Below are 56,134 nucleotides of genomic sequence, written 5' to 3' on the forward strand. Positions count from 1 at the left end.
TCTGGGAGGACTGATCATGCAAATACTCAAGGTGATCTCCCTGTTGCTCGACTATCCGGACGAGGCGCTGCAAGGCGCCCACCCGGTACTGGATGAGGCCATCGGTTGCGCCCGCGAGATCAGCCCCGACCAGCGCGGCTCGCTGCTGCGCCTGCTCGACGAGCTGGCCAGGGACGAGCTGATGGATGTGCAGGAGCGCTATACCGAGCTGTTCGACCGTGGCCGTTCGCTGTCGCTGCTGCTGTTCGAGCATGTGCATGGCGAGTCCCGCGACCGCGGCCAGGCCATGGTCGACCTGATGGCTCAATACGAGGCCGCCGGCTTCGCCATCGGCGTGCGTGAACTGCCCGACTACATCCCGCTGTACCTGGAGTACCTGGCCAGCCGTGATGAGCTGGAGGCACGCGAGGGCCTGGCCGACGTGGCGCACCTGCTGGCCCTGCTGGCGGCGCGCCTGGAGGAGCGCGAGAGCCCTTATGCCGCGTGCTTCCGCGCACTGCTGCAGATCGCCGGCGAACAGCCGTCGGTAGCGGTGGCCGAGGTGCGCGAGCAGGTGGCCGGGGAGGTGCGCGACGACAGCCTGGAGGCGCTGGACAAACTGTGGGAGGAGGAGGCCGTGGACTTCCTCAAGGCCGAGCAGCAGGAGCGTTGTCCGAGCCAGGCCGCGTTGCCGGGCAAGGCGCGCGAGGAGGTACCGGTGCCGCTGCACTGGATCGATTTCAAGCAGGAAGGGGCGGCCGCCGTGCCGGCCCAGGAGGTGCGCAATGGCTAATCTGAATTTCCTCGCCTTCGGCGTGTATCCCTACATCGCCCTGGCGATCTGCCTGATCGGCAGCTGGGCGCGTTTCGACCTGTCCCAGTACAGCTGGAAGGCGGGCTCAAGCCAGATCTTCAACCGCACGCCGGCCGAGCATCGCTACATGCGCATCGCCAGCAACCTGTTCCACGTCGGCGTGCTGTTCGTGCTGGCCGGCCACTTCGTGGGCCTGCTGACGCCATCGGCGGTCTACCACCACCTGCTCAGTACCGAGAACAAACAGCTGGTGGCGATGGTTTCTGGCGGCTTCTTCGGCGTGCTGTGCCTGATCGGTCTGCTGATGCTGCTGTACCGGCGCCTGAGCGATGCGCGCGTGCGCGCCAGCTCCAGCTGCTCGGACGTGTTGGTACTACTGGTGCTGCTGGTACAGCTGGTGCTGGGCCTGATCACCATCTACGCCTCCACCCAGCATATGGACGGCTCGGTGATGGTGATGCTGGCCGACTGGGCGCAGTACACCGTGACCCTGCAGCCGACCCTGGCCGCCGCGACCATCGCGCCGGTGGGGCTGGTGTACAAGCTGCACGTGTTCCTCGGCCTGAGCCTGTTCGTGCTGTTCCCCTTCACCCGCCTGGTGCACATCGTCAGTGCGCCGGTCTGGTACCTGGGGCGGCGCTACCAGATCGTGCGGCAAAAGGCCTGATGTCTGTCCGCGGGGGCTGCGTGGCGGCCCTCGCTACCCTTCATGAATCGAGGAGATCCCATCATGGGTTGTGGATGCGGTGGTAATGGTAGCGGTAGCGGCTGCGCTGGCAGCCAGCCGGTCGTGGACGTGCCGGCCAATGCGCCGGTGGTACAGGAAGTGGTGCCTGAGTCGCGGCCCAGCGCCGACGAGCCGGAAGCCGAGGAGGACGAGTCAGCCCCCGAACTGATCGCCAGCAGCGAGCAGGAGTGGCCGCGGATCAAGGTCAACGGGCTGCCCATCGCCCGCGAGGCGATCGCCCAGGAGTTGCAGTACCACCCTGCGGCTAGCCGCCGCGAGGCGGTGTTCCTGGCCAGCCAGGCGCTGGTGATTCGCGAGCTGCTGCAGCAGCGCGCCGCCGAGCTGGGCCTGCAGGTCCGCGCGGCCGGCGGCGAGAGCGAGGAGGAGGCGTTGACCCGTACCCTGATCGAGCTCGAAGTGCCGCTGCCAAGAGCCGACGAGGACACCTGCAAACGCTATTACGAGCGTAACCTGTCGCGCTTCGCCAGTGCGCCTCTGCTGGCGGCCCGACACATCCTGCTGGGCTGCCCGGCGGACGACGCGCTGGAGCGCAGCCGTACCCAGGAGCGCGCCGAAGAACTGGTCACCCAGTTGCGCGGCGACATCGAGCGTTTCGCCGAACTGGCGCGGCTGCACTCGGATTGCCCTTCGAAGGAGCAGGGCGGTGCCCTGGGCCAGATCAGCCAGGGCCAGACGGTGCCGGAGTTCGAGCGCCAGCTGTTCCGCCTGCCGCTTGGCCTGGCCACGCATCCGCTGGAAAGCCGCTATGGTTTCCACGTGGTGCAGGTAGACCAGCGCGTCGAGGGCCAGCAGCTGCCGTTCGAGGCAGTGGTCGGGGCCATCCGCGCCGAGCTGGACCAGCGGGTCTGGCAGGTCGCGGTGTCACAGTACCTGAAGAACCTGGTGGGCCAGGCGGACATCCAGGGCATCGCCCTGGAAGGCGCCGACAGCCCCCTGTTGCAGTAAGTGGCGCGAGCCTGGGGAGATTCCATGAACGGTCTGCAGGATGGATTCGGTCGCTCCATCGACTATCTGCGGCTGTCGGTCACCGATCGCTGCGACTTCCGCTGCATCTACTGCATGGCCGAGGACATGACCTTCCTGCCGCGCCAGCAGGTGTTGACGCTGGAGGAGCTGGAGCGGGTAGCGCGGCTGTTCGTGGCCAACGGCACTAGGAAGATTCGCCTGACCGGCGGCGAACCGCTGGTGCGTCCCGGGGTAATCGGCCTGTGCCAGCGCATCGCCGCACTGCCGGGGCTGCGCGAGCTGGTGATGACCACCAATGGCTCGCAGCTGACCAAGCTGGCCCGGCCGTTGGCCGAGGCCGGCGTGCGTCGCCTCAACATCAGCCTGGACAGCCTGAGGCCGGAACGCTTCAGGGCAATCACCCGTACCGGTGAGCTGGCGCAAGTGCTCGCCGGCATCGACGCGGCGCAGCAGGCCGGGTTCGAGCGGATCAAATTGAACGTGGTGGTGATGCACGGACGCAACGCCGACGAGGTCGTGGAGCTGGTCGAGTTCGCCGTCGACAGAGGGCTCGATATCAGCTTCATCGAGGAGATGCCGCTGGGTCAGGTGGGGCGCGAGCGTGGCGAGAGTTATTGCTCCAGCGACTGGGTCCGCGAGCGTGTCGGCGAGCATTTCAGCCTGCTCGACAGCGCCGAGCAGAGCGGCGGTCCGGCGCGTTACCTGCGCCTTGCCGGCTTCCCCGACACTCGCGTCGGCCTCATCTCGCCGCACAGCCACAACTTCTGCGCCACCTGCAACCGCGTACGACTGACCACGGAGGGGCGCCTGCTGCTGTGTCTCGGCCACGAACACTCGGTCGACCTGCGCGCCCTGATGCGCCGCCACCCCGGCAACGACGAGCCGATGCTGGCCGCCGTCCGCGCCGCGCTGCTGCGCAAGCCGCTGCGCCACGAATTCGATGTCGGTGATGTGCAGATCCTGCGCTTCATGAACGCCACCGGCGGCTGAACTCCCCGATCTCCCTCTTGCCTGGTCGTCAGGCATTGCCACGCCCTCCGCGGCATGGCCTTTTATTCCCCGGGGGCGCAGTCTAGACCGTGCGCGAGAAGCGCCCGGGCTGATTGGCGCCGAGGTAGGCGTCGAATGCCATGGCCACGCTGCGCATCAGCAGCTGGCCGCGCGGCAGCAATAGCAGGGCGTCGCCGCGCAGCTCCACCAGGCCGTCGGCCAGGTGCTCCCGGAGGGCAGCCAGCGAATCGGCGAAGTATTCCTGGAAGCGAATGCCGTGGCGCGCCTCCACCGTAGCGAAGTCGACGCGGCCGTGGCACATCAGGGCGCCGATCACCTCGCCGCGCAATACATCGTCGGCGTTCAGGCGGTAGCCGCGGTGCACCGGCAGCAGGCCCTGGTCGAGGCGCGCGTAGTACTGGGAGAGTTCCTTGACGCTCTGGCTGTAGCAGTCGCCGACCTTGCCGATTGACGACACGCCCAGGCCGATCAGGTCGCATTCGGCATGGGTCGAATAGCCCTGGAAGTTGCGCTGCAGACGGCCTTGCTCGCGGGCCACGACCAGTTCGTCGTCGGGCAGGGCGAAGTGGTCCATGCCGATGTAGACATAGCCGGCAGCGGTGAGACGGGCGATGGTCAGCTCCAGCAGCTCCAGCTTGCGCTCCGGTGGCGGCATGTCCTCGCGGCGAATCAGGCGTTGAGCCCGCACCAGCTCCGGCAGGTGGGCGTAGCTATAGGCGGCGATGCGGTCCGGGCGCAGGGCGACGATCTTGCTTAGGGTCGCGTCGAAGCTGGCCACGGTCTGCAGCGGCAAGCCGTAGATCAGGTCTACCGACACGGACTTGAACTGTGCCCCACGAGCCGCAGCCACGAGGTCATAGACCTGCTGCTCGCTCTGCAGGCGATTGACCGCGACCTGCACCTGCTCGTCGAAGTCCTGTACGCCGAAGCTCAGGCGGTTGAAGCCCTGGCGGCGCAGCTCGGCGATACGCTCGACCTCGATGGTGCGCGGGTCGACCTCGATGGAGAACTCGTGGTCGTCGCTCTCGTCGAGGTTGAAGTGCAGGCGCAGGCAGTCCATCAGCTCGCCGAGCTGCTCGCCGCTCAGGTAGGTCGGGGTGCCGCCGCCCAGGTGCAGCTGGGTCAGCTTGCGCGCCGGGTCGAACAGCGCTGCCTGCATGGCGATCTCGCGCTTGAGGTAGTCGAGGTACTCGACGGCACGGTGGGTCTTCTGGGTGATGATCTTGTTGCAGGCGCAGTAGTAGCAGAGGCTTTTGCAGAACGGGATGTGGATGTATACCGACAGCGGCTTGGCGGGCGCCAGGTTGCTGCGCTGCGCGGCCTGCCGGTAGTCGTCCATGGCGAAGGCCGAGTGAAACTGCGGCGCGGTGGGGTAGGAGGTGTAGCGGGGACCGGGACGGTCGTATTTCTCGACCAGGGCGCGGTCGAAGCTCAGTGGATGAGCCATGGTGACGCACTCCTTCGTAGCCGGCGCAACGGATGCGGCATGACCCGCACACCGAGGCGGCTTCCGTGTGATGACATGCTCACACAGTAGATGCGCCAGGCCATCCTTGGCCAGCACCAGATGTTGCGCTGGTGGGGTTGTGAAAGGGATCGCGGGGTGAACTTGACGATGGTCAAGTTGCCGTGAGCCTCCTTGGGTAAATTCACATCATCTTGTGTTTCGTTCATGAAATAACAACTAGATGATGTGATCTAAGGAGGTTGATATGGGTGCCGGTCCGGGGTTCCACAGGCCGCAGCTGCTGCTCAAACGCGATGGTAGCGAAGTGCCGTTCGACGCTGCCAAGATCGAGCGCGCCATCGCCGCCGCCGGGCGTGCCACCGGCGAGTTCGGCGACCTAGAGGCAGCAGCCCTGACCGAGGCCGTGCTGGCACGCCTGCTGGAATTCCGCAGTCTCGGCGTGGAGAAGGTGCAGGACAAGGTCGAGCTGGTGCTGATGGAGGCCGGCTTCTACGCCACTGCCAGGGCCTACATCGTCTACCGGGAGCGCCACGGTCGCCTGCGCCGCGAGCGCAAGACGCTGGTCGACGTGGCAGCTTCGATGAACGAATACCTCAAGCGCGAGGACTGGCGCGTACAGGCCAATGCCAACCAGGGCTACTCGCTGGGCGGCCTGATCCTCAACGTCGCCGGCAAGGTGACGGCCAACTACTGGCTGGACGAGGTCTACAGTCCGGAGATCGGTCTGGCCCACCGTGAGGCCGACCTGCATATTCATGACCTCGACATGCTCGCCGGCTACTGCGCCGGCTGGTCGCTGCGCACCCTGCTGCACGAGGGGCTGAACGGCGTGCCGGGGCGCGTGGAGGCGGGCCCGCCCAGGCACCTGTCCAGCGCATTGAGCCAGATGGTCAACTTCCTCGGCACATTGCAGAACGAGTGGGCCGGCGCCCAGGCATTCAGTTCCTTCGATACCTACCTGGCACCGTACGTGCGTCACGACCGGCTGAGCTACGAGCAGGTCCGCCAGTCGCTGCAGGAGTTCATCTACAACCTCAACGTACCGTCGCGCTGGGGCACCCAGACGCCTTTCACCAACCTGACCTTCGACTGGGTCTGCCCGGAAGACCTGCGCGAGCAGGTACCGGTGATCGGCGGGGTAGAGATGCCGTTCAGCTACGGCGACCTGCAGGTGGAGATGGACCTGATCAACCGCGCCTACATCGAGGTGATGATGGCTGGGGATGCCAAGGGCAGGGTGTTCACCTTCCCGATCCCGACCTACAACATCACCCACGACTTCCCCTGGGACAGCGACAACGCCACGCGCCTGTTCGACATGACGGCGCGCTACGGCCTGCCGTACTTCCAGAACTTCCTCAACTCGGACATGCAGCCCAACCAGGTGCGCTCCATGTGCTGCCGCCTGCAACTGGACGTGCGCGAGCTGCTCAAACGTGGCAATGGTCTGTTCGGCTCGGCCGAGCAGACCGGTTCCCTCGGCGTGGTGACCATCAACTGCGCGCGTCTGGGGCATCTCTTCCGGGACAACCTGGAGGGACTGCTGCAGCGTCTGGACGAGCTGCTGCAGATGGCCTACGAGAGCCTGGAAGTGAAGCGCAAGGTGATCCAGCACCACATGGATGCCGGCCTCTATCCCTATACCAAGCGCTACCTGGGCACCCTGCGCAATCACTTCTCCACCATCGGCGTGAACGGCCTGCACGAGATGCTGCGCAACTTCAGCGGCGACCGCGACGGCCTGCACACCCAGGCCGGGCATCGCCTGGCGCTGGAGGTGCTGGACCACGTGCGCGAGAGGCTGGTGCAGTTCCAGGAGCACAGCGGCCACCTGTACAACCTGGAGGCGACGCCGGCGGAGGGCACCACCTACCGCTTCGCCAAGGAAGATCGCAAGCGCTACCCCGACATCCTCCAGGCCGGCACGGCCGAGGCGCCGTACTACACCAACTCGTCGCAGCTGCCGGTGGGCTTTACCGAGGATCCGTTCGAGGCACTGGCCCTGCAGGACGAGCTGCAGTGCAAGTACACCGGCGGCACCGTGCTGCACCTGTACATGGCCGAGCGCATCTCGTCGGCCCAGGCCTGCAAGCAGCTGGTGCGCAAGGCGCTGTCACGCTTCCGCCTGCCGTACCTGACCATCACCCCGACCTTCTCCATCTGCCCGGTGCACGGCTACCTGGCGGGCGAGCACGAGTTCTGTCCGAAGTGCGACGAGGTGCTGTTGCAGAAGCAGCAGTGCAGCGCCGTCTGTACCTGAGTTTTTCCCACAGCAAGGAGCAACACCATGAAGCAAGCCATGCAACTCCCCGAAACCCAGCGCCAACGTTGCGAAGTGTGGACCCGGGTCATGGGCTATCACCGCCCGGTCTCCGCCTTCAATCCCGGCAAGCAGTCCGAGCATCGCGAGCGCCAGCATTTCTGCGAACCGCGATAGTCGCCACCACCCGCCCGGCGCCGCCGGGCGGGACCCAGCCAGGAGCGCGTGATGAGTTCGATCTATTGCCAGGCGGATCACCGCCGGCGCGAGTTCTCGCTGAGAGTCGGCGGGTTGCTGCCGCTGACCACCATCGACTACCCCGACCACCTGGCCTGCGTGCTGTTCTGCCAGGGCTGCGCCTGGCGCTGCAGCTACTGCCACAATCCCGAGCTGATCAGGGCGCAGAGCAGCGCCTCCGCTGTCAGCTGGCAGGAGATCATGACTTTCCTGCGGCGTCGCCGCGGTCTGCTCGATGCCGTGGTATTCAGCGGTGGCGAGGCCACCCTGCAGCCGGCCCTGCCGGCCGCCATGCGCAAGGTGCGGGACATGGGCTTCAAGGTCGGCCTGCACAGTGCGGGCATCAAGCCCAACCTGCTGCGTCGGGTGCTGCCGCTGTGCGACTGGGTCGGCTTCGACGTCAAGGCGCTGGAGGAAGATGTGCAGCTGATTACCGGCGTGCCTGGCAGCGGCCAGGCCAACTGGGACAGCCTGGAGTTGCTGCTCGACAGCGGTGTGGACTTCGAGTGCCGCACCACCGTGCACTGGCAGCTGTTCGACTGCCAGCGCCTGCAACGCCTCACCGAACGCCTGGCCACGCTGGGAGTCAAGCGCTTCGCCGTGCAGCTGGCGCGCCCCGAGCGGATGCTGGACGAGCATCTCGGCCCCGCCGCGACACCTGCCGAGGCCGCGGAGCTATGGCCCTATCTGCGCCAGCTGTTCAGCCACTTCGAGCTGCGCCAGGCCTGACGATCCTCGGTTGCCCCCCGGTAGTCCTTTCGCGCAAAAGCCTGTTACCAGCCCCAGAACTGCAGCCACCAGCAGTAGCCCAGCAGGGCATTGCTCAGCAGCAGCGCCAGCAGCGGGAATGCGCGCTGATGCGGCGTTAGCCGCTGGCAGACGCGCCAGCCGAGCCATAGGCTCCAGGCGATGGCGCTCAGCAACAGCAGGGCGCGGCCGGCAGGTACCCAGGTCAGAGCCAGGCCCTCGTAGCGCAGCAGCTTCACCGTGGTGGAGGAGAGCCCGAGAAACAGGCCGGCGGCCCCGGTGGGCACCAGGCACAGCAGCAGATGCTGGGCGAACGCCGCCGACTGCCCAGCCATGCGGCAGCCGCCCCGGACCAGCAGTTGGATGGTGCCACCGAGCAGTAGTGCGGAGCCGCCCAGGTACAGGCAGATGGCGAGGCCATCGAGCCAGCTGAAGGCATCGTTGACTTGCGGGTAGTGGGTCAGCAGCCACCAGGGCGCCGAGGCCTGCAGCGACCAGAGCTGGTCGTGGCGCACCAGCCATTCGGCCATGGTCTGTTTTAGCGCGATGAACCAGGGGCTGATGGTCCACTGGAAGGCGCCCACGGCCAGGCCGATGACACCGTAGAGCAGCAGGCGCGTCTCCCAGGGGCTGCCTTCAGCGCCGCCGAGTTCCACTATCTCCGCGTTGCTCGAGCGGGCGATCAGGCGCACGGCATCACGCTGGCCGCTGCAGCGACCGCAGGCGTGGCAAGCCGAGGCGCCGCGCATGCGGCGGATATCCAGGAGCGGGGCGCAATTGGGCGGCGGGAGATGGGGTGGCGGGTTGGCTTGCCAGCGCTGTTCATTCACCTGGAAATGAATCGGGGCCAGCTTCGCCAGCAGGGCGAATACCCCACTCACCGGGCACAGGTAGCGGCACCAGACCCGCTTGCCGCGGCCGTAGAGAAAACCCACCAGCATGGCGGCCAGCGTTGAGCCGCCGAGGATCAGCAGCGCCGCCTGGGCGTAGTCGTAGACGCTGATCAGTTGGCCATACAGGGTGGTCAGCAGGAAGCCGACAGTGGGCCAGCCGGCCCAGCGCATCCAGCGCGGTGCACCGCGTCCCAGGCCACGCTGGCTGGCCCATTCGCTGAGGGCGCCCTCCGGGCAGAACAGGCCGCACCAGACGCGCCCAAACAGCACCACCGAGAGCAGCACGAAAGGCCACCAGATCCCCCAGAAGACGAACTGGGCCAGCAGCGTCAGATTGTCCAGGATGCGCGCCTGGTTGTCCGGCAGGGGCAACCAGGCAGGCAGGACCAGCAACAGCGCATAGAACAGCACCACCGCCCATTGCAGCCGACGGATAAACGCGGCGTGCCGGCGCATGCCATCGCCCAGGGCGCCGAGCCGGCTGTTCAGCGCCGCTTTCATATGCCGCTCCGAGAAACCTCCCGCCGGGCCTGCCGACGGCCGCGGCGCCAGCCGTATGCGACGATCCAGAAGCAGGCCAGCAGCATCGTCGCCATCGCGGAGGGCATGGCGCGATAGCCGGTCAAACCCGCCAGGGCCGAGCCGAGCCGCGAGCCATCGTCCAGCCAGGCCGAGCTGTCCCAGAGCGGATCGCCGAGCCAGGCATACAGCCATTCCGGAAGCTCCAGCCCCATCAGCTGTCCCGTCGCGCGATCGAGCGCGTTCATCAGCATGGCGCCGCCCAGGGCGATCAGCACCAGCTCGCTGATGGCGAAGAAGCGCCGCCAGTCCAGCAGATAGCTGCCCGCTTGCAGCAGGGCGAAGCTCAGCCCTCCCAGCAACAGGCCGAGCAGCGCCCCGAGCAGCATCGCCGAGGGACCGGTGGTGCCGCTGGAGCCATAGAGGAAGATGGCGATCTCACTGCCCTCGCGGGCCACGGCGAGGGCCGCGAGCAGGACGAGCCCGCCTTGCCGGCCATGGCTCAGTGCCTGTTCGGCACGCGTCTCCAGGTCGCTGCGCAGCCAGCGGCCGTTGCGCCGCATCCACATGACCATCTGCAGGATCAGCACGCTGGCCACGGCGCTCATGGCCGCCTGGAACCATTCACCGGCGGGCCCGCTCATCCAGTTGCCCGCCAATACCATCAGCGTCGCCAGCAGCGCGGCCAGCGCACCGCCACCGAGCACCCCCAGCCATAGCAGGCGCAGGTGCTCGCGCCCATCGGGCTGGCGCTTCAGCCAGGCATACAGCAAGCCGATGACCAGTAGTGCCTCGACGCTTTCGCGCCAGACGATCAGCAAAGCCTGTTCCATAACTACTCCCTACTGCGCCTCGATGTAGCCACCCGGCAGATCGAGATGGAATTCGTCGAAGAAGGCATAGCGCCCGGGCTTGAGCGGGTGGATCACCACGAAGGAGGTGACGCCGGGGCTCAGCACCTTTTCCACGCGCAGTGGCAGGCTCTCGAATTCAATCGGTCCCTGGCCGACATTGCGCACAATGATCTTGAAGCGCTGCCCTGCGGGAACGGTCAGGTTGGGCGGGGTGAAGTGCCCGTCCTCGATTGCCAGTTCGTAGGTGGGCAGCGGGCCGCCCCAGGCCGGCAGTGCCAGCAGGAGGAGGAGGGGAAGGACGCTTTTCATGGGATCTCCCGCCAAGGGCGCGCCCGGGAGCGCGCCGATTCTGCCTCAGTAGCCGCCCTTCTTGCCGATACCGGCGAAGGTGAAGCCGTACTTGAGCTCGCAGGGCTCGAACCAGACCGCTACGCCGGTCTCCTTGTCGGTGTGGCGGCCGAAGGCATGGTGGCCGCCGGGCGGTGCCACTCGGTAGGTCAGCTGGTATTGGCCAGGGCCGTCCAGCTTGAGGTTGTCACCGTAATGGGGGCCGTCGCTGGCGACCATGGCATGGAAGTCGCCCTGGAGCACCTTGTCGCTACCCACGCGCTGCAGGGTATAGGCAATGGAGAGATAGGGAACGAAACTGCCCTCCTGGAAGCCATGGCGATTGTTTTCCAAGGCGCTGATGTCCGCCTCCATGTGCACATCGGACTCGGCCGCCGGGCGCATCATGCCGGGTGGGTCCATCTCGATGGGCTGCAGGTATACCGCAGCGACTTCCATGCCGGCGCATTGTTGCGGTTCGCCAATCGGATATTCCTTGGCCATGGCGGTGCCGGTGGCGAGGAGGGCGCAGAGAGGGAATAGGGTCAAGGGCTTCATAAAGGGCTCCAGTTGAGGTTCTGGAGCCAGCCTATGAGGCTCAAAGGCAATCAATAATGATTCTCGTCAATTTCTTCCGACGCCGTGGAGGTACCGCCAAGGAGGTATGGAATGGCCTCGGCCGTTGCTGGATCTTGGCCCGCGACAATTCTCCTTCGGAGCCTCGCAGTGAAAGACCAGGAACAGCTTTCGGCCACTCTGTTGCTGATGCATCAGAACCAGGTGGTTCTCGCCGAATCGGTACAACTGCTTTCCGCGTGGTTTCTGCGCAGCGGCCTGACCGAGGTCGCCACCAGGCTGCAACCGATGATGGAGCAGGTCATGGCCAACTGTGTTTGGCTCGATCGGGCTCTGGGTGATGACATTGAGCGATACGACCGCCGTCTACGGAGCGAGACCCTGGGCCAGATCGTAAGCGGCTCGCATCGCTGATGAAATTGCTGCCTAACGAAGGCAGCTAACCGAGACGGTGCCGGGTCGAGGCCGACCAATTTTGATACGGCTCGGTAGGTTCGGCTGAGTAGTCGAGTGTCTGACTCCGCGTTTTCCACACCTGGAGCCCACGATTTCTTGCACGGCAACTGGCGGTGGAAATCATGGAGTATTCCTGGATTTTGGGGCGGTTGTAGCGGTTTCCGGTCGACAGGGTAGCCATGATCGGCTGGCCGGAGTTCTCTCCGGCCAGCCGGCGCCTCAGTAGCGCAGCTTGGCGCTCCAGTCGTCGTACACGGCCGGCTGTTTCAGCTGCACGCGGAATTGCTCGGCCTCGGCCGGGTTGCCGGTCCACAGGTACAGGTGGTCTTTCCAGCTACCGGAGGTCCAGCGCAGCAGGTAGTAGTCGCTACCGCGCACGGTGTCGCGATCGAGCAGGCGTACCAGGTCGCCGTCGGCGAGGCAGCCGCTGGGCTTGTTCGGTAGCTCGATGCGCAGCTGGTTGGAGGAGTCGCCGGCCTTGGGGTAGTAGGCGTAGTTACCGCCGCCACCGCCCAGCCACCAGTTCAGCCAATGGCCGCGATGGCGCACGGATTCGATCTCCAGGTAGTCGCCGCTGCGGATGCAGAAGCTCACCGGGTAGTGCCAGTTGCGCAGGCTGAACAGGCTCTCCGGCTCATGGCCTTCGCCACTCACCCGTAGCCAGTCGGTGGCCTTGCTGGCGCCCGCGCGTAGGGTCTTGCCGTTGCTCTGGCTACGCAGGGTCACCTGGCCGTAGCGGTTCTCGCGTGGTTTGGCCGCGCGGGTTGGGGTGCTGGCGTCGGCGCGGGTGAAGGCAGCGACCGGCGAGTGATCGGAATAGTCCTGGAACTGCCAGGTGGCGCCGGCCTGGGTCACGCTCCAGCGCGGTGACGGGGTGTCCAGCGCCTGGTTGTGCCAGTAGCTTGGCTGGCCGTGGTGGCGCGAGACGAAGATGTAATCCAGGTATTCGGGCGCGTGGTTGGGGTACTGGTAGCTGGCGATGCCGTTGCGCCGGGTGTCGAAGCTGGTATCGCTACCGGCGAAGCTGTCCGGAGCCTTTACCTGCAGGCGTTCGAGCAGGTCGCTGTACTCGGCGCTGTCGCGGATCACGTTGAAGTCGCCACCGATGAACAGCACTTCGTCCGGCGCGATGCCCTTGTTCTCGATAAAGGTGCGCATCTCGTCGAACTGGCTGGCGCGCACAGCCGTGCCCTTGCCATCGGGGCAGCCGGTGTCGGCGGCCTGGGCGTGGGTGCCGATCACGTGCAGCGGCTGACCATTGCGGTCGAGCCTGGCGTAGACGAAGCCCTTGTTGGAGAAGTAGTCGGCGCCGCAGCCCTGGGCATAGACGTACTGTACGCGCTCGACAATCGGCCAGCGGCTGACGATGGCCACGCCACCGTCTTCCGGCGTGGTGTCGGAGTATGCGCCGAGGGTGGCATCCCAGCCGCTGCGCGAGCGGCCGAGGATGGGCGTCTGGTGCGGGTATTCGTTCTTCAAACCGTCCAGCAGGATGGCGGCCGCCGGGTTATCGAACAGCTCGTTGAGGATCACCGCGTCCTGGCCCTTCATGTAGTCGGCCTGAGCAATCAACCTGGCACGGGTCTCCTGGCCCCAGCCGGGCTTGAGCGTGCTGGGCAGGAAAAACACGTTATGCGCCAGCAGTTTGTACTGGTCGCTGGTGGCCGCGGTGGCGGGTGTGACGAAGGGGAGTAGGGCGAGGGTACAGCAGGCGAGCGTGGTGAACTTCATCCTGAAGGGCTCCTGTGGCCTTTGCGGCCTCTTGTTGGTGGCGTTCCTGAATCTGGAATAGACCAGGCGCCTGAAGAATCCTGGAGCACTGTTACAGTTTTGCAAGGTGAGCGCGGGGTGCCCATGACAGAGCTGTTGCAATAAGCAGGATGGCTGGACTAGGCCAAATTTCGTGTCACCCGGGCTTCGCGGGCCGCACCGGACCAGCTATAACGCAGGCCTTTCCTATCGCGTGAACTACGCCGTGCTCGACTATTCCGCCTACCTCGGCCTGTTTCTCTCCGCCTTCGGTGCCGCCAGCCTGCTGCCTCTGCAGTCCGAGGCCGTGCTGGTCGGCCTGCTGCTGGGCGGCGAGCAGCAGGTGGCCGCGCTGCTGGCGGTGGCCAGCCTCGGCAATGTGCTGGGCTCGGTGTTGAATGCGGCGCTGGGACGGGGCATCGAGCGCTTCCATGGGCGTCGCTGGTTCCCGGTTAGCGAGGCGCGCCTGGATCGGGCCAAGGCCACCTATCGCCGCTACGGGCGCTGGTCGCTGCTGCTGAGTTGGGTGCCGATCATCGGCGACCCGCTGACCCTGGTGGCCGGGGTGATGCGCGAGCCCTGGTGGAGCTTCTTGCTGCTGGTGAGCCTGGCCAAGACCGGCCGCTACTTGGTGCTGGCGGCCATCACCCTGGGTTGGACCGCATCCGGTTCTCCTGGCTGGGGCTGAGGACCGAGATCACTCGCGGTAGAACACCTGGATCAGGTGGTAGCCGAACTGGGTCTTCACCGGGCCATGCACCTCGCGCAGCGGCTTCTTGAAGATCACCTGGTCCACGGCGCGGACCATCTGCCCCGGGCGCACTTCGCCCAGGTCGCCACCTTTCTTGCTGGAGGGGCAGGTGGAGTACTTCTTCGCCAGCACGTCGAAGGCCTCGCCGGCGGCGATGCGTTTCTTCAATGCCGCCGCTTCCGCCTCGGTCTTTACCAGGATATGGCGGGCCATTGCCTTGGGCATGATCGGTTCCTCAATTTGCAAGGCGGCTATTGTGCCAGCATTCCTTGCGCCATCAGAATGGCGTCATTTTTTAGGCTGCTATTGGCCGGAAACGCGGGCCGACTTGGCCTAACTTGATTACTCCACACCGATGGAAGCGCGCCCCCATGGACCTCACCCAGATGCTGAAAGTCCTGTCCAGCCAGGACGGATCCGACCTCTACCTGTCCACTGGGGCGCCGCCCTGCGCCAAGTTCAACGGGGTACTCAAGCCGCTCAGTCAGGAGCCGCTCAAGCCGGGTGACGTGGCCGCCATCGCCGCCGGGGTGATGGATGAGCTGCAGCGCGCCGATTTCGAGAAAGAGCTGGAGATGAACCTGGCCATCTCGGTGCCCAACGTCGGCCGCTTCCGCATCAACATCTTCAAGCAGCGCAACGAGGTCTCCATCGTCGCGCGTAACATCAAGATGGAAATCCCCAAGTTCGAGGACCTCAAGCTGCCCGAGGTGCTGCTCAAGACGGTGATGGAGAAGCGCGGCCTGGTGCTGTTCGTCGGTGGTACCGGCTCGGGCAAGTCCACCTCCCTGGCGGCGCTGATCGACTACCGCAACCGCAACAGCGGCGGCCACATCATCACCATCGAGGACCCGGTGGAGTACGTGCACCGGCACAAGAAGTCGATCATCAACCAGCGCGAGGTGGGCGTGGACACCCGCAGCTTCCACGCGGCCCTGAAGAACACCCTGCGCCAGGCGCCGGACGTGATCCTGATCGGCGAGATCCGTGACCGCGAGACCATGGAGCACGCCCTGGCCTTCGCCGACACCGGTCACCTGGCCATCTCCACCCTGCACGCCAACAACGCCAACCAGGCGCTGGACCGCATCATCAACTTCTTCCCCGAGGAGCGCCGCCCGCAACTGCTCAACGACCTGGGCAACAACCTCAAGGCCTTCGTTTCCCAACGCCTGGTCAAGACGGTGGACGGCAAGCGCCGCGCTGCGGTGGAGGTGCTGCTCGGCACGCCGACCATCCGCGACCAGATCAAGCGCGGCGATTTCTCCGAGATCAAGGAGACCATGGAGAAGTCGAAGAACCTCGGCATGCAGACCTTCGATCAGGCGCTGATCGACCTGGTCCACGACGGCAGCATCGACGAAGAGGAAGCGGTGAAGAACGCCGACTCGGCGAACAACGTGCGCCTCAAGCTCAAGCTGTACAAGGACAACCCGGCCGCGCCCCAGGCTGCAGCTCCGGCACCGGTTGCCGCGCCCGAGGCGGCACCAGTGGCAGCCCCGGCCAACTGGGCGATGGAGCTCAAACTGGAGGATATCGAAGAAGAGGCGCCGCCGGAGGACCCGGGTCGCTCGGGCATCTGACGGTCGCTGGGCAATAAAAAGGGCAGACCTGGGTCTGCCCTTTTTCATGGGGGCCGATCAGTACGGGCAGTTCTCGCGATAGTCGGAGATGGCCAGATCGCCCTCATGGTTCGGGCCGCAGAGGAACTGGCTGTAGCGGCTGTCGAAGTCGATGAAGCGCTTCATCCAGGCGATGCCGTACATGCCCAGCATGTCCTGGTTGGGGTAGCCAGAGTTGGCGCAGAAGTGCGAGCCGCCGTAGATCTCCAGGAACGCCTTGGGCGTGGAGTTGGGGATCTGGTTGTAGAACGGCGAGGCATGCTGGGCCACCGGCGCCACGGTATCGGCGCTGCAGGCCAGGATCAGCGCCGGCGTCTTGATTCCGCTGAACGCGCTGGAGCCCAGGTACCACGGTGCCTGCGGGATGATGGCGTTGATCGAGCGCTGGGTGGACAGCTTGAGCGAACCACCGCCGCCCATCGACCAGCCGATGGCGCCCAGGCGGGTGCTGTCGATCTTGTTATAGAGCGGGCTGGACGAGCTTTTGCTCTGGGCGATCAGGTAGTCCAGCGCCTCGCTGAGCTGGCTGGCGCGGCTGTCCGGCTGGTCGTAGATGGTTTCGGTGTTCATGGTCATCACCACGAAGCCGTGGGAGGCCAGGCGCGGGCCCCACCAGTCGATGCTGCTCTCGTAGGAGAGGTAGCCGGGAATGACGGCGATGGCGCCCATCTTGCCGGTGGTGTTGGTCGGGTAGTACACGGTGCTATCGCCGTAACCCTTGAGGAAGCCGGATACCGAGAACTTGGCGGTGCTGAAGGGGCCGGTCGAGGCCTTCAGCGCGGTAACCGTCGGCGCCGGGCCGCGGGTGCAGTTGCTGCAGGGCGCCGATGGGCCGGTCGCGGAAAAGGCATAAGTGCTTGCCAATAGCGTGGCGAACATCACTATCGCTTTGGCAGTCGTTACTTTGATTCCCATGTCATTACCTCGTTGGTTTTGTTGTTGCGTCATGACGTTTGGTGTTTGGCTTATTTGAAAGCGCGGCTGGAAACTAACAACGAGATAAGTGCGCAACAACAATGAAGTCGTCTCAGTTCATACAAGAAAGCAGATAACGCCTGATGATTATCTGATTTCGGCTGCACGCCGCGAATTCTATGGATTTGAGTCGGGCTAGAGTTCGCCTTCCTGTAGTTCCTGAGTATGAGCGCGAAGTGTCTTGTCGCTCTTTATGCTGCATTTAATGAGTTGCTCAATGCAGGCTGTTATTTGGGCGATGCGGCTGTTGACAGAAGTCGGCAATAAAACAAACTTGCAGATTGAAGCTTGGTCCCATGTTTCTACTCGCTAAAAGAGCACTCTCGAATGCCTGCCGAGCGAAACTCATCTCCTGCGCTGGTCTATGTCTGCAATCGGCGCTACCTGTATCTGGGCCGTAGCCGCCTGCTCATCCGTGATCTGCATTCGGGCGCGGCGGCGCTGCTCGTTTGCCTGGAGGGAGAGGTGAGGTTCCGCGCGCCCGGCCACGAGCAATGGCTCAGCAGCGCCAGCGTGCTGATTCCGGCCGGCAGCCGGATCGCCATCGACAATCGCGATGCGGTATTGGCGTCCTGCTACCTGGATGCGGGCAGGCCCGATTTCGCGCTACTGCGCCGGCAGATGGCGGCGACGTGCCAGGGCATCCACTACCACCACCGGCAGGGCGACTACCTGGCGCAGGAGCTGACCCGGCTGCGCGATGAGGCACCGGACTTCGCAGAGGCCCAGCAGCGGGTCGAACAGATGCTCTATCGCGAGGCCTGCCTGCCCCTGCCGGAGGTCGACCCACGGGTGACCCAGGTGGTGGAGCGCCTGCGTACAAGCGCGGCGCTGAACACCTCGGTCGGTGCGTTGGCGGCGGAGGTGGGGCTGTCCGAGTCGGGGCTGATCAAGCTGTTTGCCCTGCAGGTGGGCGTACCGCTGCGTCGGCACCGGCTCTGGTATCGCCTGATCGACTTCGTCAGGCTCACCCTGGCTGGCATGCCCGCCGGCGAGGCGATCAAGGTCGCGGGGTTCAGCGACGCCGCGCACCTGTCACGCTGCTACAGCGGGTTCTTCGGGGTCAATCACTCCTATGCCTTCTCGCCCAAGACCCATGTTCGTTACGTGGTGCCTGACGAAACCGGTCCCCGGCCAATGAGTGCCAGGATGGCAAGCCTGGTGACAGATTCAGGCTCGCACGCGGTCGAGGCGGGCGGCGCGCGCTACCCCTAGGTACGATCAGCCACGCAGCTCTTCGAGATCGCGATACAGCTCCAGCGCCTGGGGGTTGGCCAGGGCGTCGGTGTTCTTCACCGGCTTGCCGTGCACCACGTTGCGCACGGCCAGCTCGACTATCTTGCCGCTGATGGTGCGCGGGATGTCGGCCACGGCGACGATCCTGGCGGGCACATGGCGCTGGGTGGTGTTGTCACGGATTACCGCGCAGATGCGCTGCTTGAGTTCGTCGTCTAGCACCACGCCTTCGCGCAGGCGCACGAACAGCACCACGCGCACATCGCCCTGCCATTCCTGGCCGATGGCGATGGACTCCAGCACTTGCTCGACCTTTTCCACCTGGCGGTAGATTTCGGCGGTGCCGATACGCACGCCGCCGGGGTTGAGTACGGCGTCGGAGCGGCCGTGGATCACCAGACCGCCGTGCTCGGTTTCTTCGGCGTAGTCGCCGTGGGCCCAGACGCCGGGGAAGGTGTCGAAGTAGGCGCTGCGGAATTTCTCGCCGTCGGCGTCGTTCCAGAAGCCCACCGGCATGGAGGTGAAGTGCTGGGCGCAGACCAGCTCGCCTTTCTCGCCGATCACCGCTTTGCCGGCGTCGTCCCACACGTGCACGTCCATGCCCAGGCCCTTGCACTGCAGCTCGCCGCGCCACACCGGCAGCACCGGGTTGCCGAGGGCGAAGCAGGAGACAATGTCGGTGCCGCCGGAGATGGAAGAGAGGCAGACGTCGGCTTTGATGTCGCGGTAGACGTACTCGAAGCTCTCGTGGGCCAGCGGTGAGCCGGTCGAGAGGATGGCTTTCAGGTGCTCCAGCTTGTGCGTCTCGCGCGGCTTGGCACCGGCCTTCTCCAGGGCGGCGATGAACTTGGCGCTGGTACCGAAGATGCTGATGTTCTCGGCGTCGATCAGGTCGATCAGGCGCTCTGCACCGGGGTGGAAGGGCGAACCGTCGAACAGCACCAGGGTGGCGCCCAGGGCCAGGCCGGAGACCAGCCAGTTCCACATCATCCAGCCGCAGGTGGTGTAGTAGAACAGGGTGTCGTCGGCCGAGAGGTCGGCGTGCAGGCCGAGCTCCTTCACATGCTGCAGCAGGGTGCCACCGGCGCCGTGGACGATGCACTTGGGTACGCCGGTGGTGCCGCTGGAGTAGAGGATGTACAGCGGCTGCTCGAAGGGCACCTGGACGAACTGCGGCTCGCCGCCAGCCTGGTAGAAGTCGCCCCACAGAGCGACCTTGGCCGGCGTCTTGAAGTCGCCCGGCTGGACAGCGGGATTGGCGTAGGGCACCACCACCAGCTGGGCCAGCGATGGCAGGCGTTCGAGGATTTCGTTGAGCTTGCCGGTCAGGTCCAGGTTCTTGCCGGCGTAGCGGTAGCCGGCGGCGGCGATCAGCACCTTGGGCTCGATCTGGCCGAAGCGATCGATCACGCCCTGGGTGCCGAAGTCCGGCGAGCAGCTCGACCAGGTGGCGCCGAGGCTGGCGGTGGCAAGCATGCCGACCAGGGTCTGCCAGGTGTTGGGCATAAAGGCGGCGACGCGGTCGCCAACGCCGACGCCGCCGGCCTGCAGGCTGCGCTGCAGGCCGGCGACATGGGCCGCCAGCTGGGCGTAGCTGAGTTGCTCGCGGCTGCCGTCTTCGCCAATGGCGACCAGCGCCGGATGATCATCGCGCCGGCGCAGCATATGTTCGGCGAAGTTCAGGGTGGCGCCAGGGAACCAGTGGGCGCTGGGCATGGCCGCGCCTTCGCGCAACACGGCCTCTGGCTGTGTGGCGAAACGCACCTCGAAGAAGTCGACGATGGCCTGCCAGAACGCTTCGCGCTTATCCACGCTCCAGGCATGCAGCGCCGGGTAGTCGGCCAGTTGCAGGCCGTGGCGCTGGTTGACGAAGTGGCGGAAGGCATCCATGCGGGTGGCGGCGATGCGTTCGGCGGAAGGGGTCCAGAGCGGGTGTGACATAACGGTTTCCAGTGCCATGGTGTTTCGTAGGGTGGATGTCGTCGTTTACATCCACCAAGGGGTGGTGGAAAACGCTTCGCGGTTTTCCACGGGGTGGCCATCCACCCTACAAATTCGGGACGCTACGGTTATTGTGCCAGCCAGCCACCGTCCATGTTCCAGGCGGCGCCGCGCACCTGTTCGGCGGCGTCGCTGCAGAGGAACAGGGCCAGTGCACCGAGCTGTTCGGGGGTGACGAACTCCAGCGACGGCTGTTTCTCGGCCAGCAGGTCGTGGCGTGCCTGGTCGAGGCCGCCGGCTGCGGCGGCGCGGTCGTCGATCTGCTTCTGCACCAGCGGGGTCAGCACCCAGCCAGGACAGATGGCGTTGCAGGTGACGCCGCTGGTGGCCGTCTCCAAGGCCACGCTCTTGGTCAGACCGACCAGGCCGTGCTTGGCCGCCACGTAGGCGCTCTTGCCGGCGGAGGCCGCCAGGCCGTGGGCCGAGGCGATGTTGATGATCCGCCCCCAGTTGCGTGCGCGCATGCCCGGCAGCGCTAGGCGCGTGCTGTGGAAGGCGGAGCTGAGGTTGATGGCGATGATCGCGTCCCAGCGCTCCGCCGGGAATTCCTCGACCGGCGCCACATACTGGATGCCGGCGTTGTTGACCAGGATATCGACGCCGCCGAACTGCTCCTCGGCGAAACGAACCAGGGCCTCGATCTCGGCAGGCTTGCTCATGTCCGCCGGATGGTGGCGCACCTGACCACCGTGGGCGGCTACGGCCGCCACGGCCGCCTCCGCGTCGCCGAAGCCGTTGAGCACCAGGTTGGCGCCGGCCTCGGCCAGCTTGAGGGCGATGCCCAGACCGATGCCGCTGGTGGAGCCGGTGACCAGGGCGGTCTTGCCTTGCAGATTCATATGCTTCTCCTGTTGCACGGGCCGCCTCGGCGGCCCGGTCGCGGGCCATACCCGCCCTATACGGTTAGACGATGCCGGTGGCGTAGAACACGCCGATCACGACGAACACCGCCAGGGTCTTGATCAGGGTAATACCGAAGATGTCCTTGTACGCCTCGCGGTGGGTCAGGCCGGTCACCGCCAGCAGGGTGATCACCGCGCCGTTGTGCGGCAGGGTGTCCATGCCGCCGGACGCCATCGAGGCCACGCGGTGCAGCACTTCCAGCGGGATGTTGGCGGCGTTGGCAGCGGCGATGAAAGTATCGGACATGGCCGCCAGGGCGATGCTCATGCCGCCCGAGGCCGAGCCGGTGATGCCGGCCAGCAGGGTGACGGTGACCGCCTCGTTGACCAGCGGATTGGGGATGTTCTTCAGCGCATCGGCCAGCACCAGGAAGCCGGGCAGGGAGGCGATCACCGCGCCGAAACCGTATTCCGAGGCGGTGTTCATCGACGCCAGCAGGGCGCCGCCGACCGCGGTCTTGGTACCTTCGGCCAGCTTGGCCTTGATCGCGCGGAAGCCGCAGATCAGCACCAGCAGGATGCCCAGCAGCAGCGCCGCCTGCACGGCCCAGATGCCGGTCAGCTTGGCCACTTCGCTGGTCACCGGCTGCGCCATGCCGGCCAGCTGCAGGCTGTGGGTCTTGCCGTAGACCAGCGGAATCCAGCGGGTGAACAGCAGGTTGGCCACGCCGACCAGGATTAGCGGCGACAGCGCCAGCCAGGGGTTGGGCAGGGCGATGTCCTCGGCGGTTTCCGGCTCGTTGCGCAGCTCGGTGCCGTAGCCCTCGCCATTGCGCTTGGCTTTGTTCAGCTGGCGGTTGAGGTAGAACATACCGACGCTGAACACGAACAGGGTGCCGATCACGCCCAGCCAGGGCGCCGCCCAGGAGGTGGTGCCGAAGAAGGCGGTGGGGATGATGTTCTGGATCTGCGGGGTGCCGGGCAGGGCGTCCATGGTGAAGCTGAACGCGCCGAGGGCGATGGTGGCCGGGATCAGGCGCTTGGGAATGTCGCTCTGGCGGAACATTTCGGCGGCGAACGGGTACACGGCGAACACCACCACGAACAGCGACACGCCGCCGTAGGTGAGCAGGGCGCAGACCAGCACGATCACCAGCATGGCCTGGCCGGTGCCGAGCAGGCGAATGGCGGCCGCGACGATGGAGCGCGAGAAGCCGGACAGCTCGATCAGCTTGCCGAACACGGCACCGAGCAGGAATACCGGGAAGTACAGCTTGATGAAGCCGACCATCTTCTCCATGAACACGCCGGTGAAGGCGGGCGCCACGGCGGACGGGTCGGTGAGCAGCACGGCGCCGAGGGCGGCGATGGGGGCGAAGAGGATGACGCTGTAGCCGCGATAGGCGGCCAGCATCAGCAGGGCAAGGGCCGCGAGGGCGATGATTACGCTCATGGAGCTGTCTCCTGTGCTGCGGCGTGGCGTGCACGCGCAGCGATATTGTTGTCTTGGGTCACGTCGGGGGCTGGCTGGTTCATCACCAGAGCGGCAGCACGTAACTGAGGATCAGGCGGTTCTCGTCCAGGTCATTGCCGAAGTGGCTCGAACGCAGCGTGGCGTTACGCCATTTGACGCCCAAGTTCTTCAGCGGGCCGTCCTGGAACACGTAGGCGATGTCGGTGTTGCGTTCCCACTCCTTGCCCTCCGGCGAGCCTGCGCCCAGCTCGATGTTGTCGCCGGACAGGTAGCGGGTCATGAAGGTCAGGCCGGGGATGCCGACGGCGGCGAAGTTGTAGTCGTAGCGCGCCTGCCAGGAACGTTCCTCGGCGTTGGCGAAGTCGCCGATCTGCACGAAGTTGACCAGGAAGGCGTCAGTGCCGCCGATGTAGGCGAAGCCGGTGTCGCCGCTCATGCGCTGGTAGCCGAGACCGAAGGCATGGCCGCCGAGGCCGTAGGTGAACATGGCGCCGAGGGCGCGGTTGTCGACGTTGCTGCGGCCGTCGTCGTCGGAGCGGGCGAAGCGCAGGTCACTCTTCAGCGACTGGCCGTCGCCGAGCGGCAGCAGGTGGGTCAGGTTGACGATGTGTTGGTCGTAGAGCTTGTCCAGCTTGGCGTAGCTGTAGCCAGTGGTGAGCTGGTCGTTCCACTTGTAGCTGGCGCCGGCGAAGTCGAAGCGGTCGCTGGTCGAACTGGCGGCTATGCCCTTGGCGCCGCCAGTGGTCACGCTCATGTCCTCGCTGTCGGAGGAGTCGCGCTGGCTGACCTGGCGCAGCTGGCCGGCATCGAGGGTTAGGCCGGCGATGTCGGTGGAGTTCAGGTGCGCGCCACGGAAAGTCTGCGGCTGCAGGCGCGAGTCGTTGGCCAGCACGGTGGGCAGCTTGGGCAGCAGGGTGCCGACCTTGAGCACGCTGGCGCCGGTCTTGAACTTGGCGGTCAGGCCCAGCTCGCCGTATTCGTCCTGGGCGCCGTCGACCTTCTCCTTGTCGCGGGGCAGCAGGCCGGAGCCGGCGCGGTCGGGGCTGGAGTCCAGTTTGACGCCGAGCATGCCGAGGGCGTCGACGCCGAAGCCGATGGTGCCTTCGGTGTAGCCGGATTCGTAGCGCAGGAGGAAGCCCTGGGCCCATTCGTCCTGCTTGGACTGGGCGGCACCGTCCTGGCGGAAATCGCGGTTGAAGTAGAAGTTGCGCAGTTCCAGGCTGGCTTTGCCATCTTCGAGAAAGGCGGCCTGGCTGGGCGTGCAGACACCGCCGAGGGCGGCGAGGGCAACGGCATGGCTGAGCGAGAGTTTGCTCACGGAGTATCTCCTGGCGCGGCGCCGTGGCGAACGAGGACGGTGCAGGTTCGTCCCTGGAGCGAAGTTCGCACTACGTGCAGCGGTATTGTTGTTATTGGGGCTGCGGACTGGCCGCGCAGGACCTATAGCCAGTTCTGTGCCAATAACGTAGGAGATTGATTTATAAGGATTTATTGATTTTTCTAGGTAAGCCTTGGGCGACGCTTGTCTCTTGTTGGAGAAAAGCGATGCGGGATCTCCAGTCGGGCCCCAGTGAATCCCGTCCGTAGCGACAAATCTCTGATTGGAGATTTGTCTCCGAATCAAGACGAGAGCCCCAGGGCGACCATCTTCTTGTACAGAGTCGAACGGCCCAGCCCCAGGTGTTTGGCGGCCTCCGGCACGCTGCCGGCGTGCTTGGCCAGGGTCTGCTGGATCAGTTGGCGTTCGTAGGCTTCGCGGGCGGCATAGAAGCCGCCCTCGGCTGCAACGATGCTGAGCGGCGTGGCGGCCTGCGTGGTGGGCAACGGCACGAAGCGGCCGATGGCGGTGCGCAGTGCTGCCGCACCCAGCCGCGCCTCGTCAGCGAGCAGAGCTGCGCGTTCCAGCACATTGCGCAGCTCGCGGATATTGCCCGGCCAGGCGTGACTGGCGAGCAGGGCCTGGGCCTCGACGTCCAGCTCATGGTGGCCGGGCAGCTCGTCGAGAATCGCCTCGCACAGCGCCGGCAGGTCGTCCAGGCGCTCACGCAGCGGCGGCAACTGGATCGGCAGCACGTTGAGGCGGTAGTACAGGTCCGCGCGGAAGCGGCCTGCCTGCAAGGCGGACTCCAGGTCCAGCGAGGTGGCGGCGATCAGGCGCACGTCGCTGCGGCGCACCTCGTTGGAGCCGACCGGCTCGAACTCCTTCTCCTGCAGCACACGCAGCAGCTTGCTCTGCAGGGCCAGTGGCATGTCGCCGATCTCGTCGAGGAACAGGGTGCCGCCCTGGGCGATCTGCAGCTTGCCGGGGCGGCCCTTGCGGTCGGCACCAGTGAAGGCACCGGGGGCGGTGCCGAAGAACTCGGCCTCCAGCAGGGTCTCCGGAATGGCCGCGCAGTTGACGCTGACGAAGGGCTTGTGAGCGCGCGGCGAAGCGCTGTGGATGGCGTGGGCCAGCAGCTCCTTGCCGGTGCCTGTCTCGCCGAGCAGCAGCACCGGCGACTCGCTGGCCGCGCCACGCCGGGCGCGGCGTTTGACCTCCAGGCTGGCGGCGCTGGCGCCGATGAAGTGGGCGAAGCTGTACTTGGCCTGGCGCGCCTGCAGCAGCGAACGGGTCGAGGCCAGTTCTTCCTGGATCTGCATGAAGCGCGTGACCAGCGGCGCCAGGCTGCGCAGCTGGTCGAACAGGGCGAAGCCGATGGCGCCGATCACCGCGCCGGCGTCGTCGTGCACCGGCAGGCGCATCACCACCAGCGGCCCGCCGGGGGTGTCGAGCATGTCCAGCAGGATCGGCTCGCCGGTCTCCACCACCTGGCGCAGCAGGCTGGACGGGATGACCTTCTCCACGTCCTGGCCGATGGCCTGGCTGGCGTCGTCCAGGCCGTAGCGGCGGGCGTAGCGCTCGTTCATCCAGACGATGCGCGCGTCTTTATCGACGATCACCGTGCCTTCGCTGGACTGCTCGACGATCTCGAACAGCGAGCGGATCGCCAGCAGGCGCACGTGCTGGTAGTCGCGCAGGGTGGAGGCGTCTTTCATCGGCGTCCTTGTTGAGTGAATGGTTTCGCGGGTTGCACCCGCCCTACGGTTCGGCTCGTGTAGGGCGGGTGAAACCCGCGTATGTCTTACACGCTCAAGCGGGCGCGCGCTACCCGCGAGCCATTGGCGCGGCCAAGCACGTCGCAGATGCGCGCGCCGGCGTCGATCAGTTGGTCCATGTCGATCCCGGTATGGATGCCCAGGCCCTGGAGCAGGTAGAGCACGTCCTCGGTGGCGACGTTGCCGGTGGCGCCCTTGGCGTAGGGGCAGCCGCCGAGGCCTGCGACCGAGCTGTCGAACACGGCGATGCCTTCCAAGAGGCTCGCATAGATGTTGGCCAGGGCCTGGCCGTAGGTGTCGTGGAAGTGCCCGGCCAGTTTGTCACGCGGGATATCGCGACCGACCACCTCGAACATGGTGCGGGTCTTGCCGGCGGTGCCGGTGCCGATGGTGTCGCCGAGGGACACCTCGTAGCAGCCCATGGCGAACAGCTCGCGCGCCACAGCGGCGACCTGCTCGGGTGCCACTTCGCCCTCGTAGGGGCAGCCGAGTACGCAGGAGACATAGCCGCGCACGCTGATGCCGTGGGCCTTGGCCGCTTCCATCACCGGCACGAAGCGCTCCAGGCTCTCGGCGATGGAGCAGTTGATATTGCGCTGGGAGAAAGCCTCGGAGGCGGCGGCGAACACCGCCACTTCCTTCACCCCGGCCTCGACCGCGGCCTCGAAGCCCTTGAGGTTGGGGGTGAGGGCGCCGTAGACCACGCCGGGCTTGTACTGGATGCCGGCGAATACCTCGGCGCTGCCGGCCATCTGCGGCACCCACTTGGGCGAGACGAAGCTGCCCACCTCGATATAGCTCAGGCCGGCGGCGCTCAGGTCGTCGGTTAGGCGCACCTTGTCGGCCACGCTGATCGGCTGTTTCTCGTTCTGCAGGCCGTCGCGCGGGCCGACTTCGACCAGGCGGACGTGTTGCGGCAGGTTCATCGGTGTTCTCCCTGGTGGAAACACTGCGCGGTTTCCACCCTACATAAATCGTGTGCGCCGATATTGAGGCATAGGGCGGTAGGGTGGATGTCGCCTTCTACATCCACCAGCCTTCAGCGCGAGCCTGACGGTGGACATAAAAAGCGATGTCTACCCTACGCTCAGGCCCCTTCCAGCTCTACCAGTGCGGCACCTTCGCTGACCATGTCGCCTTCGCCACAGTACAGCGCCTTGACCGTGCCGGCGTGGGGCGCGCGGATGCTGTGTTCCATTTTCATGGCTTCCAGCACCACCAGGGCCTGGCCGGCTTCCACGGCCTGGCCGGCTTCGACCAGCACGCGCACGATACTGCCGTTCATCGGTGCCGTCAGCCCGCCGTGCTGGGCGTGGCTGGCTTCGGCCTCGGCGATTGGGTCGACGCGACGTACCTCGTGCAGGCGGCCTTGCCATTCCAGATAGAGCGCATCGCCCCGGCGGATTGCCCGGTGCGCGCGGCGCAGGCCGTCCTGCTCGGTCCACAGCTGCTCGCCCTGCAGGCGCAATTGTGCCGGGCCGCGCAGGTGCACGGTATGGCGCTGCTCGCCGCAGGCGAGGTGCATATCGGTTTCCGCCGCCAACCCTGCGCGCCAGCCGCTGCTGGTGGCCCAGGGCGAGTGATAGTCCTCGTGGCTACGGCGCGGCGCTTCGCTGTGCAGCCAGGCCTCGGCGGCCAACTGCCAGAACTCGGTCGGCAGTTCGGCCACGGCCGGCAGCAGTTGTTCCTGGTGACGGGCGATAAAGCCGGTGTCCAGTTCCGCGTTGGCGAAGGCCGGATGGGCCAGCACACGACGCAGGAAGGGCAGGTTGCTGGCGAAGCCGCCGACAGCGGTTTCTTCCAACATGGCCAGCAGACGCTGGCGAGCCTGTTCGCGGTCCTCGCCCCAGGCGACCAGCTTGGCCAGCATCGGGTCGTAGAAGGGCGAGACGGTATCGCCCTCGGCCACACCGCTGTCTACCCGGCGGCCTTCACCAGCAGCCGGTTCGCGATACAGCTTGAGGTCGCCGGAGGCGGGCAGGAAGTCGTGATCGGTGTCCTCGGCATACAGGCGAACCTCGATGGCGTGGCCATTCAGCGGCACCTGAGCCTGGGTGATCGGCAGCGCCTCGCCGCGGGCCACGCGGATCTGCCAGGCCACCAGGTCGAGGCCGGTGATGGCTTCGGTGACTGGGTGCTCGACCTGCAGGCGGGTATTCATCTCCATAAAGAAGAACTGGCCGCGGGCATCGAGCAGGAACTCCACGGTGCCGGCGCCGACATAGCCGATGGCCTGGGCAGCCTTGACCGCCGCCTCGCCCATCGCGCGGCGCAGCTCGGGGCTCAGGCCGGGGGCCGGGGCTTCCTCGACCACCTTCTGGTGGCGGCGCTGGATCGAACAGTCGCGTTCGTTGAGGTACAGGCAGTTGCCGTGGTTGTCGGCGAATACCTGGATCTCCACGTGGCGCGGCTGCAGCACGTATTTCTCCACCAGCATGCGCGAGTCGCCGAAGGCGGACTGGGCTTCGCGCTGGGCGGATTCCAGGGTCTCTGCCAGCTCGGCTTCGCGCTCGACCACCTTCATGCCCTTGCCACCGCCACCGGCGGCGGCCTTGAGCAGCACCGGGTAGCCGATGCGTTCGGCGGCGACGCGGAAGGTTTCCACGTCCTGCGCCTCGCCGTGGTAGCCGGGCACCAGCGGTACGCCGGCATCTTCCATCAGCGCCTTGGCGGCGGACTTGCTGCCCATGGCGTCGATGGCGGAGGCGGGCGGGCCGAGGAAGACCAGGCCGGCGGCCTCGATGGCGCGTGCGAAACCGGCGTTCTCGGAAAGGAAGCCGTAGCCCGGATGGATTGCCTGGGCGCCGCTGGCCTTGGCCGCTGCGATGATCTTGTCGACCAGCAGATAGCTGTCGGCCGGCTTGGCGCCGCCGAGGTTCACCGCCATATCGGCTTCACGCACATGGCGGGCGCCTGCGTCGATGGCGCTGTGCACGGCCACGGTCTTCAGACCCTGGGCCTTGGCGGTACGCATCACCCGGCAGGCGATCTCGCCACGGTTGGCGACCAGCAGGGTGTCGATGTGCTTGCGGCTCATGCTTGCGGCTCCTGCCAGGCGGGCGTGCGTTTTTCCAGGAAGGCGTTGAGCCCCTCCTGGCCTTCCGGGCTGACGCGGATGCGGGCTATGGCGTTCTCGGTGTAGCGGCGCAGCGCCGGGTTGAGCACGCCGCTGGCCACTTCGCGCAGCAGGTCCTTGCTGGCCTGCATGGCCTGCGGGCTGTTGAGCAGCAGATTGTTCACCCAGCCTTCGACCTGGGCGTCCAGTTCGGCGGCCGGGTAGGCCTCGGCCAGCAGGCCCAGCTCACGAGCGCGGCTACCGGAGAAACGTTCGGCGGTCAGCGCATAACGGCGTGCGGCACGCTCGCCGAGGGCCTGGACCACGAAGGGACTGATCACTGCTGGGGCCAGGCCGATGCGTACTTCGGACAGGCTGAATAGTGCGTCGTCGGCGCCGATGGCCATATCGCAGCAACTGACCAGGCCCACCGCACCACCGAAGGCCGCGCCCTGGACCACGGCCAGGGTCGGGATCTTCAAGCCGTTGAGGTTGTACATCAGCTCGGCCAGCTCACGGGCGTCATTCAGGTTGGCGTTGTAGTCGAGCTTGGCCGAGGCCTGCATCCAGGCCAGGTCGGCGCCGGCGGAGAAGTGCTTGCCGCGCCCGCGCAGCAGCAGGAAGCGCAAGGTCTTGTCGGCGGCGATTGCGTCGATGGCGAGGATCAGCTCGCGGATCATCTCGGCGTTGAAGGCGTTGTTCTTGTCCGGGCGGTTCAGCCACAGGGTGGCGAAGCCGCGCGGGTCTTTTTCCAGCTGTACGGTAGTGAAGTCGGTCATGACGGCTCCAGGAAACTCGGTTGTGCTCCCTCCCCGCCGGGAGAGGGTTGGGGTGAGGGTAGTGGGCGAGTTGCACATGGCATCCCTCACCCCCGGCCCCTCTCCCAGAGGGAGAGGGGAGTCAAAAGCCTTACATCCGGAACACGCCGAACTGGGTCGGCTCGATGGGCGCATTGAGGCTGGCGGACAGAGCCAGGCCGAGCACGTCGCGGGTCTGCGCCGGGTCGATCACGCCGTCGTCCCACAGGCGGGCGCTGGAGTAGTAGGCGTGGGCCTGCTGTTCGTACTGGGCGACGATGGGCTGCTTGATGCGCGCCTCTTCCTCGTCGCTGAACGGCTGTCCGGCGCGGGCGGCTTGTTCGCGCTTGACCTGCACCAGCACGCCGGCAGCCTGCTCGGCGCCCATCACGCCGATCCGCGCGTTGGGCCACATCCACAGGAAGCGCGGGTCGTAGGCGCGGCCGCACATGCCGTAGTTACCGGCGCCGAAGCTGCCGCCGATGATCACGGTGAACTTCGGCACCTTGGCGCAGGCCACGGCGGTGACCAGCTTGGCGCCATGCTTGGCGATGCCGCCTTCTTCGTACTTCTTGCCGACCATGAAGCCGGTGATGTTCTGCAGGAACAGCAGCGGGATGCCGCGCTGGCAGGCCAGTTCGATGAAGTGCGCGCCTTTCTGCGCGGCTTCGGCGAAGAGGATGCCGTTGTTCGCCAGGATCGCTACCGGATAGCCGTGGATATGGGCGAAGCCGCACACCAGGGTGGTGCCGAACAGCGCCTTGAATTCATCGAACTCGCTGCCGTCGACCACACGGGAAATCACCTCGCGAACATCGAACGGCTGCTTGGCATCGGCCGGAATCACCCCGTACAGCTCATCACTGCCGTGCAGCGGAGCGAGCGGGGCGCGGACCTGCAGCTGGCCGAGCTTGCGCCAGTTGAGGTTGGCGATGCAGCGGCGGGCGATGGCCAGGGCATGCTCGTCGTCATCGGCATAGTGGTCGGCCACGCCGGAGGTCTTGCAGTGCACATCAGCGCCGCCCAGCTCCTCGGAGGTCACCACCTCGCCGGTGGCGGCCTTCACCAGGGGCGGGCCGGCCAGGAAGATGGTGGCCTGGTTGCGCACCATGATGGTCTCGTCGCTCATCGCCGGCACATAGGCGCCGCCGGCGGTGCAGGAACCCATCACAACGGCAATCTGCGGGATGCCCTGGGCGCTCATGTTGGCCTGGTTGAAGAAGATCCGGCCGAAGTGCTCGCGGTCGGGGAACACTTCTTCCTGGCGTGGCAGGTTGGCGCCGCCGGAGTCCACCAAGTAGATGCACGGCAGGCGGTTCTGCTGGGCGATGGTCTGGGCGCGCAGGTGCTTCTTCACGGTCAGCGGGTAGTAGCTGCCGCCTTTCACCGTGGCGTCGTTGGCGATGATCATGCACTCGACGCCTTCCACCCGGCCGATGCCGGCGACCACGCCGGCGGCCGGTACGTCCTCGCCGTACACCTCATGGGCGGCCAGCTGGCCGACTTCGAGGAAGGGCGAGCCGATGTCCAGCAGGCGGTTGATGCGCTCGCGCGGCAGCAGCTTGCCGCGCGAGGTGTGGCGTTCCTGGGCCTTGGCGCCGCCGCCCTCGTGGACGCGGGCGAGCAGGGCGCGCAGGTCGTTGACCTGGGTGAGCATGGCCGCCTGGTTGGCAGCGAACTCCGGCGAACGGGTGTTGATCTGGGTATGCAGGATGGCCATGTATGCCTCGTATGCTTTTGCTCCCTCTCCCTCTGGGAGAGGGCTGGGGTGAGGGTGCTGGTCAGCGCTCCCTCATCCGCCCTTCGGGCACCTTCTCCCAGGGGGAGAAGGATTATTTCGTTTCGTTGTACAGCTCGCGGCCGATCAGCATGCGGCGGATCTCGCTGGTGCCGGCGCCGATCTCGTACAGCTTGGCGTCGCGCAGCAGGCGGCCGGCCGGGTATTCGTTGGTGTAGCCGTTGCCGCCGAGCAGCTGGATGGTGTCCAGCGCCATCTTGGTGGCCATTTCGGCGGTGTAGAGGATCACCGCCGCGGCGTCCTTGCGCGATTCCTCGCCGCGGTCGCAGGCCTTGGCCACGGTGTACAGGTAGGACTTGGAGGCGTTCATGCCGGCGTACATGTCGGCCAGCTTGCCCTGCACCAGCTGGAACTCGCCGATCGACTGCTTGAACTGCTGGCGCTCGTGCACGTAGGGCAGCACCACGTCCATGCAGGCGCTCATGATCCCGGTGGGGCCGCCGGAGAGCACGGTGCGCTCGTAGTCCAGGCCGCTCATCAGCACCGCCACGCCACGGCCTTCGCCGCCGAGAATGTTTTCTTCCGGCACTTCGCAGTCTTCGAACACCAGTTCGCAGGTGTTGGAGCCGCGCATGCCCAGCTTGTCGAGCTTCTGGTGGCGGGAGAAGCCCTTGTAGTCGCGCTCGACGATAAAGGCGGTCATGCCGCGCGAGCCGGCGTTGATGTCGGTCTTGGCGTAGATCACGTAGGTGTTGGCGTCGGGGCCGTTGGTGATCCACATCTTGTTGCCGTTGAGCACGTAGCGGTCGCCGCGTTTCTCGGCGCGCAGCTTCATCGACACCACGTCGGAGCCGGCATTCGGCTCGCTCATGGCCAGGGCGCCGATGTGCTCGCCGGAGCACAGCTTGGGCAGGTACTTGGCCTTCTGCTCGTGGGTGCCGTTCTTGCGGATCTGGTTCAGGCACAGGTTGGAGTGGGCGCCGTAGGACAGGCCGACCGAGGCGCTGGCGCGGCTGATCTCTTCCATCGCTACCACGTGGGCCAGGTAGCCCATGTTGGTGCCGCCGTATTCCTCTTCCACGGTCATGCCGAGCAGGCCCATGTCGCCGAACTTGCGCCACATGTCCATGGGGAACTCGTTGTCGCGGTCGATCTGCGCCGCACGCGGGGCCAGCTCGGCCTGGGCGAACTGGTGCACCGAGTCGCGCAGCATGTCGATGGTCTCGCCGAGACCGAAGTTGAGGGTCGGGTAGCTCATGGGGTCACCTGTGTCTTGTAGTTGTAAATCAGGAAACGGGGGCTTCGGTGGCGGCCAGTGCTGCCAGGCAGCGCTCTTCGGCCGTATCTAGCTCCAGCTGCATCTGTTCGATGTCCAGCAGCTGCTGCTCCAGCTGAGCGCGGCGGGCGGCGATCTTGGCCATGAAGGTCTCCAGCTGCTTGCGGTTGCCGCTGCTGGGGTCGTAGAGGTCGATCAGTTCCTTGCACTCGGCGAGGGAGAAACCGATGCGCTTGCCGCGCAGGATCAGCTTGAGAGTCACCAGGTCCTTGGGCCGGTAGATGCGCTCCTGGCCGCGGCGCTCGGGAATCAGCATCTCCTGCTCCTCGTAGAAGCGAATGGCGCGGGTGGTGACGTCCAGCTCGCGGGCCAGATCGGAGATGGAGTAGGTGATGGACATGGCCGGCTCTCGTTTACCTTTACGTTAACGTAAACCTGTGCCAGTCTGACTGTCAATCTCGGGCTCCGGCCGCGGCCGCAGCGCCCGATCGACATTCATCGCTGGATGAGGAGTTGGCTTGTGCGTATCGAAGATTCCGTGTTCCTGATCACCGGCGGCGGCTCCGGCCTCGGCCTGGCCACGGCGCGCGAGCTGGTCGGCCAGGGTGGCCGAGTGCTGCTGCTGGACATCAACGCAGAGGCCGGCGCCAAGGCGGCCGCTGAGCTGGGCGAGCGTGCGCGCTTCCTGCGTGCCGACATCAGCAGCGAGGCCGATGGCCGCGCCGCCGTGGAAGATGCGCTGCAGGCCTTCGGCGCCGTGCACGGGCTGGTCAATTGCGCCGGCGTGGCGCCGGCCGAGAAGGTCGTCGGGCGCAATGGCGCCCACGGCTTGGACAGCTTCCGCCGCACCATCGAGATCAACCTGATCGGCAGCTTCAACATGCTGCGCCTGGCCGCGGAGGCCATGGCCAGGAATGAGCAGAACGAGGGCGGCGAGCGCGGCGTGATCATCAACACCGCGTCGGTAGCTGCCTTCGACGGGCAGATGGGGCAGTGCGCGTACTCGGCGTCCAAGGGCGGTGTGGCCGCCATGACCCTGCCGGCGGCGCGCGACCTGGCGCGCTCGGGCATCCGCGTGATGTGCATCGCGCCCGGCATTTTCGAGACGCCGATGATGGCCGGCATGCCCCAGGAGGTGCAGGACTCCCTGGCGGCCAACGTGCCGTTCCCGCCGCGCCTGGGTCGCCCGGCCGAGTACGCCGCGCTGGTCCGTCATATAGTCGAGAACGCCATGCTCAACGGCGAGACCATCCGCCTGGATGGTGCGCTGCGCATGGCGGCGAAGTGAGGTGAGCCGATGATTCCCGCCGAACAGGACATCCTGATCCGTGACATGGCCCGCCAGTTCGCCCAGGAACGGCTGAAACCCTTCGCCGCCGGCTGGGACCGCGAGCATCGCTTCCCCGCCGAAGCGCTGAAGGAGATGGCCGACCTCGGTTTCCTCGGCATGCTGGTGCCGGAGGAGTGGGGCGGTGCCGCTACCGGCCACCTGGCCTACGCCATGGCCCTGGAGGAGATCGCTGCCGGCGACGGCGCCTGCTCCACCATCATGAGCGTGCACAACTCGGTGGGCTGCATGCCCATTCTCAAGTTCGGCAGCGACGAGCAGAAGCAACGCTTCCTCCAGCCGCTGGCCAGCGGCGCCATGCTCGGCGCCTTCGCCCTGACCGAGCCGCAGGCTGGCTCGGACGCCAGCGACCTGCGTACCCGCGCGCGGCGTGACGGCGACCACTACGTACTGAACGGCGCCAAGCAGTTCATCACCTCTGGCAGCCACGCCGGGCTGGTGATCGTCTTCGCCGTGACCGATCTGCAAGCGGGCAAGAAGGGCATCAGCGCCTTCATCGTGCCGACCGATACCCCCGGCTATTCGGTGGTGCGGGTCGAGGACAAGCTCGGCCAGCACGCCTCGGACACCTGCCAGATCCAGCTCGACGAGGTGCGCATTCCGGCGTCGCTGCGTTTGGGTGAGGAGGGCGAGGGCTATCGCATCGCCCTGAGCAACCTGGAAGGCGGGCGCATCGGCATTGCCAGTCAGGCGGTGGGCATGGCCCGCGCCACATTCGAGGCGGCGCGCGACTATGCCCACGAGCGCAAGACCTTCGGCAAGCCGATTATCGAGCACCAGGCCGTGGCATTCCGCCTGGCCGACATGGCCACGCAGATCGCCGTGGCGCGGCAGATGGTGCATCACGCCGCATGCCTGCGTGAGGCCGGGCAACCGTGTCTGACCGAAGCCTCGATGGCCAAGCTGTTCGCCTCGGAGATGGCGGAGAAGGTCTGCTCGGCGGCGATCCAGACCCTGGGCGGATACGGCTACCTCAAGGACTTCCCGGTGGAACGCATCTATCGCGATGTGCGCGTGTGCCAGATCTACGAAGGCACCAGCGACGTGCAGCGCATGGTGATTGCGCGCAGCTTGTAGGCGGGTTGCGGTTTTCCCCTCTCCTTTGGGAGAGGGGCGGGGCGGCCCGCGTAGGGTGAGGGTCTTCCAGGCCACTCCGAGTCGTCTATCGCACCCTCACCCCAGCCCTCTCCCAGGGGGAGAGGGAGCTAGGTCTCAGGCCTGTTCGGCGGCCTTCTTCTCCTGGACGCCGATCTGCTGGGCCAGCTCGATCAGCTGCTCGCGCATCCAGCGGTTGGCCGGGTCCTGGTCGGTGCTCTCATGCCAGTACAGGTGGGTTTCCAGGGCCGGTACATCACTCACCGGCAGCTCCACGTAATGAAGGTTGTGGCGACGGGCGAAGCGCTCCGGCACTGTCATCGCCATGTCGGTGTTGTGCAGCACGGTGGAAGCCATCAGGTAATGCTGCGAGCGCAGGGCCACCTTGCGTTGCAGGCCCATCTTGCCCAGCGACAGATCGATGTAGCCGAGGCCGCTGCGACGGCTGGAGATCTGGATATGGGTCAGCGACAGGTATTCGTCCAGGCTGATCTTGTCCTTGGCCAGCGCATGGCCGGGGCGCAGGGCGCAGACGTAGCGGTCTTCCATCAGCTTGACATGGCGCACCTGCGGGTCGGTGTTGAGTACCGCGTCCACGGCGAAGTCCAGGCGGCCGGCGGCCAGTTCCTTGGTGGTCTCGCGGCGCTTGGACTGGAAGCTCTCGATCTGCACCGCCGGGGCTAGGCGGCGCAGGCGCTGGAACAGCGCCGGCAGCAGGATCTGCTCGGACAGGTCGGTCATGCTGATGCGATAGGTCTTGTTCGCCTGCTTGGCGTCGAAGGTGCGGCTTTCCTGCACCGATACGCGCAGCAGCTGCAGGGCGTTGCGCACCGGGCCGATGATGTTCTGCGCCATCGGTGTGGGCACCATGCCCTGGGCGGTGCGCACGAACAGCGGGTCGTTGAAGGTCTCGCGCAGGCGGGCCAGGGCGTTGGACACGGCGGGCTGGGTGATGCCGACGATCTGCCCGGCACGGGTCAGGTTGGCCTCGGTATAGATGGCATCGAAGACGATGAAGAGGTTGAGGTCTACCTTGTTCAAATTCATGGTCTTCTCCATGGAAACAAGCCTCATCACATATTGCTTATGAATGTTGATAAGGCAGGAAAATAGCTTAGATAAATCGTGGGTGCTGTTCTAGCATCATTCCACATCGAAGCCAACCACAAGGTGTCCCCATGGATTTCGCCTACTCCCCCAAGGTCCAGGAACTGCGTGAGCGCGTTACCGCGTTCATGGAAGCCCACGTCTACCCGAACGAAGCCGTGTTCGAGCAGCAGGTCAACGAAGGCGACCGCTGGCAGCCGACCGCGATCATGGAAGAGCTCAAGGCCAAGGCCAAGGCCGAGGGACTGTGGAACCTGTTCCTGCCGGAATCCGAGTACGGCGCCGGTCTGACCAACATGGAATACGCACCGCTGGCCGAGATCATGGGCCGCTCGCTGATGGGCTCCGAGCCTTTCAACTGCTCCGCGCCGGACACCGGCAACATGGAGACCCTGGTGCGCTACGCCACCGAGGCGCAGAAGAAGCAGTGGCTGGAGCCGCTGCTGTCCGGCGAAATCCGTTCCGCCTTTGCCATGACCGAACCGGGCGTGGCTTCCTCTGACGCCACCAACATGCAGGCCAACGCCGTGCGTGACGGCGACGAGTGGGTGATCAACGGCCGCAAGTGGTGGACCTCCGGTGCCTGCGACCCGCGCTGCAAGATCATGATCTTCATGGGCCTGACCAACCCGGACGCGCCGCGCCATCAGCAGCACTCGATGATCCTGGTGCCGAGCGACACCCCCGGCGTGAAGATCCTCCGTCCGCTGCCGGTATTCGGTTACGACGACGCCCCGCACGGCCACGCCGAAGTGGTGTTCGAGAACGTGCGCGTGCCCTATGAGAACGTGCTGCTGGGCGAAGGTCGCGGCTTCGAGATCGCCCAGGGTCGCCTCGGCCCGGGCCGCATCCACCACTGCATGCGCTCCATCGGCATGGCCGAACGTGCGCTGGAACTGATGTGCAAACGCGCCGTCAGCCGCACCGCCTTCGGCAAGCCGCTGGCCCGTCTGGGTGGCAACATCGACCACATCGCCAACTCGCGCATCGAGATCAACCAGGCCCGCCTGCTGACCCTGAATGCCGCGTACATGATGGATACCGTGGGCAACAAGGTGGCGCAGAGCGAGATCGCCCAGATCAAGGTGGTGGCGCCCAACGTCGCGCTCAACGTGATCGACCGCGCCATCCAGATCCACGGCGGTGCCGGTGTCTCCAACGACACCCCGCTGGCCTACTTCTACGCCATGCAGCGCACCCTGCGCCTGGCCGATGGCCCGGACGAAGTGCACCGCGCCGCCATCGGCAAGTTCGAGGTGGGCAAGTACGTGCCGCGTGAGGCGATGAAAGCCAGCCGCTGATTCCGGCTGCAATGCACGAGGCCCGCATCTGCGGGCCTCGTCGTTTCTGTAGCCCGGATGCAATCCGGGGCGGAGTCGCCTGTGTCCCGGATTGCATCCGGGCTACGGCGGCCTATTCCCTCTCCCCTCGGGGAGAGGGACAGGGAAGGGGGCTGCCAGCACACCCTCTCCCCCGGTCCCTCTCCCGTGAACGGGAGAGGGGAGCAACCGCCTTTCGCGGGCCTCGCTATTCAACCTTCCTTGCCGTTGTCGTCGCGTGCCTGCTGGCGCAACCAGCTGAAGCGCTGGTGCAACTGGGCGGCGAAGGTGCGCGCCGCCAGTTCCTCATGGAAGGTCAGGGTCCTGCGCCCCAGGCACACCAGCCACAGGGTGCGGCCTTTGCTTTCACGCAGCTCGATACGCACATCAGGCATCAGGGCCCGGTCTCCTGGTTGCGGGTCTTCAGCAGCGACAGCAGCACACCGCCGGCCAACAGTCCAAAGGTTACGCCGAGCGAGAGCAGGGCGGGAATCTTGCCGATAAAGCCGTGCAGGAAGATCTTGCCGCCGATGAAGATCAGCACCAGCGCCAGGGCGTACTTGAGGTAGACGAAGCGGTGCATCAGCGCCGCCAGGGCGAAGTACAGCGAGCGCAGGCCGAGGATGGCGAAGATGTTCGAGGTGTAGACGATGAACGGGTCCTGGGTGATGGCGAACACCGCCGGCACGCTGTCCACGGCGAACACCAGGTCGGCCAGCTCGATCAGCACCAGGGCGAGGAACAGTGGCGTGGCGTAGAGCAGGTGCTGGCTGGCGCCGTCCGGGCGCTTGCGGATGAAGAAGTGCCCGCCATGCAGCTCGTCGGTGACCCGCATATGCCGTCGCAGGAAACACAGCATGGGGTTCTGCGACAGGTCGGGATGCTGCTCCTCGCGGCTGAACATCATCTTCACCCCGGTGAACAGCAGGAAGGCGCCGAAGATGTAGAGGATCCAGTCGAACTCCTGCACCAGCGCCGTGCCCAGGCCGATCATGATCGCCCGCAGCACGATGACCCCGATGATGCCCCAGAACAGCACCCGGTGCTGGTAGCGCCGGGGAATGCCGAAGAAGCCGAAGATCATCGCCATGACGAACACGTTGTCCATCGACAGCGACTGCTCGACCAGGAAGCCGGTGTAGAACTCCAGCGCGCTCTGCGAGCCCAGCTCGTACCAGACCCACAGGCCGAACAGCACCCCGACACTGAAATAGCCGCTGTACAGCAGCAGGCTTTCGCGCATCTCGATCTCGTGCTGGTCGCGATGGAGGATACCCAGGTCCAGCACCAGCAGGGCGATGACGATGCCGAGGAAACTCAGCCACAGCCAGGTGGCGGTGCCGAGCATGGGGGTATTGAGGAATTCGAGTAGCTGGCTCATCGGCCCCTCCGTCGCTGTCAGTCAGACAGTGACTCCGACATCGCGGCGAGGGTTCGCCGCCAGAGGGGCCCGGCGTCACTGAAGGCTGCGTATGCAGCCGTCAGGGACAAGGCTAGTTCAGTCGCCAGGGGCAGCAACTCGGCGAAGGTGCCTGAATGTTTTCTCTACGTGCGGGAGATGGTGCCCGTAGGGCGGGTGAGGCAGACGAGCTTTGCTATGCCTAACCCCGGCCCTTCAATATACCCACACCTCGACGCGACGGTTCTTCAGGCGTCCGTCGTCAGCGCTGTTGGTCGCCACCGGCATCTGCTCGCCGAGGCCGGTGATTTCGCGGAAGATCACGCCGCCCTTGGACAGGCCGCGGCGCACGGCCATGGCGCGCAGCTTGGACAGCAGGGCGGCGCGCTGCGGATCGCTCTTGGCGTCGCCGAAGCCGACCAGCACCACCTTCTGGCGCATCTTGTCGTTGGCCTTGAGGTAGTCCAGCAGCCGGGCGATATCGCGCTGGGCCTTGTTGTCCAGCTCGGCGCTGCCTTCCTGGAAGCGGAAGTTGACCGACAGGCGCTGGGCCTCGTCGGCCAGCTTGCGGTAGTCCGCCGGCATCTGCGCCGAGGCCTCGACCTTGACCGCCTGTACGGTCTGCGGGATGAAGCCGGTCTTGGCCACGATGGCCTGACCGGCCGGGCTATGGGCGAATTGCACCAGCGACTGCACCCACTCGTTGGTGGTGCCGGGCGGGTTGTACAGGAACAGCCGACGCGACAGCGGATAGTCTTCGGTGGCGATCAGCGTGGTGCTCGGCAGCATCGGTTGCGACTGGCCATCGGCGATCGCCAGGGGCTTGCTCTGGCGCACGTACGGCAGGCCGATGAAGCCGATGCCGCCGGCGTCCTGGCTGACGCCGTCGGACAGCTGGTCGCTGGACTCGAAGCGTTTGGCCGCGCCACCCAGGCTCTTGCCATGGGCGGCCAGGACCAGCTCCTTGAAGGTATCGAAGGTGCCCGACTTGTCGTCGCGGGCGTACAGCCGGATCGCCCCGGGATTGCCGCCCAGGGCACTCCAGTCCTTGATCTCGCCGGCGAACACGGCGGCCAGCTGCTCGGTGGTGAGCGCGCTGACCGGGTTGCCGGGATGGACGATGATGGCCAGGCCATCGATGGCGATCACCTGTTCGGCACTGCCGCCGCGCATATCGCCAAGTGCCTGCAGCGTCCCGGCCTCGGCATCCTTGATCGGCCGCGAGGAGGCGGCCAGGTCGGCGCTACCATCCTGCAGGGCGACGAAGCCGGTGCCCGAACCATGGGCCGCCACGTTCACCTGCAGGGTACGGCCCAGCTTGTCCTCGGCCAGCACGCGCTGCTCGTTCTCCGCGCCTTTCTCGATACGCACGTTGGCAAAGCCCTGGCTCTCGTAAAGGCCGCTGACCAGGGCCGGGCCGAGCTTGGCGCCGATGGTGTTGGAACCCTGGATGCGCATTAGGGTGGTGCTGTCAGCGGCGAACACCGACCAGGGCAGGGCGTAGCAGATGAAACCGAGGAACAGCCATGCGTAAACATGGCCGAGGTTGTGCCGATCACTGACTGGCAGGGCGCGCGACATGTAGCAGACACCTTCTAGGGGGCTGGGAAAGTGCGCGCAGAATAAGTCGGTTAAGTTGCAGTCAGGTTACAGTGCGCCGCTCTGGAATGCGGGCTTGGCATAAAAAAGGCCACCTTGCGGGTGGCCTGGTTCGGGCGCTGCGAATCAGCTCAGTTCCAGCCAGATCGGCGCGTGGTCGGATGGCTTCTCCATGCCGCGCAGGTCGTAGTCGATGCCGCCGTCCTTGAAGCGCGCCTGCAGCGCGGCGGTGGCCAGGATCACGTCGATGCGCAGGCCGCGCTTGGGCTCGTCCTCGAAGCCGCGGCTGCGGTAGTCGAACCAGCTGAAGCGATCGTTCACCGCCGGGTTGAGGTGGCGGAAGCTGTCCGTCAGGCCCCAGCCCTTGAGGGTGGCCAGCCATTCGCGCTCTTCCGGCAGGAAGCTGCACTTGCCGGTCTTCAGCCAGCGCAGGCGGTTGGCTTCGCCGATGCCGATGTCGCTGTCTTCCGGGGAGATATTGATGTCGCCCATCACCACCAGCGCCTGGCTCGGGTCGAAGCGCTCCACCAGCAATTGCTGCAGGTCGGCATAGAAGCGCTGCTTGGCCGGGAATTTCACCGGGTGGTCGCGGCTCTCGCCTTGGGGGAAGTAGCCGTTCATCACGGTCACCGGGTTGCCGTGCTGGTCGGCGAAGGTGCCATAGATGAAGCGGCGCTGGGACTCCTCACCATCGTTGGGGAAGCCCTTGTGCAGTTCCAGCGGCGCCTGGCGCGAGAGCAGGGCCACGCCGTAATGGCCCTTCTGGCCGTGGTAGTGCACGTGGTAGCCGAGCTGGCGGATCTCGTCAGCCGGGAACTGATCATCGGCGACCTTGGTTTCCTGCAGGCCGATCACGTCCGGCTGGTGTTTCTCGATCAGCGCCTGCAGCTGGTGCGGGCGGGCGCGCAGGCCGTTGATATTGAAGGAAACGATCTTCATGAAGGGCTACCGGCAGGGAAAACCGCGATGCTAGCCCAGCTCCCGCGCGGCGGCCAGCGTCTGGCGAGGGTAGGGCGGCGGTGCTACCTTGGCTGGCGACCCGTCGGATGCATAACAACAAGAAACTCTCAACAAGAGGTCAGCCTGATGCCCCACCGTACCGCCGAAGTCCGCCTGCTCGATCATGGCTACAGCCGCGAGGCCCGCTCGTTGCTGTACCACGCCTACCGCCATGACCCGACCTTCGCCTACCTGTTCGAGAGCGAGCGCCCAGGCTTCGACCAGCGCGTGCGGGCCACGGTGCGCGAGCTGGTACATCAGCATTTCGCCGAGGAGCTGCCGGCCATCGGCCTGTTGATCGAGGAACGCCTGGTGGGCATCGCCCTGATCGCGCCGCCGATCCGCCGGCTGGGCATCACCGAAAGCTGGGGCTGGCGCCTGCGCATGTTGATGACCACCGGCTTCCGCTGCACCAAGCGCTATCTGGAATACCACGATGCGGTGCTCGCCTGCCTGCCACCAGGGCCATACCACGTGCTGCCGCTGCTCGGCGTGCACCCGCAGTTCCAGGGGCAGCGTCTGGGCGAGCAACTGCTCGCCGCGCTGCATGAGTGGTGCGCCGAGGATGCCGGCTCGCAAGGCGTGGTGCTGGATACCGGCAACCCGCACTACCTGGAGTTCTACAAGCGCCAGGGGTACGAAGAAATCGGCGAAGTGGCGGTCGGACCGATCCGCGAGCATGTATTCTTCCACCCCAATCCCCAGCCGGCGCAGCAGGCAAGCGCCTGACGGTCTGCTGCGCGTCGGCCATGCGTCGTTGGAAAAGGGCCGCGGGTGCTCATTTACTATTCAGTAAACTCTGCGCCCTCGGCCCTTTACGCGGGGCCGCCAAGGCCTAGCCTGGCTCTAGCTCGCTAGACCGTATGCAACTCAACCAAAGAAGGACTCGCAATGGCTCAAGTAACCCTCAAGGGCAACCCTATCCAGGTCGACGGCCAGCTGCCGCAAGCCGGTCAGCAGGCCCCGGCATTCAGCCTGGTGGCCAAGGACCTCTCCGACGTGACCCTGGCCAGCCTGGCCGGCAAGCGCAAGGTGCTGAACATCTTCCCGAGCATCGATACCCCGACCTGCGCCACCTCCGTGCGCAAATTCAACGCCGAGGCCAGCGCGCTGCCCAATACCGTGGTGCTGTGCATCTCCGCCGACCTGCCGTTCGCCCAGGCGCGCTTCTGCGGTGCCGAAGGCCTGGACAACGTGGTCAACCTGTCCACCATGCGTGGCGCCGAGTTCCTCAAGGACTACGGTGTGGCCATCGCCAACGGTCCGCTGGCCGGTGTTTCCGCCCGCGCCGTGGTGGTGCTGGACGAGCAGGGCAAGGTGCTGCACAGCGAGCTGGTCGGCGAGATCGCCGATGAGCCGAACTATGCCGCCGCCATCGCTGCACTGAAGTAATTTCCGCGTATCGCACGACGGCCTGCCAGCTGCAGGCCGTTGTCGTTTCTAAATTTCCAACTTCTTGTTACGTCTAAGAAGGGTAAAAAGGCGGTAAAGACCCTTTGCCTGGCTGCTGGGAGTACTTATCGTTCACCCTCCCCAGGATAGTGATCTCGCACCATGCCCGAATCCCGTCGTTTTCCTAAACTCTCCCGTCGCTGGCTGATCGCCCTGGCCGTGCTGCTCGGCGCCGTACTGGTGTGGTGGCTGCTGCCCGGCAAGCCGGAACAGAAGAAGGCGGGCAACAGCCCGTGGGAGGGCCCGGTGCCGGTGCGGCTGACCGAGGTCGGCAGCGGCGACTTCCCCATCGAACTCAAGGCCCTGGGCACCGTCACCGCGTTGAATACGGTCAACGTGCGCTCGCGGGTGGACGGCGAGCTGGTCAAGGTGTTCTTCGAGGAGGGTCAGCTGGTCAAGGCCGGCGACCTGCTGGCGCAGATCGACCCGCGCCCGTACCAGGTGGCGCTGCAGCAGGCCGAAGGCACCCTGGCGCAGAACCAGGCGCAGCTGAAGAACGCCGAGACCGACCTGGCCCGTTACCAGGGCCTGTACGCCGAAGACAGCATCGCCAAGCAGACCCTGGACACCCAGCAGGCGCTGGTCGGCCAGTACAAAGGCACGGTGAAGAGCAACCAGGCCGCCGTCGCCGATGCCCGCCTCAACCTGGACTTCACCCGTATCCGCGCGCCCATCACCGGCCGCCTCGGCCTGCGCCAGGTCGACCTCGGCAACCTGGTGCGCAGCAGCGACACCACGCCGCTGGTGGTGATCACCCAGGTCGAACCGATCGCCGTCAACTTCACCCTGCCGGAGAAGGACCTGCCGCCGGTGCTGGCCAAGGTGCGCGACAACCAGAAGCTGCTGGTACAGGCCTGGGACCGTGGCGAGCAGCAGTTGCTGGCCGAAGGCGAGCTGCACAGCCTGGACAACCAGATCGACGTGGCCACAGGCACCGTCAAGCTCAAGGCGCGCTTCAGCAATGCCAGCGAGCAGCTGTTCCCCAACCAGTTCGTCAACGTGCGCCTGCGCGTGGAAACCCGCCAGCAGGCCACGCTGATTCCGTCCGCCGCCGTGCAGTTCGGCGCCCGCGGCACCTTCGTCTTCGTCCTTGGTGCCGATGACAAGGTGCAGCTGCGCGATATCAAGGTCGGCGCCAGCGACGGCGCCACCAGCCTGATAGATTCGGGCCTCAAGGTCGGCGAACGCCTGGTGCTGGAAGGCACCGACAAGCTCAAGGAAGGTAGCCAGGTGCAGGTGATCGGCGACGAGCCGGGCGCCCTGGCGCAACCGCAAGGCAAGGCCGCACAGAAGCAGGGCGCATGAACGTTTCACGCCTGTTCATCCTGCGGCCGGTCGCCACCACGCTGCTGATGGTGGCGATCTTCCTCACCGGTCTGATCGCCTACCGCCTGCTGCCGGTGTCCGCGCTGCCGGAGGTCGACTACCCGACCATTCGCGTGCTCACCCTCTATCCGGGCGCCAGCCCGCAGGTGATGACCAGCGCGGTGACCGCGCCGCTGGAACGCCAGTTCGGCCAGATGCCGGGCTTGAAACAGATGTCCTCGACCAGTTCGGGCGGCGCCTCGGTGATCACCCTGCGCTTCACCCTGGACGTCAACCTGGACGTGGCCGAGCAGGAAGTGCAGGCGGCCATCAACGCCGCCACCAACCTGCTGCCCGACGACCTGCCGGCGCCGCCGGTGTACAACAAGGTCAACCCGGCGGATACCCCGGTGCTGACCCTGGCGATCCGCTCCAACACCTTGCCGCTGACCCAGGTGCATGACCTGATCGACACGCGCATGGCGCAGAAGATCGCGCAGATCAGCGGCGTCGGTCTGGTCAGCCTGGCTGGCGGCCAGCGCCCTGCCGTGCGCATCAAGGTCAACCCAGAGGCCCTGGCCAGCCATGGCCTGAACCTGGCCGATGTGCGCACACTGATCGCCGCGCAGAACGTCAACCAGCCCAAGGGCAACTTCGACGGCCCGACCCGTGTCTCGCAGCTGGACGCCAACGACCAGCTCAAGTCCGCCGACGAGTACCAGGATCTGATCCTCAAGTACGAGAACGGCGCGGCCCTGCGCCTGCGTGACGTAGCCAAGGTGGTCGACGGCGCCGAGAACGAGCGCCTGGCCGCCTGGGCCGACCGCAACGAGACGGTGCTGCTGACCATCCAGCGCCAGCCGGGGGCCAACGTCATCGAGGTGGTCGACCGCATCCAGCGCCTGCTACCGCAGATCACCGCGTCGCTGCCGGCGAGCCTGGAAGTGCAGGTGCTCACCGACCGTACCCAGACCATCCGCGCAGCGGTCAAGGACGTGCAGTTCGAGCTGGTCCTGGCCATCGGCCTGGTGGTGCTGGTGACCTTCCTGTTCCTACGCAAGGTCTCGGCCACCGTCATCCCATCCATCGCCGTGCCGCTGTCGCTGATCGGCACCTTCGGCGTGATGTACCTGGCCGGCTTCTCGATCAACAACCTGACGCTGATGGCCCTGACCATCGCCACCGGCTTCGTGGTGGACGACGCCATCGTCATGCTGGAGAACATCGCCCGCCATCTGGAGGAGGGCGAGACACCGTTCAACGCCGCGCTCAAGGGCGCCCGGCAGATCGGCTTCACCCTGATCTCGCTGACCTTCTCGCTGATCGCGGTGCTGATTCCGCTGCTGTTCATGGCGGATGTGGTTGGGCGGCTGTTCCGCGAGTTCGCCATCACCCTGGCCGTGGCCATACTGATTTCCCTGGTGGTGTCGCTGACCCTGACGCCAATGATGTGCGCGCGCCTGCTCAAGGCCGAAAAGGAAGAAGAGCAGGGGCGTTTCTACAAGAGTGCCGGCGCCTTCATCGATGGACTGATCGCGCGCTACGCCGTGGGCCTGACCTGGACCCTGCGCCACCAGGGCCTGACCCTGCTGGTGGCCCTCGGCACCCTGGCGCTCACCGTGATCCTCTACCTGGCCGTGCCCAAGGGCTTCTTCCCGGTGCAGGACACCGGGGTGATCCAGGGCATCTCCGAGGCGCCGCAGTCGATTTCCTTCAAGGCCATGAGCGAGCGTCAGCAGCGCCTGGCCGCGGTGATCCTGCAGGACCCGGACGTCTCCAGCCTGTCGTCCTACATCGGCGTCGACGGCGACAACCCGACGCTGAACAGCGGCCGCCTGCTGATCAACCTCAAGCCGCACCGCGAGCGCGATGTCACCGCCAGCGAGGTGATCGAGCGCCTGCGCCCCGAGCTGGCCAAGGTGCCGGGCATTGCCCTGTATCTGCAGCCGGTGCAGGACCTGACCATCGAGGACCGGGTCAGCCGTACCCAGTTCCAGTTCAGCCTGGAGTCGCCGGACGGCAAGCTGCTGGACGAGTGGACGCCCAGGCTGATCGCCGCCCTGAGTGAGCAGGCGGAGTTGCGCGATGTCGCCAGCGACCTGCAGAACCAGGGTCTGCAGGTGTTCCTCAACATCGACCGCGATGCCGCTTCGCGCCTGGGCGTGAGCGTCGGCGATATCGATGATGCGCTGTACGACGCCTTCGGCCAGCGGCAGATCTCCACCATCTTTACCCAGGCCAGCCAATATCGCGTGGTGCTGGAGAGCATGGGCGCCGGCGAGCTGGGCCCGCAGGCCCTGCAGCGCATCCATGTGGCCACCGCCAGCGGCGGCCAGGTACCGCTGGCCTCGCTGGCGCGGGTCGAGGAGCGCCCGGCCAGCCTGCTGGTCAACCATATCGGCCAGTTCCCGGCGGTCACCGTGTCCTTCAACCTGGCGCCAGAGGTGTCGCTGGGTGAGGCGGTGGCGGTGATCGAGCGAGTGGAGCAGGAAATTGGTATGCCGGCCGGCATCCAGACCCAGTTCCAGGGCGCCTCCGAGGCTTTCCGCGCCTCGCTGTCGTCGACTCTGCTGCTGATCCTGGCGGCCATCGTCACCATGTACATCGTGCTGGGCGTGCTCTACGAGAGCTATATCCACCCCATAACGATTCTGTCGACGTTGCCCTCGGCCGGCGTCGGCGCGCTGCTGGCGTTGCTGCTGACCGGCAATGACCTGGGTCTGATCGCCATCATCGGCATCATCCTGCTGATCGGCATCGTCAAGAAGAACGCGATCATGATGATCGACTTCGCCCTGGAGGCGGAGCGCAACCAGGGCATGGCACCGCAGGAGGCCATCTACCAGGCCGCGCTGCTGCGCTTCCGGCCGATTCTGATGACCACCCTGGCTGCGCTGTTTGGCGCCATCCCGCTGATGCTGGCCTCGGGCTCCGGCGCCGAGCTGCGCCAGCCGCTGGGCCTGGTGATGGTCGGTGGCTTGCTGCTGAGCCAGGTGCTGACGCTGTTCACCACCCCGGTGATCTACCTGGCCTTCGATCGCCTGTCGCGGCGCCTGCTGGGCCGTAGCGCGTCTGGGGTGCCGGCGTGAATTTTCCCGTCTGCACGGATAACTCCCTCTCCCTTTGGAAGAGGGTGCTATCGGCCGCTCGTCCCTCATCCGGCCCTTCGGGCCACCTTCTCCCGAGGGGAGAAGGACAGTGAACCTCTCCGCGCCCTTTATCCGCCGGCCGGTAGCGACCCTGCTGCTGAGTCTGGCGATCATCCTCGCCGGGCTGGTCAGCTTCCGTCTGCTGTCGGTGGCGCCGCTGCCGAACATGGATTTCCCGGCCATCGTCATCAGCGCCAATCTGCCGGGCGCCAGCCCGCAGACCATGGCTTCCAGCGTCGCCACGCCGCTGGAGCGGGCGCTGGGCAGCATTGCGGGCATCAGCGAGATGACCAGCCGCAGCGCCCAGGGCAACACGCGGATCATCATCCTGTTCGAGATCGGCCGAAACGTGGACGCCGCCGCTCGCGAGGTACAGGCGGCGATCAATGCCTCGCGCAACCTGCTACCCAGCGGCATGCGCACCATGCCGACCTACGAGAAGTTCAACCCGTCGCAGGCGCCGATCATGGTGCTGTCGTTGACCTCGCCGCAGCTGGACAAGAGCCAGCTGTACGACATGGCTTCCACCGTGATCGCGCAGAAGCTGTCGCAGGTGCAGGGCGTGGGCAAGATCGAGATCGGCGGCAGTTCGCTGCCGGCGGTGCGGGTCGAGCTGGAGCCGCGCCTGCTGGACCAGTACGGCGTGGCCCTGGACGAGGTGCGCAACGCCATCGCCGAGGCCAACCGCGACCGGCCCAAGGGCGACCTGGCCGACGCCGACCGCCACTGGCAGATCCAGGCCAACGATCAGATGCACAAGGCGGCCGAGTACCAGGACCTGATCATCCGCTACGAGAACAACGCCCCGGTGCGCCTTAGCGATGTGGCCAAGGTCCGCGATTCGGTGGAGAACCGCTACAACTCCGGCTTCTACAACGACGAGAAGGCCGTGCTGCTGGTGGTCAACCGCCAGCCGGGCGCCAACATCATCCAGACCATCGAGGATATTCGCCGCGACCTTCCGGCCCTGGAGGCCGTGATGCCGGCCAGCGCCAAGCTGGAAGTGGCGATGGATCGCTCGCCGGTGATCCGCGCCAGCCTGCACGAAGCCGAGCGCACGCTGCTGATCGCCGTGGGCCTGGTGATTCTGGTGGTGTTCCTGTTCCTCGGCCGTTGGCGCGCCTCGTTGATTCCGGCGCTGGCAGTACCGGTGTCGTTGGTTGGCACCTTCGCGGTGATGTACCTGCTGGACTTCTCGCTGAACAACCTGTCGCTGATGGCGCTGATCATCTCCACCGGCCTGGTGGTGGACGACGCCATCGTCGTGCTGGAAAACATCTCGCGGCATATCGAGGCTGGCGAGAAACCCATGGCGGCGGCCTTCAAGGGCTCCCAGGAAGTGGGCTTCACCCTGCTGTCGATGAACCTGTCGCTGGTCGCGGTGTTCCTCTCCATCCTGTTCATGGGCGGCATCGTCGGTAGCCTGTTCCGCGAGTTCGCCGTGTCCCTGACGGCGGCCATCCTCATCTCCCTGGCGGTGTCGCTGACCCTCACGCCCATGCTCTGCGCGCGCTGGCTCAAGGCCGAGGAGGAAGAGCGCGAGCCGGGCCGTCTGCAGCAGATCGGCGCGCGGGTGCAGGAGCGCGTGCTGGCCTTCTACGGGCGCAGCCTGGAATGGGCGCTGGCGCATTCGCGGCTGACCCTGTTCATTTTGCTGCTGACCATCTTCGGCAATTTCTACCTGTTCGCCACGGTGCCGAAGAACCTGGTGCCCGAGCAGGACACCGGCCAGCTGATCGGCTTCGTGCGTGGCGACGACGGCCTGTCGTTCCAGGTCATGCAGCCGAAGATGGACGCCTTCCGCGACGGCCTCCTCAAGGACCCGGCGATCCACAGCGTGGCCGGCTTTATCGGCGGCGAGAGTGGCATCAACAACGCCTTCCTGGTGGTGCGCCTGAAGCCCATCGCCGAGCGCGACATCTCGGCGCGCGAGGTGATGGATCGCCTGCGCGACAACCTGCCCAAGGTGCCCGGCGCGCGGCTGATGCTGATGTCCGACCAGGACCTGCAGTTTGGCGGCCGCCAGGGCCGCAGCTCGGAAAACGAGTACGTGCTGCTGGCCAGCGAGATCTCGCTACTCAAGGAGTGGCTGCCCAAGGTGCGCGACGCCCTGGCCAAGCTGCCGGAGCTGACCGATATCGACGCCAACGAGGGCGAGGGCGCCCAGCAGATCAATCTGGTGGTGGACCGCACCACGGCCCAGCGCCTGGGCGTGGATATGGCGATGATCACCAGCGTGCTGAACAACGCCTTCAGCCAGCGGCAGATTTCCACCATCTACGAAACGCTCAACCAGTACAGCGTGGTGATGGAGATCGACCAGAAATACGCCCAGTACCCGGAGGCGCTGGACCAGATCCAGGTGATCAGCGCCGATGGCCAGCGCGTGCCGTTGTCCGGCTTCGCCCGCTGGGAGCGCAGCCTGGAGGAGGACCGGGTCAACCACCAGGGCCAGTTCGCCGCCGAGAGCATCGGCTACACCCTGGCGCCGGACGTGACCCAGGACCAGGCCAACGCGGCGATCCGCCGGGCCGTGGCCGAACTCAACCTGCCCACCGAGGTGCAGGGCACGCTCGGCGGCACCGGTGGCCAGTTCGAGAAGGAGGCCCAGGGCCAGCCGGTGATGCTGCTGATCGCCCTGCTGGTGGTGTACATCGTCCTCGGCATCCTTTACGAGAGCTACATCCACCCGCTGACCATCCTCTCCACGCTGCCCTCGGCGGGGGTCGGTGCACTGGCGGCGATCCTGCTGACCGGCAGCCAGTTCAGCATGATGTCGCTGCTCGGCCTGTTCCTGCTGATCGGCGTGGTGAAGAAGAACGCCATCCTGATGATCGACCTGGCCCTGGAGCTGGAGCGCAACGAACACCTGAGCCCGCAGGAGTCGATCCGCCGCGCCTGCGTGCTGCGCTTCCGGCCGATCATGATGACCACCCTGGCCGCCATGCTCGGCGCGCTGCCGTTGCTGCTGGGCCAGGCCGAAGGCGCCGAGATGCGCCAGCCGCTGGGCCTGGCCATCGTCGGCGGGCTGATTCTCAGCCAGCTGCTCACCCTCTACACCACCCCGGTGGTCTACCTGTACCTCGACCGTCTGCGCCATCGGGTCAACCGCTGGCGTGGCGTGCGCACTGACGCCGCCCTGGAAACTCCGTTATGAAGTCCACATTGCCCCGCATTTCCTTCCTGTTCGCTGCCCTGGCCATGGCTGGTTGCGCCGTCGGCCCGGATTATCTGCGTCCGCAGAGCGCGCCCTCGGCCGAGTTCAAGCAGGCCGCCGGCTGGAAGTCCGCCGCACCGGCCGACACCGAGCTGCGTGGAGATTGGTGGAAACTGTATGGCGACGCCGAGCTGGATGGCCTGATCGAACGCCTCAACGCCGACAACCAGAACCTGGCCAGTGCCGAGGCCAAGTACCGCCAGGCGCGGGCACTGGTGCGTGGCGCGCGGGCCGGCTTCTTCCCCAGCGTCGGGCTCAATACCGGCGTGACCCGCGCCGGCCAGGGCGGAGGCGACAGCACCATCGGCACCACCGGTGGGGTCAGCGTCAGCGGCGCCAACGCCTCGACCGTGTCCAAGAGCTACGAGGCCAGCCTCGGCGTGAGCTGGGAGCTGGACCTGTGGGGCAAGCTGCGCCGCCAGCTGGAGTCGGAAAATGCCGGGCTGGATGCCAGCGAGGCCGACCTGGCCGCCGTGCGTCTCAGCCAGCAGTCCGAACTGGTGCAGAACTACCTGCAACTGCGGGTGCTGGATCAGCAGCAGCGCCTGCTGAACGAAACCGTCGCCGCCTACAAGCAGGCCTTCCGCATCGCCGAGAACCAGTACAAGGCCGGCATCGTGCCGAAGTCCGACGTGACCCAGGCGCTGACCCAGCTCAAGAGCACCGAGGCCGAGGCGGTTGACCTGGAATACCAGCGCGCCCAGCTGGAGCACGCCATTGCCGTGCTGATCGGCGTGGCGCCTTCCGAGTTCGAACTGGCGGTGCGCGAGGAAGTACCTGCGCTGCCGAGCGTACCGGTCAGCCTGCCGTCGACCCTGCTGGAGCGCCGCCCGGACGTGGCTGCCGCCGAGCGACGGGTGATGGCCGCCAACGCCGAGATCGGCGTGGCCAAGGCCGCCTACTACCCGGAGCTGAGCCTGAGCGCTACTGGCGGCTATCGCAGCGGCGGCCTGGACAACTGGATCAGCTCGCCCAACCGCTTCTGGTCCATCGGTCCGTCCTTCGCCCTCAACCTGTTCGACGGTGGCCTGATCCGTTCGCAGGTCGAACAGGCCGAGGCCAGCTACGACCAGACCGTGGCCGACTACCGGCAGACGGTGCTGGACAGCTTCCGCGAAGTGGAGGATTACCTGGTGCAGCTGGCCGTGCTGGAGCGCGAGGCGGTGGTGCAGCAGGAGGCGCTGGACGCCGCCCGCGAATCGCTGCGCCTGATGCTCAACCAGTACCGCGCCGGCACCGTCGAGTTCACCGATGTGGTCAGCGTGCAGACCACCGCGCTGTCCAACGAACGCACCCGCCTGACCCTGCAAGGCAGCCGCCTGACCGCCAGCGTGCAGCTGGTCGCGGCGCTGGGTGGCGGCTGGCAGGGGTTGCCGGTAGAAGAGTAGGGAGCTTGTGGGAGCGGCCTTGGCCGCGATTGGGCCGGCCAAGAGTCATCCGGAGTGCCGCCCCAGCCACTCCCACAGCGTGTTAAGGCTGGATCGTCGCCTCGATCCGCACGATCTTCGGCTCACCCTCGATCAGGCGCAGGCTGGCGGTCTCCTGCATGCCGGTGCTCATCTCGTGGCCCTGCAGGCTCAGGGTTTCCTTGGTGGTGTCCTTGACCGTGGCGCTCTGGCCGTCTTCGGCGATCTCGATCGACTCGATAGCCACTTCCATGCGGTAGCTGTCCAGGCCGGACCAGCCCTGCTTGAGCAGCTGGCGGTATTTGTCCGCGTCGAGCTCGATGCTGCCCTTGGCGGCAGTGATATGGATGCGCACGTCGTCGCTCATATGCGCCAGGGTGGCGTCGATATCGCGCTGCGAGGCGGCGGCCGCTATCTGGTCGTACAGGTTGCGGATGTTGTTCTCGGTCAGCGCCGGATCGGCGTGAACCAGCGGGGCGAACAGGCAGAGCAGGGACAGCGCGAGCTTTTTCATCGACCTTCCTTGTGGAGCGCGGTTACGGATGGCCGATGCTAGCGGCATCGCGCCGGCAAAAGGAACCCCACCGTGATGCAAGCTGCGGATCAGTCCCGGTCCGGTGCGCCCAGCGGGAAGAACGCCCGGTAGGGCCGGGCCTCGTCCACCGCGCGGGCGAACGACGGTCGCTGCAGCAGGTGCTGGCGATAGGCGCGCACCCGGGGGAAGGCTTCGCTGATCGGCTGGGTCCAGTCGGCATAGAAGAGGAAGGGCGCTGCCGCGCAGTCGGCCAGGCTGAAGCTGTCGCCGGCGGCCCAGGTGCGGCCCTGCAGGCGCTGCTCCAGCCAGGCGTAGGCGGTATCCAGCATGCGCCGCGCCTCGCTCACGCCGTAGGCGTCGCGATCATCCGGCGCGCGCAAGGCATCGAACACGCACTTCTGCTGCGGGCTGGAGATGTAGTTGTCGAACACCCGGTCCATAAAGCGCACTTCCAAGGCTTGATTCGGATCGTCCGGAATCAGCCGCACCGGCCCCGGGCGATTCAGCTGCAGGTGCTCGATGATGATGCTCGACTCCACCACCATCTGCCCGTCGTCCACCAGCAGCGGGAAGCGGCGCATGGGCCATAGCTCGCCGAGGCGCTGCATGTGCTGTGGCTGCTCGGGTGCCAGCAGGCGGTACTCGAAGGGGATGGCGTTCTCGTAGAGGGCGATCAGCACCTTCTGGCAGTAGGAGGAGAAGGGGTGAGCGTAGAGTTCCAGGGCCATGCGGTGGGTCTCCGTCTAGGTGGTTTGCTCTTGGTCGAACGGCGATGGCCTCAATCGACAGGCTGCTGATTTTCCTGCGCCGTTTCTTCCGCCAGCCAGTTCAGCAGCGCCTTGATCGCCGGCTGGCGCTCGCGCCCTGGCACGCACAGGGCCAGGTAGCGCGCGCCGGGCAGGCTGATATCGGCACGATAGGGCTGCAGCAGGCCACTGGCCAAGCTGTCGGAGACCAACACCGAGCTGGCCAGCACCAGGCCCTGGCCAGCGATGGCGGCCTGCAGGGCGTAGTGCTCGTCCGGATAGTCGCGGCGCATGGCGCTGGCTATCCAGCCTTCGTTCGCCTCGGCCGCCCAGGTTTCCCAGGCCGGCAGGCCGGACAGCGGTGCCTCCCAGCCCACGCCGATCAATTCAGGCCGCTGTGCGGGCAGGCGCTCCAGCAGCTGTGGTGCGGCGTAGGCGGCGAAGCGCTCCTCCAGCAGCGCTTGCTGGTACAGCTGCGGGTAATCACCCAGGCCGCAGCGGATGGCCAGGTCGATGCTGGCGTCGCGCTGCAGGTCGACCAGCTCGTTGCTGGTTTCGATGCGCACGCGGATGCCCGGATGGCGGCGGTAGAAGCGACCGAGGCGGGGGATCAGCCAGAGCGCGGCGAAGGCCGGCATGGTGCTGAGGCTCAGGCTCTGCTCGCCGGCCTGCGGACGCAGTGCCTCCAGACTGCGGTCGATCTCCAGCAGGGCGCCGTGCAGGCTGCGGCGCAAACGCTCGCCGGCCTCGGTCAGGCGCACGCCGCGACCCAGGCGCTCGAACAGCAGACTGCCGAGCCACTGCTCCAGGCCACGGATCTGGTGCGACACGGCGGTGGGCGTGACATTCAGCTCCAGCGCCGCAGCACGGAAGCTGGCCAGGCGCGCGGCGGATTCGAAGGTGCGCAGGGCGGTGAGGGGCAGGCGGGCGAACATGGGCGGCTCGTCGATAGGTGAGTTGGATTCATCCTGGCGAACTATAGGTCATTTGTCCGCGTGCCCGATCATCAATAGATTCAGCGTCACGGCGAGCTGCTCATGGTTCGGCCACGGGTGAGGTGAACTATGCAAGGCGCAAAACGCAAGGTGGTCCAGGCGCTGCTCTACGAGTTGATCGGCGCGCTGTTCGTATCGCCGGTGATCGCCTTCGCCTTCGACGAGAGCATGGTCTACTCCGGCACCCTGGCGCTGCTGCTGTCGCTGGTGGCGCTGAGCTGGAACATGCTATTCAACGGCCTGTTCGAGTACTGGGAAGCCCGGCAGAAGCGGCGTACCCGCACCCTGGGGCGGCGCCTGCTGCATTCGCTGGGTTTCGAGGGCGGCCTGGCGCTGATGCTGGTGCCGTTGATGGCCTGGTGGCTGGATATCTCCTGGTGGCAGGCACTGGTGGCCGATCTGGGGCTGCTGCTGTTTTTCTTCTTCTATGCCTTCGCGTTCCAGTGGGCGTTCGATCTGCTGTTCGGCGTGCCGAATTCGGCCGTCGAGATTTGCCAGGAATGAGCTGATCGGACCCCTTGCTTGCTCCGTATTGCCTGTCGGCAAGGTGCCGACGCGTTGGCAGACTAGTTGACCGAGTGGACCGGTTCGCTGGACGTGCCGCTGTGCTGGGCTAGGGTAATGAAGAACAGCTAGCGGCAACTGGACGCCTCTATGGACAGATTTTCTGTGCTGCCTTTCCGGCTAGCGGGGCAGCATCTGGCGGTACCTCTGGAAAACGTGATCCGGGTGATCCCGGCACTGCGCTGCACACCGTTGCCGGGCGCGCCGCAGACCGTTCTCGGCCTGGCCAATGTGCGGGGGCAGATAGTCCCGGTAGTGGATCTGGCACGGCGCTTCGCCTGGTCGGCGGCACCGCTCGCGCTATGGCAGCCGTTCCTCTGGTTGCGCAGCCGCACGCGCGAACTGCTGGTGCCGGTCGATGGCGTGGAGACGGCGACCCAGTGCTCCGCCACGGATGTGGTCGATTCGGCGCAGCCCCAGGTGCCCAGCGAGATAGTGCGCGGCGTGCTGCGTACCGAAGAGGGCATGCTGCTGATCCAGGACGTCGAGCAACTGCTGACCGACGCCGACGAACTCGAACTGCAGCGTGCCCTGGATGCCCGCGGAGCGGACCATGCGCCAGGCTGAGTCGATCTGTTCGCCGCGGCTGCTGGAGGTGCTGGTGAGCAAGGTGCACCAGCACCTGGGCATGGACTTCAGCGGGGCGCGTCGTCCAGAACTGCTGCGGCGCCTGCGTCAGCTGGCCGTGGAGCAGGGGCGTGATCCGGCTGCCTGGCTGGAGAGCCTGGCCTTCGCCGATTGGGACGATGCACAGATCCAGGCCCTGATTCCCGCCTTCAGCGTCGGCGAAACCTACTTCCGCCGTGATGCCGAGGCCCTCGACTGGCTGGCCCGCCACCATCTGGCGCCGCTGCTGCAGCGCCGCCGCGCCGCTGGCCAGCGCTATTTGCGGGTGTGGAGCGCGGCCTGCTGCACCGGCGAGGAGGCCTACAGCCTGCTGTTCCTGCTCGACGGGATGCTGGGCGCCGAAGCATCCAGCTGGACGCTGGAACTGCTGGCCAGCGATATCAATGCCGGTTTCCTCGCCCGTGCCGAGCAGGGGCGTTACGGGCAGAACGCCTTTCGGCGCAACGAGGAGGCGTTCCGCGCCCGCTATTTCCAGGCCGATGAGCGCAGCTGGCGGGTACGCCCAGAATGGCGCGGCCGCATCCACTTCCTGCGCCACAACCTGGCCGACAAGGCGCTGCCCAACCCCGGCCGCGGGTTGGCCGGGGTCGACCTGATCCTCTGTCGCAACGTGCTGATGTACTTCTCCATCGAACATGCCACGGCCGCGCTGCGCCGCTTGCTGGCCTGCCTCAGCGACGACGGCATCCTGGTGCTCAGCGCAGTGGAGGCCGGCCTCGCGACCCAAGCCGGGCTGAGCGGTTTCTGGGCCGGTAACAACTATGCGCTGGCGGCAGGCGCCGCCTTGCGGGCATCGCCGCCGGCG

48 protein-coding genes and 2 pseudogenes (2 of these 50 only partly in view) are annotated in these 56,134 nt (G+C 66.1%); 23 read left to right on the plus strand and 27 right to left on the minus strand.

Annotation, left to right across the window (positions count from 1 at the left end):
• From narH to moaA, 5 genes are all read left to right on the plus strand, one after another.
• Positions 1-14, plus strand: partial view of a nitrate reductase subunit beta gene (narH, locus tag N7607_RS13055; protein WP_279865305.1) — the 3' portion only. 1,525 nt of this gene lie to the left of the window's left edge; 14 of the gene's 1,539 nt are visible here — the last part of the coding sequence; the start codon falls outside the window, past its left edge; the stop codon is at positions 12-14.
• Between the two features lie 2 nt (positions 15-16).
• Positions 17-772, plus strand: a complete 756-nt coding sequence (gene narJ, locus N7607_RS13060) for a nitrate reductase molybdenum cofactor assembly chaperone (protein ID WP_279865304.1) — start codon at positions 17-19, stop codon at positions 770-772.
• Positions 765-1,460 carry a respiratory nitrate reductase subunit gamma gene (gene narI / locus N7607_RS13065; RefSeq protein ID WP_279865303.1) on the plus strand — a complete coding sequence of 232 codons (696 nt, stop codon included), beginning with the start codon at positions 765-767 and terminating at the stop codon, positions 1,458-1,460. Before narJ ends, narI begins: the two co-directional genes overlap by 8 nt.
• 63 nt (positions 1,461-1,523) lie before the next feature.
• Entirely contained in the window at positions 1,524-2,486 is a 963-nt protein-coding gene (locus N7607_RS13070) for a peptidylprolyl isomerase (RefSeq protein ID WP_279865302.1), read from the plus strand.
• Positions 2,487-2,510: 24 nt separating this feature from the next.
• Positions 2,511-3,497, plus strand: a complete 987-nt coding sequence (moaA, locus tag N7607_RS13075; RefSeq protein ID WP_279865300.1) for a GTP 3',8-cyclase MoaA — start codon at positions 2,511-2,513, stop codon at positions 3,495-3,497.
• Between the two features lie 82 nt (positions 3,498-3,579).
• Here moaA and hemN read toward each other — a convergent pair whose 3' ends face one another.
• Positions 3,580-4,965: an oxygen-independent coproporphyrinogen III oxidase gene (gene hemN, locus N7607_RS13080; protein ID WP_279865299.1), complete on the minus strand. Its 1,386-nt coding sequence runs from the start codon at positions 4,963-4,965 to the stop codon at positions 3,580-3,582.
• 265 nt (positions 4,966-5,230) lie between these two features.
• On the opposite strand from hemN, the pseudogene N7607_RS13085 reads away from it, so the two are divergent.
• Together N7607_RS13085 and N7607_RS13090 are read left to right on the plus strand one after the other, a co-directional pair.
• Positions 5,231-7,414, plus strand: a pseudogene (locus N7607_RS13085) (ribonucleoside triphosphate reductase); the annotation flags it as partial.
• 60 nt (positions 7,415-7,474) lie between these two features.
• Entirely contained in the window at positions 7,475-8,212 is a 738-nt protein-coding gene (locus N7607_RS13090) for an anaerobic ribonucleoside-triphosphate reductase activating protein (protein WP_279865298.1), read from the plus strand.
• 44 nt (positions 8,213-8,256) lie between these two features.
• Here N7607_RS13090 and N7607_RS13095 read toward each other — a convergent pair whose 3' ends face one another.
• From N7607_RS13095 to N7607_RS13110, 4 genes are read right to left on the minus strand one after another with little or no spacing between them, the layout of a single operon-like run.
• Complete coding sequence (locus N7607_RS13095; RefSeq protein ID WP_279865296.1) at positions 8,257-9,624, minus strand: 4Fe-4S binding protein; 1,368 nt, start codon at positions 9,622-9,624, stop codon at positions 8,257-8,259.
• Complete coding sequence (locus N7607_RS13100) at positions 9,621-10,475, minus strand: FTR1 family protein (protein WP_279865295.1); 855 nt, start codon at positions 10,473-10,475, stop codon at positions 9,621-9,623. Before N7607_RS13100 ends, N7607_RS13095 begins: the two co-directional genes overlap by 4 nt.
• Positions 10,476-10,484: 9 nt before the next feature.
• Positions 10,485-10,805: a cupredoxin domain-containing protein gene (locus tag N7607_RS13105; RefSeq protein ID WP_279865294.1), complete on the minus strand. Its 321-nt coding sequence runs from the start codon at positions 10,803-10,805 to the stop codon at positions 10,485-10,487.
• Between the two features lie 45 nt (positions 10,806-10,850).
• Entirely contained in the window at positions 10,851-11,381 is a 531-nt protein-coding gene (locus N7607_RS13110; RefSeq protein WP_279865293.1) for an iron transporter, read from the minus strand.
• 168 nt (positions 11,382-11,549) lie between these two features.
• Here N7607_RS13110 and N7607_RS13115 point away from each other — a divergent pair, with 168 nt between their 5' ends.
• Positions 11,550-11,813 (plus strand): hypothetical protein, encoded by a 264-nt coding sequence (locus N7607_RS13115; RefSeq protein ID WP_279865292.1) that lies wholly within the window; start codon positions 11,550-11,552, stop codon positions 11,811-11,813.
• A 261-nt stretch (positions 11,814-12,074) separates the two neighbouring features.
• Here the strand turns inward: N7607_RS13115 and sph are convergent, their stop codons facing one another.
• Positions 12,075-13,586, minus strand: coding sequence for a sphingomyelin phosphodiesterase (gene sph / locus N7607_RS13120; RefSeq protein ID WP_279865290.1), 1,512 nt, complete (start codon positions 13,584-13,586; stop codon positions 12,075-12,077).
• A 244-nt stretch (positions 13,587-13,830) separates the two neighbouring features.
• Between sph and N7607_RS13125 the strand changes: the two genes are divergently transcribed.
• Positions 13,831-14,292 (plus strand): DedA family protein, encoded by a 462-nt coding sequence (locus tag N7607_RS13125; RefSeq protein WP_279865289.1) that lies wholly within the window; start codon positions 13,831-13,833, stop codon positions 14,290-14,292.
• 9 nt (positions 14,293-14,301) lie between these two features.
• Here N7607_RS13125 and N7607_RS13130 read toward each other — a convergent pair whose 3' ends face one another.
• Positions 14,302-14,580: a peptidylprolyl isomerase gene (locus tag N7607_RS13130; RefSeq protein ID WP_279865288.1), complete on the minus strand. Its 279-nt coding sequence runs from the start codon at positions 14,578-14,580 to the stop codon at positions 14,302-14,304.
• 146 nt (positions 14,581-14,726) lie between these two features.
• Here N7607_RS13130 and N7607_RS13135 point away from each other — a divergent pair, with 146 nt between their 5' ends.
• Entirely contained in the window at positions 14,727-15,938 is a 1,212-nt protein-coding gene (locus N7607_RS13135; protein ID WP_279865287.1) for a PilT/PilU family type 4a pilus ATPase, read from the plus strand.
• Between the two features lie 57 nt (positions 15,939-15,995).
• Here the strand turns inward: N7607_RS13135 and N7607_RS13140 are convergent, their stop codons facing one another.
• Positions 15,996-16,892 carry a hypothetical protein gene (locus N7607_RS13140; protein WP_279865285.1) on the minus strand — a complete coding sequence of 299 codons (897 nt, stop codon included), beginning with the start codon at positions 16,890-16,892 and terminating at the stop codon, positions 15,996-15,998.
• Positions 16,893-17,279: 387 nt separating this feature from the next.
• Here N7607_RS13140 and N7607_RS13145 point away from each other — a divergent pair, with 387 nt between their 5' ends.
• Complete coding sequence (locus N7607_RS13145) at positions 17,280-18,167, plus strand: AraC family transcriptional regulator (protein WP_279865284.1); 888 nt, start codon at positions 17,280-17,282, stop codon at positions 18,165-18,167.
• Between the two features lie 6 nt (positions 18,168-18,173).
• Here the strand turns inward: N7607_RS13145 and N7607_RS13150 are convergent, their stop codons facing one another.
• From N7607_RS13150 to N7607_RS13200, 11 genes and pseudogenes are all read right to left on the minus strand, one after another.
• On the minus strand, positions 18,174-20,129 hold the full coding sequence (locus tag N7607_RS13150) for an acetoacetate--CoA ligase (protein ID WP_279865282.1): 1,956 nt from the start codon (positions 20,127-20,129) through the stop codon (positions 18,174-18,176).
• 128 nt (positions 20,130-20,257) lie between these two features.
• Positions 20,258-21,028: a 3-hydroxybutyrate dehydrogenase gene (locus N7607_RS13155; protein ID WP_279865281.1), complete on the minus strand. Its 771-nt coding sequence runs from the start codon at positions 21,026-21,028 to the stop codon at positions 20,258-20,260.
• Between the two features lie 64 nt (positions 21,029-21,092).
• Positions 21,093-22,484, minus strand: coding sequence for a GntP family permease (locus N7607_RS13160; protein ID WP_279865280.1), 1,392 nt, complete (start codon positions 22,482-22,484; stop codon positions 21,093-21,095).
• A gap of 82 nt (positions 22,485-22,566) precedes the next feature.
• Positions 22,567-23,823, minus strand: coding sequence for an OprD family porin (locus N7607_RS13165; protein WP_279865278.1), 1,257 nt, complete (start codon positions 23,821-23,823; stop codon positions 22,567-22,569).
• Positions 23,824-24,100: 277 nt separating this feature from the next.
• Positions 24,101-25,541: pseudogene (locus tag N7607_RS13170) on the minus strand (sigma 54-interacting transcriptional regulator); the annotation flags it as partial.
• Positions 25,542-25,627: 86 nt separating this feature from the next.
• Entirely contained in the window at positions 25,628-26,527 is a 900-nt protein-coding gene (locus N7607_RS13175) for a hydroxymethylglutaryl-CoA lyase (protein WP_279865276.1), read from the minus strand.
• A 161-nt stretch (positions 26,528-26,688) separates the two neighbouring features.
• Positions 26,689-28,638 (minus strand): acetyl/propionyl/methylcrotonyl-CoA carboxylase subunit alpha, encoded by a 1,950-nt coding sequence (locus tag N7607_RS13180; protein WP_279865275.1) that lies wholly within the window; start codon positions 28,636-28,638, stop codon positions 26,689-26,691.
• Complete coding sequence (locus N7607_RS13185; protein ID WP_279865274.1) at positions 28,635-29,435, minus strand: gamma-carboxygeranoyl-CoA hydratase; 801 nt, start codon at positions 29,433-29,435, stop codon at positions 28,635-28,637. Before N7607_RS13185 ends, N7607_RS13180 begins: the two co-directional genes overlap by 4 nt.
• Positions 29,436-29,565: 130 nt before the next feature.
• The gene (locus N7607_RS13190) at positions 29,566-31,173 is read right to left on the minus strand and encodes a carboxyl transferase domain-containing protein (RefSeq protein ID WP_279865272.1); all 1,608 of its coding nucleotides are present in this window, start codon (positions 31,171-31,173) and stop codon (positions 29,566-29,568) included.
• A 112-nt stretch (positions 31,174-31,285) separates the two neighbouring features.
• Positions 31,286-32,449 (minus strand): isovaleryl-CoA dehydrogenase, encoded by a 1,164-nt coding sequence (locus tag N7607_RS13195; protein WP_279865271.1) that lies wholly within the window; start codon positions 32,447-32,449, stop codon positions 31,286-31,288.
• Between the two features lie 28 nt (positions 32,450-32,477).
• Positions 32,478-32,867: a MerR family DNA-binding transcriptional regulator gene (locus N7607_RS13200; protein WP_279865270.1), complete on the minus strand. Its 390-nt coding sequence runs from the start codon at positions 32,865-32,867 to the stop codon at positions 32,478-32,480.
• 120 nt (positions 32,868-32,987) lie between these two features.
• Here N7607_RS13200 and N7607_RS13205 point away from each other — a divergent pair, with 120 nt between their 5' ends.
• A complete protein-coding gene (locus tag N7607_RS13205) occupies positions 32,988-33,755 on the plus strand; it encodes a 3-hydroxyacyl-CoA dehydrogenase (RefSeq protein ID WP_279865269.1) in 768 nt (255 codons plus the stop codon).
• A gap of 9 nt (positions 33,756-33,764) precedes the next feature.
• Positions 33,765-34,892, plus strand: a complete 1,128-nt coding sequence (locus N7607_RS13210; RefSeq protein ID WP_279924025.1) for an acyl-CoA dehydrogenase family protein — start codon at positions 33,765-33,767, stop codon at positions 34,890-34,892.
• Positions 34,893-35,027: 135 nt separating this feature from the next.
• Here the strand turns inward: N7607_RS13210 and N7607_RS13215 are convergent, their stop codons facing one another.
• Positions 35,028-35,957, minus strand: a complete 930-nt coding sequence (locus N7607_RS13215) for a LysR family transcriptional regulator (RefSeq protein WP_137973243.1) — start codon at positions 35,955-35,957, stop codon at positions 35,028-35,030.
• A gap of 131 nt (positions 35,958-36,088) precedes the next feature.
• On the opposite strand from N7607_RS13215, the gene N7607_RS13220 reads away from it, so the two are divergent.
• Positions 36,089-37,318, plus strand: a complete 1,230-nt coding sequence (locus tag N7607_RS13220) for an acyl-CoA dehydrogenase (RefSeq protein WP_279865264.1) — start codon at positions 36,089-36,091, stop codon at positions 37,316-37,318.
• 230 nt (positions 37,319-37,548) lie between these two features.
• On the opposite strand, the gene N7607_RS13225 is transcribed toward N7607_RS13220, so the two are convergent.
• From N7607_RS13225 to xthA, 4 genes are all read right to left on the minus strand, one after another.
• Positions 37,549-37,731, minus strand: coding sequence for a hypothetical protein (locus N7607_RS13225; protein ID WP_279865262.1), 183 nt, complete (start codon positions 37,729-37,731; stop codon positions 37,549-37,551).
• The gene (locus tag N7607_RS13230; protein ID WP_279865261.1) at positions 37,731-38,717 is read right to left on the minus strand and encodes a TerC family protein; all 987 of its coding nucleotides are present in this window, start codon (positions 38,715-38,717) and stop codon (positions 37,731-37,733) included. Before N7607_RS13230 ends, N7607_RS13225 begins: the two co-directional genes overlap by 1 nt.
• A 234-nt stretch (positions 38,718-38,951) precedes the next feature.
• Positions 38,952-40,316, minus strand: coding sequence for a substrate-binding domain-containing protein (locus tag N7607_RS13235; RefSeq protein WP_279865260.1), 1,365 nt, complete (start codon positions 40,314-40,316; stop codon positions 38,952-38,954).
• Between the two features lie 144 nt (positions 40,317-40,460).
• Entirely contained in the window at positions 40,461-41,273 is an 813-nt protein-coding gene (xthA, locus tag N7607_RS13240) for an exodeoxyribonuclease III (RefSeq protein ID WP_279865259.1), read from the minus strand.
• 147 nt (positions 41,274-41,420) lie between these two features.
• Between xthA and N7607_RS13245 the strand changes: the two genes are divergently transcribed.
• The 6 genes from N7607_RS13245 (at position 41,421) to N7607_RS13270 (ending at position 51,844) form a co-directional block, all read left to right on the plus strand.
• On the plus strand, positions 41,421-42,062 hold the full coding sequence (locus N7607_RS13245) for a GNAT family N-acetyltransferase (protein ID WP_279865258.1): 642 nt from the start codon (positions 41,421-41,423) through the stop codon (positions 42,060-42,062).
• Between the two features lie 162 nt (positions 42,063-42,224).
• Positions 42,225-42,725, plus strand: coding sequence for a thiol peroxidase (tpx, locus tag N7607_RS13250; RefSeq protein WP_279865257.1), 501 nt, complete (start codon positions 42,225-42,227; stop codon positions 42,723-42,725).
• 162 nt (positions 42,726-42,887) lie between these two features.
• Entirely contained in the window at positions 42,888-44,090 is a 1,203-nt protein-coding gene (locus N7607_RS13255; protein WP_279865256.1) for an MdtA/MuxA family multidrug efflux RND transporter periplasmic adaptor subunit, read from the plus strand.
• Positions 44,087-47,179 carry an MdtB/MuxB family multidrug efflux RND transporter permease subunit gene (locus tag N7607_RS13260; protein WP_279865255.1) on the plus strand — a complete coding sequence of 1,031 codons (3,093 nt, stop codon included), beginning with the start codon at positions 44,087-44,089 and terminating at the stop codon, positions 47,177-47,179. The genes N7607_RS13255 and N7607_RS13260 overlap by 4 nt, the downstream gene beginning before the upstream one ends.
• Before the next feature lie 109 nt (positions 47,180-47,288).
• Entirely contained in the window at positions 47,289-50,396 is a 3,108-nt protein-coding gene (locus tag N7607_RS13265) for an efflux RND transporter permease subunit (RefSeq protein WP_279865254.1), read from the plus strand.
• Positions 50,393-51,844 (plus strand): efflux transporter outer membrane subunit, encoded by a 1,452-nt coding sequence (locus N7607_RS13270; protein ID WP_279865253.1) that lies wholly within the window; start codon positions 50,393-50,395, stop codon positions 51,842-51,844. Before N7607_RS13265 ends, N7607_RS13270 begins: the two co-directional genes overlap by 4 nt.
• 82 nt (positions 51,845-51,926) lie before the next feature.
• Here the strand turns inward: N7607_RS13270 and N7607_RS13275 are convergent, their stop codons facing one another.
• The 3 genes from N7607_RS13275 to N7607_RS13285 form a co-directional block, all read right to left on the minus strand.
• Entirely contained in the window at positions 51,927-52,376 is a 450-nt protein-coding gene (locus N7607_RS13275) for a nuclear transport factor 2 family protein (RefSeq protein WP_279865252.1), read from the minus strand.
• 89 nt (positions 52,377-52,465) lie between these two features.
• A complete protein-coding gene (locus N7607_RS13280; protein WP_279865251.1) occupies positions 52,466-53,125 on the minus strand; it encodes a glutathione S-transferase family protein in 660 nt (219 codons plus the stop codon).
• Positions 53,126-53,175: 50 nt separating this feature from the next.
• A complete protein-coding gene (locus N7607_RS13285; RefSeq protein ID WP_279865250.1) occupies positions 53,176-54,078 on the minus strand; it encodes a LysR substrate-binding domain-containing protein in 903 nt (300 codons plus the stop codon).
• A gap of 129 nt (positions 54,079-54,207) precedes the next feature.
• Here N7607_RS13285 and N7607_RS13290 point away from each other — a divergent pair, with 129 nt between their 5' ends.
• The 3 genes from N7607_RS13290 to N7607_RS13300 form a co-directional block, all read left to right on the plus strand.
• Positions 54,208-54,642, plus strand: a complete 435-nt coding sequence (locus tag N7607_RS13290) for a PACE efflux transporter (RefSeq protein ID WP_279865249.1) — start codon at positions 54,208-54,210, stop codon at positions 54,640-54,642.
• A 150-nt stretch (positions 54,643-54,792) separates the two neighbouring features.
• Positions 54,793-55,269, plus strand: a complete 477-nt coding sequence (locus N7607_RS13295) for a chemotaxis protein CheW (RefSeq protein WP_279865248.1) — start codon at positions 54,793-54,795, stop codon at positions 55,267-55,269.
• On the plus strand, positions 55,256-56,134 hold the 5' portion of the coding sequence (locus N7607_RS13300; RefSeq protein ID WP_279865247.1) for a CheR family methyltransferase. 606 nt of this gene lie beyond the right edge of the window; 879 of the gene's 1,485 nt are visible here — the first part of the coding sequence; the start codon lies at positions 55,256-55,258; its stop codon lies off the right edge, out of view. The genes N7607_RS13295 and N7607_RS13300 overlap by 14 nt, the downstream gene beginning before the upstream one ends.

Source organism: Pseudomonas sp. GD04019 (genome assembly GCF_029837695.1).
In the GTDB taxonomy this organism is placed as follows: Bacteria; Pseudomonadota; Gammaproteobacteria; order Pseudomonadales; family Pseudomonadaceae; genus Aquipseudomonas.

Excerpts from the sequence above, each read along its gene's own strand:
- narJ (WP_279865304.1), top strand. The coding sequence starts at position 17 with ATGCAAATACTCAAGGTGATCTCCCTGTTGCTCGACTATCCGGACGAG.
- narI (WP_279865303.1), top strand. The coding sequence starts at position 765 with ATGGCTAATCTGAATTTCCTCGCCTTCGGCGTGTATCCCTACATCGCC.
- N7607_RS13070 (WP_279865302.1), top strand. The coding sequence starts at position 1,524 with ATGGGTTGTGGATGCGGTGGTAATGGTAGCGGTAGCGGCTGCGCTGGC.
- moaA (WP_279865300.1), top strand. The coding sequence starts at position 2,511 with ATGAACGGTCTGCAGGATGGATTCGGTCGCTCCATCGACTATCTGCGG.
- hemN (WP_279865299.1), bottom strand. The coding sequence starts at position 4,965 with ATGGCTCATCCACTGAGCTTCGACCGCGCCCTGGTCGAGAAATACGAC.
- N7607_RS13090 (WP_279865298.1), top strand. The coding sequence starts at position 7,475 with ATGAGTTCGATCTATTGCCAGGCGGATCACCGCCGGCGCGAGTTCTCG.
- N7607_RS13095 (WP_279865296.1), bottom strand. The coding sequence starts at position 9,624 with ATGAAAGCGGCGCTGAACAGCCGGCTCGGCGCCCTGGGCGATGGCATG.
- N7607_RS13100 (WP_279865295.1), bottom strand. The coding sequence starts at position 10,475 with ATGGAACAGGCTTTGCTGATCGTCTGGCGCGAAAGCGTCGAGGCACTA.
- N7607_RS13105 (WP_279865294.1), bottom strand. The coding sequence starts at position 10,805 with ATGAAAAGCGTCCTTCCCCTCCTCCTCCTGCTGGCACTGCCGGCCTGG.
- N7607_RS13110 (WP_279865293.1), bottom strand. The coding sequence starts at position 11,381 with ATGAAGCCCTTGACCCTATTCCCTCTCTGCGCCCTCCTCGCCACCGGC.
- sph (WP_279865290.1), bottom strand. The coding sequence starts at position 13,586 with ATGAAGTTCACCACGCTCGCCTGCTGTACCCTCGCCCTACTCCCCTTC.
- N7607_RS13130 (WP_279865288.1), bottom strand. The coding sequence starts at position 14,580 with ATGCCCAAGGCAATGGCCCGCCATATCCTGGTAAAGACCGAGGCGGAA.
- N7607_RS13135 (WP_279865287.1), top strand. The coding sequence starts at position 14,727 with ATGGACCTCACCCAGATGCTGAAAGTCCTGTCCAGCCAGGACGGATCC.
- N7607_RS13140 (WP_279865285.1), bottom strand. The coding sequence starts at position 16,892 with ATGGGAATCAAAGTAACGACTGCCAAAGCGATAGTGATGTTCGCCACG.
- N7607_RS13145 (WP_279865284.1), top strand. The coding sequence starts at position 17,280 with ATGCCTGCCGAGCGAAACTCATCTCCTGCGCTGGTCTATGTCTGCAAT.
- N7607_RS13150 (WP_279865282.1), bottom strand. The coding sequence starts at position 20,129 with ATGTCACACCCGCTCTGGACCCCTTCCGCCGAACGCATCGCCGCCACC.
- N7607_RS13155 (WP_279865281.1), bottom strand. The coding sequence starts at position 21,028 with ATGAATCTGCAAGGCAAGACCGCCCTGGTCACCGGCTCCACCAGCGGC.
- N7607_RS13160 (WP_279865280.1), bottom strand. The coding sequence starts at position 22,484 with ATGAGCGTAATCATCGCCCTCGCGGCCCTTGCCCTGCTGATGCTGGCC.
- N7607_RS13175 (WP_279865276.1), bottom strand. The coding sequence starts at position 26,527 with ATGAACCTGCCGCAACACGTCCGCCTGGTCGAAGTCGGCCCGCGCGAC.
- N7607_RS13180 (WP_279865275.1), bottom strand. The coding sequence starts at position 28,638 with ATGAGCCGCAAGCACATCGACACCCTGCTGGTCGCCAACCGTGGCGAG.
- N7607_RS13185 (WP_279865274.1), bottom strand. The coding sequence starts at position 29,435 with ATGACCGACTTCACTACCGTACAGCTGGAAAAAGACCCGCGCGGCTTC.
- N7607_RS13190 (WP_279865272.1), bottom strand. The coding sequence starts at position 31,173 with ATGGCCATCCTGCATACCCAGATCAACACCCGTTCGCCGGAGTTCGCT.
- N7607_RS13195 (WP_279865271.1), bottom strand. The coding sequence starts at position 32,449 with ATGAGCTACCCGACCCTCAACTTCGGTCTCGGCGAGACCATCGACATG.
- N7607_RS13200 (WP_279865270.1), bottom strand. The coding sequence starts at position 32,867 with ATGTCCATCACCTACTCCATCTCCGATCTGGCCCGCGAGCTGGACGTC.
- N7607_RS13210 (WP_279924025.1), top strand. The coding sequence starts at position 33,765 with ATGATTCCCGCCGAACAGGACATCCTGATCCGTGACATGGCCCGCCAG.
- N7607_RS13215 (WP_137973243.1), bottom strand. The coding sequence starts at position 35,957 with ATGAATTTGAACAAGGTAGACCTCAACCTCTTCATCGTCTTCGATGCC.
- N7607_RS13220 (WP_279865264.1), top strand. The coding sequence starts at position 36,089 with ATGGATTTCGCCTACTCCCCCAAGGTCCAGGAACTGCGTGAGCGCGTT.
- N7607_RS13225 (WP_279865262.1), bottom strand. The coding sequence starts at position 37,731 with ATGCCTGATGTGCGTATCGAGCTGCGTGAAAGCAAAGGCCGCACCCTG.
- N7607_RS13230 (WP_279865261.1), bottom strand. The coding sequence starts at position 38,717 with ATGAGCCAGCTACTCGAATTCCTCAATACCCCCATGCTCGGCACCGCC.
- N7607_RS13235 (WP_279865260.1), bottom strand. The coding sequence starts at position 40,316 with ATGTCGCGCGCCCTGCCAGTCAGTGATCGGCACAACCTCGGCCATGTT.
- xthA (WP_279865259.1), bottom strand. The coding sequence starts at position 41,273 with ATGAAGATCGTTTCCTTCAATATCAACGGCCTGCGCGCCCGCCCGCAC.
- N7607_RS13245 (WP_279865258.1), top strand. The coding sequence starts at position 41,421 with ATGCCCCACCGTACCGCCGAAGTCCGCCTGCTCGATCATGGCTACAGC.
- tpx (WP_279865257.1), top strand. The coding sequence starts at position 42,225 with ATGGCTCAAGTAACCCTCAAGGGCAACCCTATCCAGGTCGACGGCCAG.
- N7607_RS13255 (WP_279865256.1), top strand. The coding sequence starts at position 42,888 with ATGCCCGAATCCCGTCGTTTTCCTAAACTCTCCCGTCGCTGGCTGATC.
- N7607_RS13260 (WP_279865255.1), top strand. The coding sequence starts at position 44,087 with ATGAACGTTTCACGCCTGTTCATCCTGCGGCCGGTCGCCACCACGCTG.
- N7607_RS13270 (WP_279865253.1), top strand. The coding sequence starts at position 50,393 with ATGAAGTCCACATTGCCCCGCATTTCCTTCCTGTTCGCTGCCCTGGCC.
- N7607_RS13275 (WP_279865252.1), bottom strand. The coding sequence starts at position 52,376 with ATGAAAAAGCTCGCGCTGTCCCTGCTCTGCCTGTTCGCCCCGCTGGTT.
- N7607_RS13280 (WP_279865251.1), bottom strand. The coding sequence starts at position 53,125 with ATGGCCCTGGAACTCTACGCTCACCCCTTCTCCTCCTACTGCCAGAAG.
- N7607_RS13285 (WP_279865250.1), bottom strand. The coding sequence starts at position 54,078 with ATGTTCGCCCGCCTGCCCCTCACCGCCCTGCGCACCTTCGAATCCGCC.
- N7607_RS13290 (WP_279865249.1), top strand. The coding sequence starts at position 54,208 with ATGCAAGGCGCAAAACGCAAGGTGGTCCAGGCGCTGCTCTACGAGTTG.
- N7607_RS13295 (WP_279865248.1), top strand. The coding sequence starts at position 54,793 with ATGGACAGATTTTCTGTGCTGCCTTTCCGGCTAGCGGGGCAGCATCTG.